The 42,013-nt window shown below is 41.6% G+C and carries 34 protein-coding genes and 4 tRNA genes; 22 read left to right on the forward strand and 16 right to left on the reverse strand.

Going from position 1 to position 42,013, the window contains the following annotated elements:
* Positions 1-190: 190 nt before the first annotated feature.
* The 7 genes from AABI99_RS07515 to murB form a co-directional block, all read right to left on the reverse strand.
* Positions 191-266: transfer RNA gene (locus AABI99_RS07515), tRNA-Thr, on the reverse strand.
* 11 nt (positions 267-277) lie between these two features.
* Positions 278-352, reverse strand: a tRNA-Gly gene (locus AABI99_RS07520).
* A 45-nt stretch (positions 353-397) separates the two neighbouring features.
* Positions 398-482, reverse strand: a tRNA-Tyr gene (locus tag AABI99_RS07525).
* A gap of 40 nt (positions 483-522) precedes the next feature.
* Positions 523-598: transfer RNA gene (locus tag AABI99_RS07530), tRNA-Thr, on the reverse strand.
* Positions 599-709: 111 nt separating this feature from the next.
* Complete coding sequence (locus AABI99_RS07535; protein ID WP_338365030.1) at positions 710-1,435, reverse strand: type III pantothenate kinase; 726 nt, start codon at positions 1,433-1,435, stop codon at positions 710-712.
* Positions 1,432-2,424 (reverse strand): bifunctional biotin--[acetyl-CoA-carboxylase] ligase/biotin operon repressor BirA, encoded by a 993-nt coding sequence (birA, locus tag AABI99_RS07540; protein WP_338365032.1) that lies wholly within the window; start codon positions 2,422-2,424, stop codon positions 1,432-1,434. Before birA ends, AABI99_RS07535 begins: the two co-directional genes overlap by 4 nt.
* Positions 2,424-3,431: a UDP-N-acetylmuramate dehydrogenase gene (gene murB, locus AABI99_RS07545; protein ID WP_338365034.1), complete on the reverse strand. Its 1,008-nt coding sequence runs from the start codon at positions 3,429-3,431 to the stop codon at positions 2,424-2,426. The genes birA and murB overlap by 1 nt, the downstream gene beginning before the upstream one ends.
* Positions 3,432-3,564: 133 nt before the next feature.
* On the opposite strand from murB, the gene AABI99_RS07550 reads away from it, so the two are divergent.
* Positions 3,565-5,409, forward strand: a complete 1,845-nt coding sequence (locus AABI99_RS07550; protein WP_338365036.1) for a M1 family metallopeptidase — start codon at positions 3,565-3,567, stop codon at positions 5,407-5,409.
* Between the two features lie 58 nt (positions 5,410-5,467).
* Here AABI99_RS07550 and AABI99_RS07555 read toward each other — a convergent pair whose 3' ends face one another.
* A complete protein-coding gene (locus AABI99_RS07555; RefSeq protein ID WP_338365037.1) occupies positions 5,468-6,070 on the reverse strand; it encodes a DUF2057 domain-containing protein in 603 nt (200 codons plus the stop codon).
* A gap of 87 nt (positions 6,071-6,157) precedes the next feature.
* On the opposite strand from AABI99_RS07555, the gene AABI99_RS07560 reads away from it, so the two are divergent.
* From AABI99_RS07560 to AABI99_RS07570, 3 genes are all read left to right on the forward strand, one after another.
* The gene (locus AABI99_RS07560; RefSeq protein WP_338365038.1) at positions 6,158-6,529 is read left to right on the forward strand and encodes a histidine triad nucleotide-binding protein; all 372 of its coding nucleotides are present in this window, start codon (positions 6,158-6,160) and stop codon (positions 6,527-6,529) included.
* Positions 6,530-6,747: 218 nt separating this feature from the next.
* On the forward strand, positions 6,748-7,404 hold the full coding sequence (locus AABI99_RS07565; protein WP_338365039.1) for a response regulator transcription factor: 657 nt from the start codon (positions 6,748-6,750) through the stop codon (positions 7,402-7,404).
* 116 nt (positions 7,405-7,520) lie between these two features.
* Positions 7,521-9,677, forward strand: a complete 2,157-nt coding sequence (locus AABI99_RS07570; RefSeq protein ID WP_338365040.1) for an ATP-binding protein — start codon at positions 7,521-7,523, stop codon at positions 9,675-9,677.
* Positions 9,678-9,704: 27 nt separating this feature from the next.
* Here AABI99_RS07570 and AABI99_RS07575 read toward each other — a convergent pair whose 3' ends face one another.
* From AABI99_RS07575 to AABI99_RS07585, 3 genes are all read right to left on the reverse strand, one after another.
* The gene (locus tag AABI99_RS07575; protein WP_338365041.1) at positions 9,705-11,123 is read right to left on the reverse strand and encodes a mannose-1-phosphate guanylyltransferase/mannose-6-phosphate isomerase; all 1,419 of its coding nucleotides are present in this window, start codon (positions 11,121-11,123) and stop codon (positions 9,705-9,707) included.
* A 68-nt stretch (positions 11,124-11,191) separates the two neighbouring features.
* Positions 11,192-11,965 (reverse strand): amidohydrolase, encoded by a 774-nt coding sequence (locus AABI99_RS07580; RefSeq protein WP_338365042.1) that lies wholly within the window; start codon positions 11,963-11,965, stop codon positions 11,192-11,194.
* A complete protein-coding gene (locus AABI99_RS07585) occupies positions 11,953-13,095 on the reverse strand; it encodes a methionine aminotransferase (protein ID WP_338365043.1) in 1,143 nt (380 codons plus the stop codon). The genes AABI99_RS07580 and AABI99_RS07585 overlap by 13 nt, the downstream gene beginning before the upstream one ends.
* 209 nt (positions 13,096-13,304) lie before the next feature.
* Between AABI99_RS07585 and AABI99_RS07590 the strand changes: the two genes are divergently transcribed.
* From AABI99_RS07590 to AABI99_RS07600, 3 genes are read left to right on the forward strand one after another with little or no spacing between them, the layout of a single operon-like run.
* A complete protein-coding gene (locus tag AABI99_RS07590; protein WP_338365044.1) occupies positions 13,305-13,928 on the forward strand; it encodes a methylthioribulose 1-phosphate dehydratase in 624 nt (207 codons plus the stop codon).
* Positions 13,928-14,611, forward strand: a complete 684-nt coding sequence (gene mtnC, locus AABI99_RS07595) for an acireductone synthase (protein WP_338365045.1) — start codon at positions 13,928-13,930, stop codon at positions 14,609-14,611. Before AABI99_RS07590 ends, mtnC begins: the two co-directional genes overlap by 1 nt.
* Positions 14,608-15,150: an acireductone dioxygenase gene (locus tag AABI99_RS07600; protein WP_338365046.1), complete on the forward strand. Its 543-nt coding sequence runs from the start codon at positions 14,608-14,610 to the stop codon at positions 15,148-15,150. The genes mtnC and AABI99_RS07600 overlap by 4 nt, the downstream gene beginning before the upstream one ends.
* Positions 15,151-15,199: 49 nt before the next feature.
* Here AABI99_RS07600 and mtnA read toward each other — a convergent pair whose 3' ends face one another.
* A complete protein-coding gene (gene mtnA, locus AABI99_RS07605) occupies positions 15,200-16,225 on the reverse strand; it encodes an S-methyl-5-thioribose-1-phosphate isomerase (protein ID WP_338365047.1) in 1,026 nt (341 codons plus the stop codon).
* A 127-nt stretch (positions 16,226-16,352) separates the two neighbouring features.
* Between mtnA and mtnK the strand changes: the two genes are divergently transcribed.
* Positions 16,353-17,570: an S-methyl-5-thioribose kinase gene (mtnK, locus tag AABI99_RS07610; RefSeq protein WP_338365048.1), complete on the forward strand. Its 1,218-nt coding sequence runs from the start codon at positions 16,353-16,355 to the stop codon at positions 17,568-17,570.
* 33 nt (positions 17,571-17,603) lie between these two features.
* Here the strand turns inward: mtnK and AABI99_RS07615 are convergent, their stop codons facing one another.
* Positions 17,604-19,085, reverse strand: a complete 1,482-nt coding sequence (locus tag AABI99_RS07615) for an FMN-binding glutamate synthase family protein (protein ID WP_338365049.1) — start codon at positions 19,083-19,085, stop codon at positions 17,604-17,606.
* Positions 19,086-19,181: 96 nt separating this feature from the next.
* Complete coding sequence (locus AABI99_RS07620) at positions 19,182-20,960, reverse strand: DUF885 domain-containing protein (RefSeq protein WP_338365050.1); 1,779 nt, start codon at positions 20,958-20,960, stop codon at positions 19,182-19,184.
* Between the two features lie 347 nt (positions 20,961-21,307).
* Between AABI99_RS07620 and AABI99_RS07625 the strand changes: the two genes are divergently transcribed.
* The 14 genes from AABI99_RS07625 (at position 21,308) to mdoH (ending at position 37,829) form a co-directional block, all read left to right on the forward strand.
* Positions 21,308-22,294, forward strand: coding sequence for a GGDEF domain-containing protein (locus AABI99_RS07625; RefSeq protein ID WP_338365064.1), 987 nt, complete (start codon positions 21,308-21,310; stop codon positions 22,292-22,294).
* Between the two features lie 95 nt (positions 22,295-22,389).
* Positions 22,390-23,145, forward strand: coding sequence for a bifunctional demethylmenaquinone methyltransferase/2-methoxy-6-polyprenyl-1,4-benzoquinol methylase UbiE (ubiE, locus tag AABI99_RS07630; RefSeq protein WP_286245594.1), 756 nt, complete (start codon positions 22,390-22,392; stop codon positions 23,143-23,145).
* 11 nt (positions 23,146-23,156) lie between these two features.
* Positions 23,157-23,840, forward strand: a complete 684-nt coding sequence (locus AABI99_RS07635) for an SCP2 sterol-binding domain-containing protein (protein WP_338365051.1) — start codon at positions 23,157-23,159, stop codon at positions 23,838-23,840.
* A gap of 9 nt (positions 23,841-23,849) precedes the next feature.
* Positions 23,850-25,457 (forward strand): ubiquinone biosynthesis regulatory protein kinase UbiB, encoded by a 1,608-nt coding sequence (gene ubiB, locus AABI99_RS07640; protein WP_338365052.1) that lies wholly within the window; start codon positions 23,850-23,852, stop codon positions 25,455-25,457.
* A gap of 74 nt (positions 25,458-25,531) precedes the next feature.
* Positions 25,532-25,780, forward strand: coding sequence for a Sec-independent protein translocase subunit TatA (gene tatA, locus AABI99_RS07645; RefSeq protein WP_338365053.1), 249 nt, complete (start codon positions 25,532-25,534; stop codon positions 25,778-25,780).
* Between the two features lie 11 nt (positions 25,781-25,791).
* Positions 25,792-26,115 carry a Sec-independent protein translocase protein TatB gene (tatB, locus tag AABI99_RS07650; protein ID WP_338365054.1) on the forward strand — a complete coding sequence of 108 codons (324 nt, stop codon included), beginning with the start codon at positions 25,792-25,794 and terminating at the stop codon, positions 26,113-26,115.
* Between the two features lie 48 nt (positions 26,116-26,163).
* A complete protein-coding gene (tatC, locus tag AABI99_RS07655; RefSeq protein WP_338365055.1) occupies positions 26,164-26,904 on the forward strand; it encodes a twin-arginine translocase subunit TatC in 741 nt (246 codons plus the stop codon).
* Between the two features lies 1 nt (position 26,905).
* On the forward strand, positions 26,906-27,436 hold the full coding sequence (locus AABI99_RS07660; RefSeq protein WP_338365056.1) for a hypothetical protein: 531 nt from the start codon (positions 26,906-26,908) through the stop codon (positions 27,434-27,436).
* Positions 27,436-28,221 (forward strand): TatD family hydrolase, encoded by a 786-nt coding sequence (locus tag AABI99_RS07665; RefSeq protein ID WP_338365057.1) that lies wholly within the window; start codon positions 27,436-27,438, stop codon positions 28,219-28,221. Before AABI99_RS07660 ends, AABI99_RS07665 begins: the two co-directional genes overlap by 1 nt.
* Positions 28,221-30,068, forward strand: coding sequence for a diguanylate cyclase (locus tag AABI99_RS07670; protein ID WP_338365058.1), 1,848 nt, complete (start codon positions 28,221-28,223; stop codon positions 30,066-30,068). The genes AABI99_RS07665 and AABI99_RS07670 overlap by 1 nt, the downstream gene beginning before the upstream one ends.
* 12 nt (positions 30,069-30,080) lie before the next feature.
* Positions 30,081-31,091, forward strand: coding sequence for a porphobilinogen synthase (gene hemB / locus AABI99_RS07675; RefSeq protein WP_338365059.1), 1,011 nt, complete (start codon positions 30,081-30,083; stop codon positions 31,089-31,091).
* Positions 31,092-31,221: 130 nt separating this feature from the next.
* The gene (locus AABI99_RS07680; RefSeq protein ID WP_338365060.1) at positions 31,222-33,951 is read left to right on the forward strand and encodes an ExeM/NucH family extracellular endonuclease; all 2,730 of its coding nucleotides are present in this window, start codon (positions 31,222-31,224) and stop codon (positions 33,949-33,951) included.
* Between the two features lie 325 nt (positions 33,952-34,276).
* Positions 34,277-35,896: a glucan biosynthesis protein G gene (locus AABI99_RS07685; RefSeq protein ID WP_338365061.1), complete on the forward strand. Its 1,620-nt coding sequence runs from the start codon at positions 34,277-34,279 to the stop codon at positions 35,894-35,896.
* Positions 35,868-37,829, forward strand: a complete 1,962-nt coding sequence (mdoH, locus tag AABI99_RS07690) for a glucans biosynthesis glucosyltransferase MdoH (RefSeq protein WP_338365062.1) — start codon at positions 35,868-35,870, stop codon at positions 37,827-37,829. Before AABI99_RS07685 ends, mdoH begins: the two co-directional genes overlap by 29 nt.
* Positions 37,830-38,155: 326 nt before the next feature.
* Here the strand turns inward: mdoH and fusA are convergent, their stop codons facing one another.
* Together fusA and ylqF are read right to left on the reverse strand one after the other, a co-directional pair.
* Entirely contained in the window at positions 38,156-40,243 is a 2,088-nt protein-coding gene (gene fusA, locus AABI99_RS07695) for an elongation factor G (RefSeq protein WP_338365063.1), read from the reverse strand.
* A gap of 826 nt (positions 40,244-41,069) precedes the next feature.
* Entirely contained in the window at positions 41,070-42,008 is a 939-nt protein-coding gene (gene ylqF, locus AABI99_RS07700) for a ribosome biogenesis GTPase YlqF (RefSeq protein ID WP_338365065.1), read from the reverse strand.
* Between the last annotated feature and the right edge of the window lie 5 nt (positions 42,009-42,013).

The following is a 42,013-nucleotide window of genomic DNA, read 5'->3' on the forward strand; positions in this document are numbered from 1 at the left end:
CGATTGTACCAACGTTTACGTGCGGTTTTACGCGTTCAAACTTTTCTTTTGCCATGACGGAACCTATCAGTTTTGTGTATCTAGATTACATATGAAAATAATCCACCAGAGGTAGATTAATTTAATTTTTTCAAATTTCAAATAGTTTTTTCTGACAGATAAAGGAAGTATTCAAGGAGATTCTTATGACTGGTGCTGATAGGCAGATTTGAACTGCCGACCTCACCCTTACCAAGGGTGCGCTCTACCAACTGAGCTATATCAGCAACACCATAATTGGAGCGGGCAGCGGGAATCGAACCCGCATCATCAGCTTGGAAGGCTGAGGTAATAGCCATTATACGATGCCCGCTTTAGGAACCTGTTCTTAAACTACCTCTAACCGTCAAGAATAAAGTGGTGGAGGGAGCTGGATTCGAACCAGCGAAGGCTGAGCCGTCAGATTTACAGTCTGATCCCTTTGGCCGCTCGGGAACCCCTCCACGAAAATTCTTTACTAATTCACTTTCGGTAAAAGGAAAGTGGTGCCGACTAACCGAGTCGAACGGTTGACCTACTGATTACAAGTCAGTTGCTCTACCAGCTGAGCTAAGTCGGCACTGCTTTAGTACGGGGCGAGATATTAGAGTAAGGTTTATTATGATGCAACTATAAAATTAAAAAAAATGTAATTTTTTAGCTCAAATGCTCACATTTCATGCAAAAGTACTTAATTTTGCTGTTTTTCGTCGTTTTTACTTAGCTCATACCAGTAATTTAATCCTTTCATTACCAATAAAGAATCAAAAATACTGCCCGTTATTTGCTGCTGTAATAATGAACCGTAGCCACCAGCGCACAAAATTTGTGGGTTTTGTGTACATGTTAAGTGTGCTAATTGCTTTTTAGCTTGTTCAATCGCACCGAGTGTTGCCACCAACGCACCATTTTTTAATCCATTAGGTGTATTTTTACCTAACTCATTTACAAAGGGGGTATTAGCATCATCAAATACACGCTGGGTATTTTGCGTCAATGAGCGAGTCATTAAGTCAAGTCCAGGTAATATCCAACCTCCTAAGTGCTCGCCTTCGCCGCTTAGTACATCAATTGTGGTTGCAGTGCCGGCATCAACAATAATACATGGTGTGTTAGGGTAAAGTGTAAAGCTGGCCACCAGCGCAAGCCAACGATCAATACCTAAATTGCCAACCTGCTCATATGCGCAGCTTAATCCACTAAGATTTTTACTGACATGTGCCTCAAAACAGGGGATATTTTTTTTAGCCGCTAGCGTGAGCACCTCATTTAATAAATCACTTTTGCCTACACAAGCATACACAACCTCAGTTATTGCTTGCCACGGCACTTCGCTCATAGAAACGGGCGTTGCTTGTTGCTCGTTCCATAAGGCCGCTTTTAACGATGTATTACCTATATCTACAAGAAGTTTCATAAGCCGACCTTTCTTAGCGAGATTTCGCCGCCATAGTAACTTTTAACCTCGCCGTCTTGGCGAATACGTATTCCACCTTGCTGATCTATGCCCTCACATATGCCTCGCCAACTTCTGTGGCCAGTATTGAGCTCTACGCACTCACCAGCAAAGGCATTAAGCGCGTTCCATTGTGCATACATGGTTTGTAAACTATCTTGTTGGTACTGCGCCAGCCGTTGCTCTAAGTAATAAGTGAGCGAAGCCACTAACTGGTTTTTATCGAGCTCGGTGGTGTGCTGACTTAAATCGGTCCATGCTTGGTCAATTTGCTCGCTAGTGTTTTGCGGCATTTGTAAATTAATACCAATACCAATTACTAGCTGACAAGGGCCTTGTGGTTGCCCATCTAGCTCTACTAATACTCCTGCTAGCTTTTGCTTATTTATATATATGTCGTTTGGCCATTTAAGCTCAATGTCTATATCGTAGAGTGCCTTTATAGCATCGTATACAGCAAGCCCTACTGCAATTGATACGCCCATTGCTGCTTGTAGACCATCGTCTAAGCGCCAAAAATAACTGTAATATAAATTAGCCCCAAACGGCGATTGCCATACTCGCCCTCGCCTTCCGCGCCCTGCTTGCTGCATTTCGGCAACCACAACAGTGCCAGACTCAAGCGCTACTTTATTTTGAATACGGCGCATTAGCTCGCTATTTGTTGAATCTATAATTGGATGAACTTCTACTTGAGCTGTATTAGCTCCTAATGCGTGGTAATGTTTGGTTATATCGGTTTGATTTAATAAACCTACCGTATTGTTTAAACTGTAACCCTTACCTGTCACTTTAAAAATATCGAGTCCCATGTCTTGCAGTGTTTGAATATGCTTACTCACTGCAGCACGGCTAATACCCAACTGCTCTCCTAGGACTTGGCCCGATACAAAGCCACCTTGGTTAAGTGCATTTAATATAGCGAGTTTATTTCCATCGGGTGCTTTCATTACACGTGCTCCGCAATAATATGGCATTCACTATTTGTGTTTATAAGCCTCACTTCGTGCTCTAGCATTATGCCGTAACGTGTAAACACCGTATTTTGTATATGCGTGATCATAGTGATTAAATCGCTCCCTTTACTATCACCATGGTTAACTAATACCAGCGCTTGCTGCTTATGCACCTCAATACCTGCTACCGTGAAACCCTTTAAGCCTGCTTGATCAATTAGCCAACCTGCCGCCACTTTGTGATGGCTTTCTCCATAAGGGTAATGCGGTACATCGGCAAAGCGCAAAAGTAGCGCTTTTAAAAGTGCATTGCTAATAATTGGGTTTTTAAAAAAACTACCCGCATTGGCTAAAGTGTATGGATTTGGCAGCTTGGTGTTACGAATTGCAATAACTTGCTCAAATACCATTTTAGGTGTGGGGTTTTGCAATACTTTGAGTGGGCCATAACTTAATACGGGCTGCCACTTTTTAGGGAGCGCTAAATTGACTTGAGTGATCACCGCTTTATTTTTTAAAGCATGTTTAAAAATAGAGTCTCGATAAGCAAACTCACACTGTGCGTTAGTTAAAGTTATCTTGGTTTTAGTGGCTATATCAATATACTCTACCGACTCAACAAATTGAGCCAGCTCGACCCCATAAGCACCAATGTTTTGTACCGGCGACGCCCCAACAGTGCCTGGAATAAGGGCTAGGTTTTCAAGCCCTGCAATATTTTTATCAAGTAAATAGCTTACTAGGTTATGCCAGTTCTCGCCCGCTGCTGCACTCACTAGCACGTCACTTTCACGCTCGGTAATAGTAATGCCCTTAGTGGCCATTTTAATTACGGTGCCTGCATAGTTCTCTAAAAAGACTGTATTACTACCTTCCCCTAATAAACAAAACGGTACACTAAAGCGGTGTGCTTTTAGTTGCTCAACCGAAGTTATTTCAACAAAATGCTGGCATTGATTGTTTAGTGCAAAGGTATGTAAAGGTTTTAATGAGTGCGCCACAAAGGTCTCGGAGTGTACTAGTAACTAATCGCAATAGTTTACCTTATTGTCGCAAAGAATGTAAAAATCACTCAACCCGCTGTATCAATCATGATATAAAACCTGCACTTATTATTAGTGTTCAGGGTATTTTATGAAAATTAAACCTCTTTTTTTAAGCCTCGCTATGGCCGGTATGTGCTCACAAGCCATGGCAAACGCGATTGATCAAAACTCATACGCCAACCTAGATGATGTGGTAACAACACACTTAAACCTTGATTTAGATGTCGACTTTTCCGACAAGCAGTTAGAAGGTTTTGTTGAGCACACATTAAAGTGGAACAATGACTCAAGTAAAAAGCTGGTACTAGATACCCGTGACTTAGACATTGATAAAGTCATGTATCAAACAGCAAATGGTGATTGGCACAAAGCTAAGTTTACGCTTGCCAAGCGCGATGACGTAAAGGGCTCAAAACTAACTATTACGCTAAAAAGCCAAGCGCCAAAAGTACGTATTTACTACAACAGCCGCCCAGAAGCATCTGGCCTGCAATGGTTAACACCAGAGCAAACAGCCAGCAAGACGCATCCGTTTATGTACAGTCAATCACAAGCTATCCACGCTCGTAGTTGGTTACCAGTACAAGATACCCCTGCAATGCGCGTTACATATACTGCCCGTATCCACACACCAAAAGATATACGTGCAGTAATGAGCGCCGACAATAAAGATGCCCTATACAAAGATGGCGACTACCACTTTGATATGCCTCAAGCTATTTCGCCATACTTAATTGCGATTGGTGCGGGCAACTTAGAATTTAAAGCCATGTCAAAACAGACCGGCATATTTGCTGAGCCTGAAATTTTAGATGCTTCGGTTGCAGAGTTTAACGACACACAAGCCATGATTGATAAAACCAACGAAATGTATGGTGAATATGCTTGGGGCCGCTACGATTTATTAATGTTACCGCCTAGCTTCCCATTTGGTGGCATGGAAAACCCACGTCTTTCATTTATTACCCCAACAGTTGTGGCAGGCGATAAAAGCTTAGTCAACCTTATTGCGCATGAGCTTGCCCACTCATGGTCTGGTAACTTAGTCACCAACGCGACGTGGGAAGATTTATGGCTAAACGAAGGATTTACCTCTTACGTTGAAAACCGCATTATGGAAGAAGTATTTGGTCGTGACCGCGCTGTGATGGAACAAGCTTTAGATGCAGCAGGTTTACGTGCTCAGCTTAAAACGATTGATGCACCTGATACTCGCCTTAACTTAAAACTTAATGGCCGCGACCCAGATGATGCATTTAGCTCAGTGCCATACACAAAAGGGCAGCTATTTTTAATTTATTTAGAAGAAAAATACGGCCGTGATAAGTTTGACCCGTTTGTAAAAACTTACTTTAACGAATTTGCATTTAAATCGCTGACAACCGCGCAATTTGTTACTTACCTAAAAGCTAACTTAATTGAAAAATACCCAGGCATAGTAAGCATGGATAAAGTAAATGAGTGGATTTTTGAGCCAGGTTTACCAAGTGATGCACCTAATCCAACCTCTGATGCGTTTGATAAAGTAGATAGCGCATCCGCAAAATGGTTAAAAGGTGATACCTCTGCAGCCCAGTTACCTACGGCTCAGTGGACAGTACACGAGTGGTTACACTTTTTAAATAACCTACCCCGTGACTTAAGCCTAGATAAAATGGCTGAGCTAGATGAACAGTTTAACCTAACGCAATCAACCAATGCAGAGCGCGCGTTTGCATGGTATATGCTTGCTGTCGGAAATGGTTATCAACCAATTTACCCTGCGCTTGAAAAGCACTTATCGGGTATTGGCCGTCGCAAGTTAATCGTGCCGCTTTACAAAGCACTTATTACTAACGGTAAAAAAGACTGGGCACAACGCGTTTATTTAAAAGCACGTCCAGGTTATCACCCACTTGCGCAAGGCACTATCGATGCCTTGTTCGAAAAATAAGTCACACTAAAAATCCAAAAAGGCCGATTTGTCGGCCTTTTTATTTTAACGTACTTACTTAATCTGAAGCCACCTTTTCTAAAAACGCTTTTCGCTCAGCGGGTGTTGCCTGCTGCCACCAAAACTCTAGCATTTGAGGGGCACTTGGCATGCCTTTGCCATTAATAGGGGCAATAGGCTTAATAGGTTGGCTTGGGCGCGTTGGACCCGCTGGCACCGTATTTTGTGAAGCAGGCTTTTGGCTTGCCAACTGAGTATTAGAAATAATACTAAGCGGCTGTGCAACAGCGGCGCCCTTTGCTTTTAAACTTACCTGCGGTGCCTCTGCAAATATTTTCGCTGATACCGCGTTATCGGCACGGTTAAACACCATGTCGTAGTCTTTGTTATCGTCAATAGTAATATCTACCCAAAACGGTTCAGACTCTATTACCTCATGATCGTCAAAGCCCAATTCGTACAAATCGGTGTACTTTAATTTTAATCGATAAGACCCAGGGGCAAGTTCAATATCGTCAACTCGGCTAAATATCGAGCTTTCAATCACTCTTTCGCCTACTTGTAACGGCACCAGTTCTTCTGGAAAGTGAACATTGCCAGCATTGACAGAGGCACTTAGCAATAACGCCATAGCGCTGCTTATTAACATTGGTTTACGCATAAAAACTCCTTTCTTTACTTTGAGTTTGACACTGCAAACAAAATTTGTCATTAGTGACCTTAATTAAATCCTTACATTGAAATAGTTATGAGTACAGAAACATTATTTACAAAAATCATTAATCGCGAAATACCAGCCGACATTGTTTACGAAGACGAAAACACTCTTGCGTTTAAAGATATAAATCCGCAAGCCCCTTTTCATGTGTTAATTATTCCAAAAATAGCAATTGCCACTATTAACGATATAAATAGCGAAAACTCTCATTTAATCGGCAATTTATATGAAGTTGCAGCTAAATTAGCCAAACAATTTAACTTTAGTGATGACGGCTATCGCGTTGTTATGAACTGTAATAAGCACGGTGGTCAAACTGTTTACCATATACATCTACATATGCTTGCAGGCAAAGAGATGGGCTGGCCTCCGTATCAAGAAGCGACAAAAGTTAAAGCTTAATAATGAAAATCCACAAGAATTATTGGTATTTCGTTGGTTACAAATGTTATTGTTAATTGTATGTGTTAAGTAAAAAATAATTACTTATTTGCAACATTTTATGTTTAAATAATCGTAAAATCGTACTTGTTCACAAGGCGAAACCAGACTTTCTAATACAAAAGGTGTGGAGGTCATGGTAAACTTAACTAGTCAGCTTTATAAAAGAGTATAAAAACATGAGCAGTTCAGCCTTTTTGTTATTAGATCAAGACCCAATTAACACCATTGGCATTAACGTTTTAGAACCTTTGTTAAAAACGCAAGGCCTTGACGTAACCACGGGTACAAATATTTTAGATGTACCAGAAGGGACACGATTACTGTTTATTGAAACATCAAGTAACGATGCTTGGGGTAAACTAAAAGAACAGTTAGTTAACCTACGCACCAAGTGCGATATCGTATTATTTAACCTAGACGAAAACCCTGAGCTTGCTAACCGCGCGCTTTTAAGCGGTATTCGTGGCGTGTTTTATACGACCGATAACGCTGATGTATTAATGAAAGGTATTCGCTTACTTTTAGAAGATCAGCTTTGGTACCGACGTGACATAATGTGTAATGCATTAAACCGTATGCTGCAGTTTAATAAAGATGCGCTGCACAAGTTGACCGAAGGCGACATAGAGCCAATCAAACTTACTAAGCGAGAAAAGGCAATAATCTCGTTAATGAGTAAGGGTTCTAAAAACAAGGAAATTGCTGAAGATTTAAGTATCAGCCCACACACAGTTAAAACACATTTATACAGCGCGTTTAGAAAAACTAAATGTCGTAACCGCATTGAGCTGTTATCTTGGGCTCAACAGAATATCCCAGACGAAATTCGTTAATTAATTTCGTATTTTAAAAACAGGCACTTATGGTGCCTGTTTTTGTTTATACTGTATGCTTGTTAAATTATTTGGTTTTTATTAACCTGTATAAAGTACCCATTGCTGGAACCATAATGCTCGACTCGTTTACCCTTTTTTTTGCCAGCATCGCCGTTATTATTGTAATGGCTCTTCTTAACTTTTTAACTTGGCGTACTAATAAAAGCACGCCAGGCACTCTACTTTATATTTTTTATCCCATCTTATTACTCGGCGCTGTAATTGGCTTTGCGCTTATAGGAAAAACCCACAACCTTGTGGTAATTAGTCTAGCCAGCAGTATGATGTTTGGTGCTTCGATTGTGCACAGCTTAGCCATATGTCAGTTTTTAGACTATCGGGGAATAGGTTTCAAACTACTGTGCTCTTTTACCGCGTTTAGCGCGGTAATGCTTGGCTATTATTCATTTTTTGACCCCTCTTTACGTGAGCGAATTTACGTCTCGGATGCACAGCACATTGCAGAAGCCGCTTTTTTACTGTTTTTATTCGTTAAATATGCCCGAAAGCCTTATCCAAATGGCAGTATTGTTTATATTTTAATATTGACGTTAGTTAGCCTGAGTTTTGTTAGCCGCTCAGTGTTTATGACTAATATTGAACAGCCCCTACTATTACAAAGCCCATGGTTTAGCAGCTTACTCTTTTTAAATGGTATTATTGCCCCGATGTTTTATGCTGCGGGGATGGCGCTACTATGTAATGAGCGCAGAGAAAAAAACCTCAACAAGCTGGCCGACAAAGCCCAAAAAGATCTTGAAATTAGGGGCCTGTTTTTATCAACAGTTAGTCACGAAATTCGCACGCCCCTCAATGGTATATTAGGCAGTGCTCAATTGGTTATGAACCAAAGCACCGACACCCGTAATAAAGCCTATTGCGAGGCCATTATTAATTCGGCCGAGTCATTAAATTTACTGGTTGATAAAGTACTCGACTACGCAAGCCTTGATCAAAGCGATGAAGCGCTCTACGAAGAAGACATAGAATTTAAGACTTGGCTAAACAATTTATGCTTACTGCTTAGCCCACTTGCAGAGCAAAAACAGCTTAAGTTCGAACTGGTGTGTAATATCCCTGAGCAAGCCTGTTACTACTGCGATCAACAAAAGCTAAGACAAATAATCATTAACCTTGTAGGCAACGCCATTAAATTTACTGACCGCGGTACAGTTAAAATACAGGTTGATTTAATTAGTGATAAACACCTAGAACACACTATAAAAATTAGCGTGAAAGATTCAGGCCCAGGCATCGAAAATGACGAAATAGCTTACTTAACCGAACCTTATGTGCAAAGTAGTGCTGGCAAAGAAAAAGGCGGTACCGGCCTTGGGCTTGCGATTACCAGCCGGTTGCTCGAAAAACTAGGTAGTCGCCTAGAAATAACCAGCCAATTAGGCACAGGCAGTGTATTTAGCTTTACCACTACCTTTACTTTAGGGGAGCTTAGCTTAGTAGAACAGCGCCATCAAAACAAGGACTACCTGACCGGGCTTGACGTACTACTCGTTGAAGATTTAGATTTAAATCAAAAAATTGCCATTGAATTTATGGCCGAAGATGAGCATAAAATAAAACTCGCTAAAGACGGTAAAAGCGCTATCGAACTGATGCAAGCGCATCACTTTGACGTTATTTTACTCGATATGAACCTACCCGACTTTACCGGCCAAGAGGTACTAAAGCGTTTACAGCGGCTGGATCATAAAAACCAGCGCACGCCGGTACTTGCCTTTACAGCAAGCCTAAGCCCTGATGAGGTCAAGGAGTACTTAGCCCTAGGAATAAAAGACATCGTCGGCAAACCCATTAAACAACAAAAGCTTCGCCAAGCACTCAGTGATTCACAATCTAATCAAACTGCAAATATAGCTGTAGAACTTGTAGATACTTTATATGATGAAACAGCTGCCGAAACGCTAACTCGCTCATTTAGTGAGGATGAAGTGTCGTCGATTTACAACGAATTTGTACTCTCGGCCCGCACCAAACTTACCCGCTGCCAAGAACTTATTGACCAACAACCTGAGCAGTGCATTAAATTATTGCATCGCCAAGCAAGCACTGCTTTGCAGCTAGGCTTTAACCGTTACGGCCTTGAGCTTAAAAAAATAGAGCGCCGCCTACTTGATAACAAACCTCACAACAACCAGCTTGATGAGGCGATAGATCTTTGGCAACGCAGCCTAGAGCAATACTTAAAGTTTGTGCGCGGGCAGTTGGGATAGTGTGCATACTCATTACAAATAAAAGCCTTACTCTCTGCCATACTTATCATCAAAACGCTCTATGTCACTTTCATCTAGTACGGCGCCAGTTTGTACTTCAATAACAATTAGCGGCTCTTTTTGATTGTTCGCTAAGCTGTGTATTTGTTTTGCTGCAATGTAGCAAGATTGGTCGTGGCTAAGTGTTAATGCTTGCTCATCAATACGAACATCAGCAATACCCGATACCACCACCCAATGCTCTGCACGATGCTGATGGCGCTGCGTCGAAAGTTTAGCCCCACTATTAACCGTTATTTTTTTAACTTTAAACCCCACCCCTGTTACTAAAGTGCGGTAATTACCCCACGGACGATATACAACTTGATGATATTTGAGTTTATCACTTTGACTAACTGCTAACTGCTTGAGCACTAAAGGCAGGCCATCGAGCTTGTTTCTATCAGCTACAAGGGTGGCATCGTGGGTGTGAATAATAGCTAAGTCGCTAACCCCAAGGGTAGCAATGCTGTGATCGTTTTCGCTTATAACAAAATTATTCGTACTATTTTGCGCGGTATGGCTTTGGTTTTCATTATTACCGTGCGCATCTTGCTTAGTAAGGCTTGCAAGCGCACTAAAGCTACCTACATCACTCCAATTGAGGGCAACAGGCAGCACTGCTACATTGTTACTGCGCTCTAAAATAGCGTAATCAATAGAGTCGCTCGGGCAGCTTTTAAGTGGCTCGATGCTTGGCCTTGTAAACCCTAGATCGTGTGAAAAACTCGCCGCCGCTTTTACACTGTGCGCTATTTTTGGCGCAAAACGTTCAAGCTCACTTAAATAAGCGCTTGGCGTAAATAAAAACATGCCGCTATTCCAACTATAACCGCCTTCAGCTAGGTATTTTTGCGCTGTAACTAGATTTGGTTTTTCTTTAAATTCAAAGACTTCAAAACAGCTTGAGTTAGCTATTTTACTACCTTGCTTAATGTAGCCAAACCCAGTGTGGGGTTGTGTTGGTGTGATTGAAAATGTAACTAGCATGCCTTGCTCAGCTAACTTAACCGCATCATTTAATTTAAGTGTGAGCTCAATAAAGTTTTCAATATGATGATCGGCTGGCATCACCAGTATTGGCCCGCTTATACCTTGCTGTAAAGCGTAATGTGCTGCCAGTGCAATGGCCGGCGCGGTATTTTTACCCTGTGGCTCTAGCAAAAGCGCTTGCGGGTTAGCAGTTGCGCTTTGCTCGGCGGCAATAAAACGGTGTTGTTCGTTACAAACAAGTATTGGCTTTGCAAATTGCTCACCTGATACACGCGCTAACGTACTTTGTAATAGTGAGTGTGTGTTATCAAGCAAGGGTAAAAACTGTTTAGGCATAGCTTGGCGAGAGAGCGGCCATAACCGTGTACCAATGCCACCCGCTAAAATTACCGGTGTAATAAGAGTTGAATTCATAAAGCCGCCAATAAAAATATCAGTGGCTATTTTAGCATTTTATTAGCTTGGCGCTAATGCTTAGCGGTTTATACCAAGGTAAAAGCGTCGGCATCTAAATAAGCGGGGAATGCGGTTTTAAAATCCTCCAGCGGTGCTTTTTCAAGTGTTACAGTAAGTAACTCTTGCGTATTGTCTTTTGCTTTGGCGAGCGTATCGCCTTTAAAGTCGTACACGGCCGTGCCACCATTATGCGCAACACCATTGCCATCGTCGCCCACACGGTTAACACCTACAACATAACATAGGTTTTCCATGGCGCGTGCCATTAAGAGTGTATCCCAAATATGGCGGCGGACCGCAGGCCAGTTGGCTACGTTTATCATTACATCGTAGTCGTTATTATTACGCTGAAACACCGGAAAGCGTAAGTCGTAACACACCTGTGGCAGAAGCTTAAAGCCATTAATTTCAAAGGTTTTACGCGCTTGCCCTGCAACAACATAGTCACCCTCACTGCCTAAGCGAAATAAATGACGTTTATCGTAATAATTAACCTCGCCATTGGGTTTTACCCAATAAAAGCGATTTGCTTTTTTATCGCCTTGCACAACTAATACTGACCCTGCAATAACGGCATTATGCTTATGTGCTTGCGCTTTTAGCCAACGCAACACTTTACCATTTTCGAGCTCTGCGCAATCAAGATTAATAGCAAAGCCCGTAGCAAAGGTTTCGGGTAGTAAAATTAAATCGGGGTTAGCGGTTATCTCTGCTAACTTTTTATCAAACATGGCTAAATTGGCGTCTTTATCAAGCCAGTGCAGCTCACTTTGAACAAGCGTAAGCGTTAAAGTTGACATAATATTTGCGCGGCCTCTATTAAAGTTTTATCGTTTTTAGCAAAACACAGTCGAATCACTTTATCATTTGAAGGTTGCTTGTAAAACACACTTAAAGGAATAGCAGCAACCCCAGCTTGCTCTACTAACCAGTGGCAAAAATCTACATCATTAAGATCAGACACCTCACTGTAATCAAGCAATAAAAAGTACGTACCTTGGCTTGGTAAAATAGTAAAACGGCTGTCACTTAAGTGCTGTGCCAGTAAATCGCGCTTTTGCTGATAAAAATGGCTTAGCTCATCTACATGCTCGCCTTGTTGTTCAAGCATGTCGGCCAATGCGTGTTGTGCAGGTGTAAAACTTGAAAAAGTAACATACTGGTGTATTTTTCTAAATTCAGTTGCTAAATGTTCAGGCGCAATACAATAGCCCATTTTCCAGCCGGTACTGTGAAACGTTTTGCCAAAGCTTGATATAACAAAGCTTTTTTCACGTAGCTGCTCATCGCAAAGCATGCTTAAGTGCTTATCGCCATCAAAGGTGATATGTTCGTAAACCTCATCACTTATTACACATAAATCGTGGTCGCTTACTAACGATTTGAGCGCGTTTATATCATGGCTGTTAAGTATTTTACCGCTAGGGTTGTGTGGTGTATTAATAATTATAGCGCGCGTGTTTTTGCTCACTGCGCTGCGAACAGTTTGCCAATCAATAGCATAATCGGGTGCATGTAATGCAACATGAACTGTTTTACCGCCAGCAAGCTCTATTGCCGGCTGGTAAGAATCATAAGCCGGGTCAAACACAATGACTTCATCATTGGGGCGTACTATAGTTTGAATAGCGACAAATAATGCTTCAGTGGCGCCCGATGTGACCGTCACTTGCTCAGCTGCATCTATTTTTGCCGCGTATTTGCGCAAAACTAAATTGGCTATTTGTTGCTGTAAACGGGGTACACCACTGGATGGTGAGTATTGATTAACCCCTTGCTGAACATAAAAATTTAGCTGGTTTTTCAATAACTCAGGCGCATCAAACTCAGGAAACCCCTGCGATAAATTTATTGCCGAATGCTGACTTGCCAAACTACTCATTTGGCTAAATATACTAACACTTAAATTTGGTAATTTACTTTCAAACACGACAGGCCCTTAATGATGGTTTTGCGCTTAAAGCGATGCTATCATTGCCTAAAACAGAAGTATAGCCGTCTAAAATTAAATAGCTTTATATCAGCTTACCTAATTAAGCTGTCTATATTCAGCTAGGTGAAGCGCAGTTTATGCTGGTTTTGCCTCAAAATGACTAACTTTTAGTACACACAGGTATGAAACTCATTAGTGAGGAATGTATGCATAACAATACTGCTATTTCGCAACTTATTGAAGCTGGAAAATGGATAAGCCAAAAAGGCTGGGTGCCCGCCACTGGCGGAAATTTTTCGGCCCGCACCGCAACAGGGTATGTGGTTACTGCTAGCGGCTTTGATAAAGGCCAGCTCGGTACACATACTTTTATTGAGCTTGATCACCAAGGTAACCGCACTAAAGGTGCTGGCAACCCGTCGGCCGAGACACAGTTGCATTTAGGCATGTACAAGCTTATTCCGCACGCTAACGTGGTACTGCATACTCACTCGGTGGCAGCCACTGTACTGTCGCGTGTAATTAAAAGTCATACATTAAATTTAAGCGGTTACGAAATGCAAAAGTCTTTAAGCGGGGTAACCTCGCACTTAGATACCTTAAGCATTCCTATTTTTGAGAACGATCAAGATATAGAGCGCTTAAGCTTGCTACTTAGCGATCATCATTTACATACTCCCATTGAGCATGCAGTGTTAATTCGTGGGCACGGCGTTTATGTAATAGGGAGTAACTACAAACAAGCACTTCGCCATTTAGAAGGGCTAGAGTTTTTATTTAGCTGCGAGCTAGAACGATTAAAAATAGAAGGTATTGGGGCACAGCTATAATGATAAAGGCAATTTTAACCGACATTGAAGGCACCATAACACGTATCTCATTTGTAAAAGAGGTGCTGTTTCCGTATGCAGCCAAACAGCTAGCAACATTTATGCGCTTAAACGAAAATAAGCCTCACGTTGCTGAGCAGATAGCGGCGGTAAAAGCCATTATTAATGAGCCCAATGCCAATATAGAAACCGTAATTGATGTACTCTTAAAGTGGATTGAAGAAGATAAAAAGATTACCCCTTTAAAGCAAATACAAGGGCTAATTTGGCAAACGGGTTATGAGCACGGTGATTTTAAAGGCCACCTATACCCAGATGCGTTTGAGTTTTTACAATCTCAACACGCGCAAGGCACTGCGCTTTATGTGTACTCATCAGGGTCAGTAAAAGCACAGCAACTGCTGTTTAAATACAGTGATTATGGCGATATTTGTGCCCTATTTAATGATTTTTTTGATACTAAAGTCGGCGTAAAACAAGAGCAAGCAGCCTATAACACTATCGTTAACCAGCTCCCTTTTAGTGCTAACGAAATCGTGTTTTTAAGTGATGTTGCAGGTGAGCTTGATGCAGCCAAAGCCGCAGGGCTTAAAACCTTGCACTTAATACGTGATGGCCAAGCACATAGTGCGCACCCATATGTACATGACTTTAGCACAGTTAAATTGGAGCAATTTGCATGAGCCAATTAACCATTTATGCTGACAACAATCCAAGTAATGCGCTGGTAAACACCTGTGATTTAAGCGAAATTACTCAGCAATTAGCAAAGGTAAATGTACGTTTTGAACAATGGCAAGCAACCGCACCCATTAATGAGCACACCACAAATGAGCAAATTATTGCAGCCTATAAAAATGATATAGCACGCTTAAAAGCGCAAAATGGCTACCAAACGGTGGATGTTATCTCGCTTGCCAAAGGCAATCCTGCAGCAGCACAAATGCGAGAAAAGTTTTTGTTTGAGCACACTCATAGTGAAGACGAAGTCCGCTTTTTTGTAAAAGGCCAAGGGCTATTTTGCCTGCATATCGATGACAAAATTTACCAAGTATTGTGCCAGCAAGGTGACTTAATTTCGGTACCAGCCCTTACCCCACACTGGTTTGATATGGGGAGCGACCCAGAATTTACCGCCATTCGATTATTTAATAATACAGAGGGCTGGGTTGCAAAAAGCACCGAGTCAGAAATTGCGACGCAGTTTCCTTTGCTCGCATAGCAAGAGTAATACGCTCCACAAAAGGATAAGTGGAGCGCTGTTTAAAAAGCTACTTAAGCGCTGCTAACGCACCACTTTCTACATCACTTTTATTGTAAACACCGGTGTCTAACACCCAGGCTGTTACTAGTTTTGCAGGTGTTACATCAAATGCCGGATTATACACATTGGCATTAGTCGGTGCCCACAGCGCCTCACCAAAACTGCCACTTACGCCGCGTACCTCTACACTATTTCGCTGCTCTATTGCTATATCGCTACCGCAAGTTGTTTGTGTATCAAGCGTAGTTAAAGGCGCCACAACATAAAATGGAATATCATGAAAATGGGCCAATACAGCTAAGTTATAAGTCCCCACTTTATTAGCAAAATCACCATTGGCAGCAATACGATCGGCGCCCACCACTATTTTATCTACTTTGCCTGCGGCCATTAAACTTGCTGCCATATTATCGCAAATAAGCGTGTACGGTACTTGCCAGCGCTCAAGCTCAAACGCGGTTAAACGCCCGCCTTGCAATAGTGGCCGCGTTTCATTGACCCATACATGTATATTGCCATGTTGCTGCTGCGCTTTGTAAATAACGCCCAACGCTGTACCAATACCGGCAGTGGCTAATGCGCCAGTATTACAATGGGTTAAAATATTGTCGCCGCTGTGTATAAGCTCAGCACCGCGTGTTGCCATGCGTTCACATAAAGCTATATCTTCATTAAAAAGGCGCTCTGCGGTATTTACCACATCAGCTTCAAAATCATCGCTTTTAAGAGCCTCCCTTAATGCAGCCATACAATGCATTAAATTAACAGCGGTTGGCCTTGTGGCTTCAAGCTCATCAATTGCTTTTGCAAGCACCGCATGAGTTTCCCCCTGCTGCGCTAAATGAGCAACCAGCAAACTCGCACCTAATCCTATTAGTGGAGCACCACGAATTTTTAAACTGATAATCAGCTCCTTCATCGTCTCAACACTGTGGCACTCGTGCCATACCTGCTGATGAGGAAGTAAATACTGGTCAAGCACACTTAATGTGCCGTTTTCATATTTTAAACTGCTTGCGATTAGGTTTTGCATGGTGAGGCTGCTTAAATAAAATGCGTAAGAACATTTTACATCAGTTTGAATAACTCTCAAGTTAGACTTGTAGACATCTAAACATTTAAAGGTTTAGAATGCCTAAAAGATTGTTTGAGAACTCACTATGGCTAACTATGTCGCGTTTAATGCGCAGCGCGCAATTGAATATGTAAATTCGTTAATTGATTCTAAGCAGTATGATTTTTTTAATGCTGGCGCACATTTAACTGCGTACGAATTTGGCGACGGTAACCTTAATTTAGTATTTAGAATTAGCGATGAGCACCATAACAGCATTATTTTAAAGCAAGCACTGCCTTATGCTCGTTGTGTCGGTGAGTCATGGCCACTTACACTTGATAGAGCCCGCATTGAGGCGCAAGTATTAGTTAATCACGGTACTATTTGCCCCAATCACACGGCAAAAGTGCTGCACTATAATTCTGATTACGCACTAACCATTTTAGAAGATTTAGGCCATTTAGTAATATTGCGTACCGCGCAAAATAACGCGGAGCAATTTCCTAAATTAGCCGAGCATGTTGCTACGTATTTAAGTCATACAGGATTTTATAATTCAGATTTTCATTTAGCCGCCCAGCATAAAAAAGCGCTAGTACAGCAATTTACTAACCCTGAGCTTTGCCAAATAACCGAAGATTTATTTTTTAGCGATCCGTACATAGATCACGAGCGCAATAACTTTCCTGTGCAGCTGGCCCCGCAGGTGAAAGCCCTTCGTGATAACACGGCGCTTAAGTTAGAAGTTGCGAAATTAAAAGCTAACTTTTTATCTAACCCACAAACATTACTGCACGGCGATATGCACAGCGGCAGTATTTTTGTAGATAGTAATACCACCAAAGTAATAGATCCTGAGTTTGGCTTTTTTGGCCCTATTGGCTTTGATATAGGCTCTTTTATTGGTAATTTACTGCTAAATTACTGCGCACAAGCTGGGCATATTGAAGAATTTGTAGCACGGCGAAACTATCAAACCCATTTACTTAGCTGCATTGTTGAAAGCTATAATTTATTTGAGCAACAATGGCTAACGTTAATTACCAACCACAGCACAGATCAAACACTCAGTACCGACGGCTACCCACAGTACTTTATGAAAAACGTATTACAAGACGCCATAGGCTATTGTGGCACAGAGCTAATTAGGCGCACCATAGGGCTTGCCCATGTGGCAGATATTGACAGTATTGAAGATGAAAATACGCGACTTGCAGTACAAAAACAAACGCTCAGCTTAGGTGAGCAACTTATTTTAAATGCCAATCGCTGCGACAACAAAGATGCCTTTTTTAGTTTATTAATAAGCCAGCTAAATTAAAAAAGGCGCAAAAGCGCCTTTTTATACTTACAGTTAGTGGTAATTTTCGTAGATTTTATCGAGCGGCTCCGACAGTCCGCTTTCTTGCACAATACGCACATGTTTACGCCTTAACTCCCGCGCACTCGTTACACCACACGAGTGTGCAATTAAGCCAGCGCCGTAATGAATATATTTATTATAATTGGCAACTCGCTGGGCTTTATCGGTAACATTTAAGCCGCGTTGCAGGCGCTCATTATGAGTAGTGATCCCCGTTGGGCAGGTATCTTTATTACATTGCATGGCTTGTATACAACCTAATGCAAACATGTGACCACGCGCTGAAACAACAAAATCAGCACCTAAAGCCAGTGCCCATGCCACTTTAGAAGGTACAATTAACTTACCCGACACAATTACCTTTACACGCTCTTTTAAGCCGTGTTTTTCGAGCATATTTACAACAAGCGGCAAGCTTTCGCGCAGCGGTAAGCCTACTGAATCTAGCAAAGGTTGAGGCGCCGCACCCGTACCGCCATCGGCACTATCAATCGTAATAAAATCAGGGGCTGACTCGAGCCCGCGGTGATTAATCTCAGCAAAGAGCGTTTCAAGCCAGGTGTAATCACCTATAACAGCTTTGAATCCGGTAGGTTTACCTGTGGCGTTTCGCACTGTGGCAATCATATCTAATATATCGCTTGGCTTTTTAATTTCTGGGTGCCCATTTGGGCTAATAGAATCTTTGCCCTCTGGGATCCCTCTTATTTTAGCTATTTCGGCATTAACCTTTTTACCTGGCAACATACCGCCTTTACCTGGTTTGGCACCTTGGCTTAATTTTAGCTCAAACATTTTTACGTTTTTATGTGCAGCAATCTCTTTAAGTTTATCGATACTCAAATTGCCATGCTCATCGCGCACACCATATTTAGCGGTGCCAATTTGAAATACTAAATCAGCGCCGCCCTCTAAATGATAAGGGCTTAGCCCGCCTTCACCAGTGTTCATCCAACAGCCGGCCAACTTTGCCCCTTTTGATAAAGCCCTAACTGCCGGTTTTGAGAGCGCACCAAAGCTCATTCCTGATATATTAAACAATGAGTTAGTTGTATACGGTGTTTTACAATAAGGGCCCAAGGTGACATTGCTTGGGTCCAACGCCTCTTCATCTAAGGTTGGAAAAGCACAATTCATAAACATGACTGTGCCGGTTACCTCTAAGCTTTGTGTAGAGCCAAAGGCCGCAGTACGATCTACATCTTTAGCAGCCCTATAAACCCAACTTCGCTCGGCGCGATTAAATGGCATTTCTTCTCTATCGAGGGCAAAAAAGTACTGCCTAAAAAATTCACCTTGGCGCTCAAAAAAGTACCTAAAACGGCCAATAACCGGATAATTTCGCCTAATTGCGTGCTTTGTTTGGGTAATGTCACGAAAATAAAAAACAATAACGCTTAGTACAATAAACCCGAGCGCAACAATAAAAATACTCGCAAACACATCAATACTAAAAATAATAAAATCGCTCATCCAAAGCCCCTTGATGGTTGTTCTTAAAAATAAAAAAGGTGTTGTTTCAAAGTGACACAACACCTTTCGTTGTTCAAGGTTTATACTTTGTGATAATTAGCTTTTTGTGTTTTCAAGCTCAGCTTTTATATACAAACGAACTTGCTCTTCAAGCACTGATAAGGGCACTGAACCATGGCGTAATACTTGATGATGAAACTCACGAATATCAAAACGTGCTCCAAGCGCTTGCTCGGCCTCTGAACGTAAACGCTTGATAGTCAGCTCGCCAATTTTGTAAGACAACGCTTGCCCTGGCCACGAAATATAGCGATCGGTTTCTGTTTTAACATTGTGCAATGAAAGCGCCGTGTTTTCGCTCATAAAGTTCATAGCACGCTCACGGCTCCAGCCGTACATATGCATACCAGTATCAACTACTAAGCGTGCCGCACGCCACATTTCATAGGTTAAACGGCCAAAACGACTGTATGGGTCTTGGTAAAAACCGGCTTCTATCCCTAAGTATTCAGAATAAAGCCCCCACCCTTCACCAAAAGCCGAAAGATAAGCATTACGGCGGTAGCTGGGTAGATTTTCAAGCTCCGCATTAAGTGATATTTGCAAGTGATGACCAGGTACGGCTTCGTGTAAAGTGAGTGCTTCTAATACATACAACGGGCGCTTATCTAGCGCGTAGGTATTAACCCAATAATAGCCCGCTTGATCGCTTCGGCTCGAGCCAACATAGCGCCCAGTTGTATATTTTGGGGCTATACTTTCAGGCACGGGCGCAACGCCATAAGGCATACGCGGCAATGTATGAAACAACTTAGGCAGCTGTGCGTCCATTTTTTTTGCTATATACGCTGCTTCTTTTAATAATTGCTCAGGCGTTGTAGCGTAAAACTGCGGATCAGTACGTAAAAAATGGATAAAATCGGCAAACGTGCCTTCAAAACCCACTTCTTTTATTATTGCTTGCATTTCACTACGTATACGCGCCACCTCTGATAAGCCCAGCTGATGTATTTCATCAATGCTCATGTCTGTAGTTGTGTAATAGTGTGCGCGATTTTTATAAAACGCCTTTCCATTAGGGGTTTGCGAAATACCAATCGTGGTACGTGCGCCCAGCTGATATTGCGTAGTAAAAAACGTTAAATACGCTTTGTAAGAGGCAATAACATCATTTTTTATGATGTGTTTAGCTTTTTTTTGTAACGCTTTGAATTCGTTATCACTTAGGTCTGCTGTATTTGTTTTAAACGGAGAGTAGAAGTCTGACTCTGTTACATCATCTACTATGTATGCACTGATCGAATCTTCGTAACCAGCTAGTACTGCTTGTGGTTGAGTAAGTCCTGTTTCAAGCCCTTTTTTCATCCAGTAAATGTTTTGCTCAAAAAAACGTGGCACCTGCTCAAGGCGGGCTAAGTATGTTTCTAAGTCTTGTCGTTGCTTGTATTGCGAGCTATTGATCATGTAAGACAAGCTAGAGTGGAACCCGTACTCTGAGGTGAGCGGCATGTAGTGCGCATTAAACACATATTCATCAACGCTATTTTGTACCTGCGCACGAATAATACTAAGGTTGATGCTATTTTCACTGGAAAGCTGCCTGCTATCAATGGCATCTAAGCGGCCCAGTAGAGCTGTTTTTTGTTCATACTGCTGCTTTAAAAAATCAGCCGATAAATTAGGTAACAAATAACCGTCGACCCCTTCAGCGTGTGCATAAGGGTTAACACGTTGGCGGTATTCAACAATACTTTGTGCCACGTGCTCAAATTGTGAATCTGGACTTGGACTTGTTAGCGAGCACGCACTCAATGTGCCAATAAGGGATAACGCAACTAGCGTGCGGCAAAAACGTGGGTGTAAGGAATATTTCATTTTAGTTTTACTTGACCATACATTAGATTTCACAAAACTATCGCAGGCTGAGTAAATAGCAAGATAAATGCGATTAAGCTCGAAATCATGCGCTTAACTTGAGCCATGCAAGATAGCCACTTGACGCAAAGTATGTGCACTTTGATGATAAAAGCAGCTACTGAGCAATAAAATTAAAGATTTAAGTTCACTAATTCGGGATTTTACTTTTAAATAGCCCACTTAACGATTATGGTAGTAAAAAAAATAATAAAGCTTGGACGCATTTCCCCCTCATTGAAGAGCTATTTTAATGTGTAATTTAATGCGTACTTAGTTGGTAGTAAAGAATGATGTTCCATGATTCCATGGCTGTAGCACAAGAAAAAATGACGAATGTATGCTTGTTTTTAGAACGTCATGCGCTACCTCCCTCTCCGTTAAATTATCATGTTGCTTACAGCTATATAAGTAAAGCAAACCCTAAGCTTAATAACGCCATAGACCAAGCAATTAGTGGTAAAGCAAGCATTGATAGTATTTTAATTGAGCAACTCTACTTTGAATTTTTAAATGAAGGTCACACCACACAGGTGGCGATGATCAACAACGTAAATGGAGTTATTGACTCGCTTTCACGTAATGCGCAATCTACCGAAAAGCAAATTGTCAGCTTTGCCGGACAAGTGAGTGAATGTATGTATTCACTTGATGAGCACAATATAGAACAAAGTAAACAAGCACTCGATACATTACACACTCAGTCAGCCACGTTACTAGAGCAACATAAACATTTTAAACATGAAATACTTAAAGCTAAAAAACTACACGAAAAAACCCAAAAACAGCTAACACAGTTACGTAAGCAACATATAATTGACTCGCAAAGTGGGTTATATAAACGCCATTACTTAACCCAGCAAACTCAAGTTTGGAGCAAAAAAGATAAATCAATTTGCGCAATCGCTGTGCAAATAAATAATTTAGAGCACTTTATTGATAATTTTGGCGATATTATTGGTGAGGTGATTTTGAATAAAGTGGCTAAACAAATAAAAAAATATGTCTTTCAAAGTGGCTTACCCGGGCGCACCACAAAAGACCAATTTATCGTACTCCTGCCAGACATAGACCCAGAAACCGCCAATGTCATTGCTGAAAAAGTACGTAATGGCGTAGAAAAACTACGTTTTGTTAGCTCTAAAAGTGGCACTAAGCTGCCTGGTATTAGCTTATCTTTGGGTATAGCGCAGCATCAAAAAAATAATGACTTTAACCAATTAGCTAAACAAGCCTCGCACGCCGCATTTAAAGCGCGTTCGCTAGGCCAAAGCAGCTTTACTGCTGGGTATTGAGCTTTACGCTAAATTACCTGATAAATCATATTCAAATTGCACCTGTAGCATACAATCAAGTACACTAGCCTTTATTGCCACGATAGAGACTAACCATGAACGAAACAGAGCAAAAGACCACGCATTTTGGCTATAAAACGGTAGCTGAAAACGATAAAGCCTCAATGGTTGCAGACGTATTTCATTCGGTTGCAGCAAAGTACGATGTTATGAACGATTTAATGTCTTTTGGTGTACATCGTTTATGGAAACGTCAAACAATAGCTAGCTCAGGTGTGCGCAAAGGCCACCATGTTCTCGATTTAGCAGGCGGCACTGGCGATCTAACAGCAAAGTTTAGCCAGTTAGTCGGTGAAACCGGTCAAGTAGTGTTAGGCGATATTAACTCATCTATGTTAAAGGTAGGCCGCGAAAAGCTGCATAACTTAGGGTTAGTTGGCAATATTGACTACGTACAAATGAATGCCGAAATGCTGCCATTCCCAGATAACAGCTTTGATGTGATCACGATTGCCTTTGGTTTACGTAATGTCACCGATAAAGACAAGGCGCTTCGCTCTATGTACCGCATATTAAAGCCGGGTGGGCGTTTATTAGTATTAGAGTTTTCTAAGCCTGAACATGAAATTTTAAGTAAAGCGTATGACTTTTACTCATTCAATCTTTTACCAACTATGGGTAAAGTTGTGGCGAACGATAGCGAGTCTTACCAGTACTTAGCTGAGTCGATTCGTATGCACCCAGACCAAGAAACCTTAAAAGCAATGATGGAAGAAGCTGGGTTTGAGCAAACAACGTATCAAAACCTAACTGGTGGTATTGTTGCACTGCACCGTGGTTTTAAATATTAAGGCAGGCACTTATGGCGTTTGAGCAAAACAGCGAGCATGTGGTGGCAGAAAAACCCGATTCACAGTTTTTTATGTTACCTAATTTTGTACTTTCGCTTATAGAGCGAGTACTTAACAAGGTACTTCAGCTCGACGCCACTTTAATAGATAAACTGAGTGCCGTTAAACACAAACCGTTAAAGGTCGACATCCGAAATTGGCAACAGCAAATAGTATTAACCTTTGATGGCAAGCTACTTCACTTATACAGCGCTAACGACGAAAATAACGCAGAGTGTATGATCAGTGCCGATATTGATACGCTCATGGCATTAAAAGATCCAGCGATGCTTACTCAGCTTATTCGTCAAGATAAGTTAGACTTACAGGGCGATTTAAATGTCGCTCAGGCATATAGCGGTGCATTTTCTGATCTAGATATAGATTGGCCTGAGCAACTATCACACTACATCGGTGATGCGCCCGCTCAGTACCTTTATATACAGCTAAACACTTTACGCGCTAAAGAGCGCAAAGCACGTCAGCAATTTAGCACTACATTAACAAGCCTCTGCCAAGATGAGCTTGCTGTAACAATTCACCCTTTAGAGCTTGAACAATTTAAACAACAAAACCGTGCACTAAAAGGGCAAGTGGCCGCGCTTGAGCAGCGTATAAATGCATTACTCAACTCTTCTAACCCCCAAAAACGCTAAGGATTTTTTGTGTCGACTGCGCGATTGTATTACATCACTAAAACATTACTTAGCTACGGGTTGGATGAGTTAATACCAAAACAAAAAATACCGTGGTACGCTAAAATTGCCCGTGGCAGCTTATTTTGGTTACGCAACCAGCACAAAAATAAACCTGCCGGCTTGCGCCTGCGCTTAGCCTTACAAGAACTTGGTCCGGTGTGGATTAAGTTTGGTCAAATGCTTTCTACTCGCAGAGATTTACTCCCTCACGACATTGCGTTAGAGCTTGCTTTTTTACAAGACCAAGTAGAACCTTTTGAAGGTGAACTCGCTCAAAAAATAATTGAAAAATCACTCGAAATTAGCGATATAAGCCAGTTATTTAGTGAGTTTTCGCAAACCCCATTGGCCTCTGCGTCTATTGCACAAGTGCATACAGCAAAATTATTGAATGCAGATAACAACACCCAAGATGTTGTTATAAAAGTGATCCGTCCAAACATAAAAGCACAAATCAATGCCGACCTAGCACTTATGGAAAAGCTCGCCAACGTACTTGCCAAAGTACACAGCGAAGCAAAAAGGTTACGCCCTGTAGAGGTAGTTAAAGAGTATAAAAAAACCCTTTTAGACGAATTAGATTTAATGCGCGAAGGCGCAAATGGCATACAACTTAAGCGTAATTTTGAAGGCTCTGACTCATTATATATCCCCACGGTTTATAGCGATTATAGCCGCAGTAACGTATTGGTTATGGAGCGTATTTACGGCATTCCAGTGTCGGATACTGAGTCGTTAATTGCGCAAAATACCAATATGAAATTACTCGCTGAGCGCGGTGTAGAAGTGTTTTTTACGCAAGTATTTAGAGACAGCTTTTTTCATGCTGATATGCACCCTGGCAATATATTTGTCTCTCGCGAGCACCCTGAAAACCCCATGTATATTGGTATCGACTGCGGTATTGTTGGCACGTTAAACAAAGAAGATAAGCGCTACCTCGCTGAAAACTTTATTGCCTTTTTTAATCGTGACTACCGTCAAGTTGCACAACTGCACGTTGACTCAGGTTGGGTTCCATCAGATACCAGCATAGAAGAGTTTGAATTTGCTATTCGTACTGTGTGCGAACCTATATTTAATAAGCCGTTGGCTGAGATATCGTTTGGGCATGTATTGGTTAATTTATTTAATACCGCACGACGCTTTAACATGCAAGTACAGCCGCAGTTAGTATTATTACAAAAAACCTTATTATACGTTGAGGGCTTAGGGCGTCAGCTTTATCCGCAACTTGATTTGTGGAAAACCGCTAAGCCGTTTTTAGAAGATTGGGTAAAACAACAAGTTGGTCCGTTATCAGTAATGAAACAAATGTATGCTAACTTGCCATTTTGGGCTGAAAAAATGCCAGAACTACCTGATTTAATTTATCAAAATTTAAAGCGTAGTCCGCAGTTGCAGCATGCTCAGCCAAATAATGTGTCACATAAAGCACTCGTACTTAGCCTATTTGGCAGTGCAACGCTGATAGTGTCGGCACTGTGTTATCTGCAGCATGACCTTATAGCAGCAGGGGCAACATTAGCAACGTCTGCAATTAGCTTTATAGCAGCGTGGCGTAACACAAACTAAGTGCTATTTATGCCACAGGGCGTATAATTAGTACTTAAAATAAACATTTAAGCATTTATCAGTTGGAGATAACCATGGGTTTAGGTGGCATTAGTATTTGGCAATTATTGATTGTTTTAGCAATTATCGTACTTCTCTTTGGCACTAAAAAGCTGCGTGGTATGGGCGGTGATTTAGGCGGCGCAGTAAAAGGGTTTAAAAAAGCCATGTCTGATGATCAAACCAAAGAGACTGAAAGCGAAAAAGCTGAACAAATTCAAGAGTCTCAAAAAGCAACGCCAACACAAAGCACTGAAAAAGCCAAAGACGATTCTAAGGTTTAAGCAATATGGGAATGTGGGAGCTCGTTGTAGTTTTTATCGTAGGCTTAGTGGTCCTTGGCCCTGAGCGGTTGCCGGTTGCCATTCGCACTGTTATGCGCTGGATAAAAACCGTTAAATCGATGGCCAATTCAGTTAAAGCGGAAGTAAGTGAAGAGCTACGTATAAATGAGCTGCACGAAAACCTAAAAAAAGCAGAGCAACAAGAGCTTAAAGACTTAAGCCCTGAACTAAAGCAATCGGTTGATGAACTGCAAAAAGCTGCGCAGTCAGTTACCCATAGCTATAAAAACACTTCAAACACACCATCTAACGAACTACCCGATGAAAAAAAGTGAATTTAAATCCCCTATTTGTGGTCAACTTATTACGTGGTATAAAAAATAATGTCTGAACAAGGTCAATCTGGGTTTGTCGCTCATTTAATAGAGCTGCGCGATCGGCTTATTAGATCACTTTTAAGTATTTTAGTGATATTCATTGGTTTAGTGTATTTTGCCAATGATATATATGAGTTTGTGGCAGCGCCATTAGTTGCGCATTTACCAAACACGGCCACCATGATTGCCACCGATGTTACGGCACCGTTTTTTGCCCCATTTAAGCTGACGTTATTTGTGGCCTTATTTGGTGCAATTCCGTGGATATTACATCAAATTTGGGGGTTTATAGCACCAGGGCTATATCAGCACGAAAAACGTATGCTGATGCCAATTTTGGCCTCGAGCATTTTACTATTTTATGGTGGTATCGCTTTTTGCTACTTTGTTGTGCTCCCTATTATATTGGGCTTTTTTACCAGTGTTGGGCCGCAAATGATGACCCTAGCACCTGACATTAGTAGTTACTTAGGGTTTGTACTTAAGTTATTTTTTGCATTTGGTGTCGCGTTTGAAATCCCCGTAGCCATAATGCTGCTATGTTGGAGTGGCGCTACAACCACGCACAGCTTAAAACAAAAACGCCCTTACATTGTGGTCGGTGTGTTTGTAGTGGCGATGTTTTTAACACCGCCTGATGTATTATCACAAACACTATTAGCACTTCCTATGCTGCTTTTATTTGAGCTAGGGTTAATTTTAGCGAAATTTTATAGCGCTAAAGAACAACAGGAATCTGAGGAATAAAATGAAAAAACAACTACTCTCACTACTGGTTTTACTCAGCGCGCCTACTTATGCAGCGCAAGAAATTAACGTGCAAGCTTTGCAAGCATGTAGCTTTATTGAAAACGACTTTAACCGTTTACTGTGCTACGACAACACAGTGGCAGGTAAACCGCTTACTAAACCTAGTGAGAAAAAAACATTAACCCCGCCTAAAGCGGTAACGAATGTATCGCCAAATGTAAGTGCACCTGTAGCCGCTGTATCACAAGCTGCGCCTGCTGCTAAAGCAGATGATTTTGGCCTTGAGCATAAAGAAGTAACTAAAGATAAAGAAGAAAACATCACTGCGTCAGTATCATCAGTAAGAAAAGCCCCTTACGGCGAGCTAATTATTACCCTTGATAACGATCAGCAATGGCGTCAAATTGGCTCTGACAGCCTTAAATTAAAAGAGTCAGATACAGTGGTTATTAGCCGCGGTGTGTTTAATTCTTTTTTACTTCGTAAAGAAGGCCAAAATCGCTCAATCCGAGTTAAGCGTACTCAGTAATGACCTACACATTAGTTGATGCCGGTATTAATTTAACCAATCACCAATTTGAAGGTGAGCATCAGGCTATTATTGCCCGCGCAAATGCCGCGGGCGTGCAAAATATGTTACTGATTGGCTGTGATATACCAAGTAGTGAGCAATCGCTAACACTTGCTAAACACTATAATCAATACTCTACTGCGGGTGTACACCCGCATGATGCCAAAGACGCCACCGACAACTTAGAAGAAACTTTAACGCAACTTGCAAATAACGACTGCGTTGTTGCTATTGGCGAGTGTGGGCTTGATTATAATCGCGATTTTTCTCCTCGCGATATTCAACGCAGCGTACTAAAGCGCCAGTTAGCGCTTGCCGAAAAGTTAAACTTGCCGGTTTACTTGCACGAACGTGACGCAAGCGAAGATATGCTAAGTATTTTGGCTAACTATAACATACGTGGCGTACTGCATTGCTTTACAGGCAATGCTCAAGCACTTAAACACTATTTAGATTTAGGGCTTTATATTGGTATTACTGGATGGGTGTGTGACGAGCGCCGCGGTAAAGAATTGCAGCAACTGGTACCTAGTATCCCGCTTGAGCGGTTATTAATAGAAACAGACGCGCCTTTTTTAATTCCACGCACAATAACGCCTAAACCTAAATCACGTAAAAATGAACCGGCCTACCTTACCTACGTGTGCGAAACACTTGCTGAGCTTTTTAACGTTGAGCCCAGTACTATTGCCAACCATACTACGGCTAACTTTTATAGTTTATTTGATAAAGCAGGTCGCTAATGACAAGCCCAAAGGCGCTGTTTAGCCTATTTATGCTCCTTTGTTCATTTTGCAGTGTTGCAAACCCCGTTATCGCAGACAATTTTAAATCCATAAAAATAGACTCCTTGAGCTATTCGTTTGCGCCTAGCACTGCAAACAATGCCTATTTTGAGGTTAACGACTGGCAAACAGTAAGCGATAAGCCATTAAATTTAGGGTTTGAACAACGCTCTGTATGGGTCAAGTTTACAGTTAAAAATACCTTGAATAGCAATATAAGCCCTATTTTATCGCTCGATAATCCGCTATTAAATAAAGCGCATATTTTTCATTTTTATAATTCAGCACTGCTCTCACACACGCAAACTGGCGATAGCTTTAAGCTCTCATCGCGGCTAATAAAAAGCGAGTCCTTATTAGCAAAATTGAGGTTGCCGCCAAATAGCACGAGTACCGTAATAGTTAAGGTAAGCAACATTGCTGGGCTGCGTATCCCACTTACCTTATGGCAACAAGATGCCTACTTAGCCCATAAAGGTAAGCTTAATTTAATTTACGGGCTACTTATTGGTTTTTTATTTTCGTTGGCCATGAGTTGCTTGGTTTTGTATGGGTTTTCACGCAAGGTGTATTTTGCTTATGCAGGCATTATTACGCTAACCCTTGGAGTGCTATTGGCTTATTTATGCGGTTTTGGCGCTCGTTATTTCCATCCTAGTTCGCCATCGTTACAGCAAGTAATGATACCTGTTTTACTCATGCTCACTACGCTTATTTTTGTGCCGCTACAAAAACAATTGTGCCAACCTAAAGCCTCTAAACTACTAAAATGGCAAGCCATTATTGCTAATATTTATGCTATTAGCCTGCTGTTTATGTGGGCATTACCTAGTACAGTGTTTACCTATTTTAGTTTGCTGGCGACCCCAATTGTTATTATTTATTGCTTAGTAAGCACCTACATCTGCCAGCAAAAAACGCCCGCAAAACCAGTTAAAGCACTGCTAATTGCACTTATGCTATTTTTACTTGTTCTGGTGTATCTTATTGTTGCTGTATTTGGCTTATACCCTTTAGGTCGAAGTAGCTTAGCTTTTGTTTTTATTTGCTTTTTTGGTAGTACATTTTGCCTATGTTATGGCGTTATGAAGCGCTTTATTTTAGATCGAGATGAACAGGTTATTGCTCAACAAACCTTGATTGCTGAAAATGCAGCCCAAGATACACTATTAAATGAGCGCATAGCACTGCAAGAGCAAACGCAAAAAGACTTAGAATCGTTAGTTGATGAGCGCACCTTTGAGTTACAAGTTACTTTGCGCGAACTAGAAGATAAAAACCGCGAGCTTGAGCTACTTAATATGGAAGACGCCCTGAGTGGCGTTAAAAATCGTCGCTTTTTTGATAAAAAATTAGTGATGGAGCTGCGTCGCTCTCGGCGTGAGCAAACGCCTTTGAGTATAATTATGCTCGATATCGACCGCTTTAAGCGGGTAAATGATAGCTATGGGCACTTAACCGGCGACCAAGTTATACGCGCTGTAGCCGACATTATAAAACAGCATTTAAAACGCCCATTAGATGAAGTGGCTCGCTACGGCGGCGAAGAGTTTGTTGTTTTGCTACCTAATACCCCAAAAGAAGGGGCGGTTGATATTGCCCAAAAAATTCGCCAAGCCGTAGAGAGCAATACCGTAAACGTAGCAGGTACATCCGTAAAAGTAACCATTAGTGCAGGCGTAAACAGCGCTGTAGTAAACGATATTAGTAACCCTGAGCTATTTACAGACGGCGCAGATAAAGCGCTTTATTTCGCCAAACAGCATGGCCGAAATCAAGTAATTAGTTTTCCAATTCCACAGTAGGAGCTTAGTAATATGGCCCAATCAGGACTCGACCTTTTCCCATATACCCGCATGCGAAGAATGCGCCGTAGCGATTTTTCTCGCCGTTTAATGGCCGAAAACCAACTATCGGTAAACGATTTAATTTTTCCGGTATTTGTACTTGAAGGTAAAAACCGCCGTGAAGCAATTGAATCAATGCCCTCAATTGAACGCTTATCGATTGATTTATTGCTCGAAGAAGCTAAAGAATTAGTTGATTTAGGTGTGCCTGCGGTGGCTATTTTTCCGGTAACCCCTGCTGACAAAAAATCTCTGATGGCCGAAGAAGCCTATAGTGAAGATGGCTTAGCACAACGAACTGTGCGCGCTTTAAAAGAAGCCTTTCCTGAGCTTGGGGTGATTACTGATGTAGCTCTAGATCCATTTACGACACACGGCCAAGACGGCATTATTGATGATGAAGGCTATGTAATAAATGACATAACCACTGAAATATTAGTTAAGCAGGCGCTTTCGCACGCTGAGGCAGGCGCCGATGTGGTTGCACCCTCTGACATGATGGATGGCCGTATTGGTGCAATTCGCGAAGCACTCGAAGCAGATGGGCACATTCATACACGCATTATGGCCTACTCAGCTAAATACGCTTCTAGCTACTATGGGCCGTTTAGAGACGCAGTGGGCTCTGCGGGTAATTTAAAAGGGGCCGATAAAAAGACGTATCAAATGGATCCTGCCAACTCTGATGAGGCAATTCGTGAAGTGGCACTTGATTTACAAGAAGGCGCCGACATGGTGATGGTGAAACCTGGTATGCCCTACCTTGATATTGTCCGCCGTGTTAAAGATGAATTTGGTGTACCTACTTTCGCATATCAGGTTAGCGGTGAATATGCAATGCACAAAGCGGCAATCGATAACGGCTGGTTGAGTGAAGAGGCCACAATTATGGAATCTTTACTGGCATTTAAACGCGCCGGAGCGGATGGTATTTTAACGTATTTTGCCAAGCAGGCCGCGCAATGGCTGCAAAATAAGTAAACATGTTATCAAAGGCGGTACGCCGCCTTAATTTTTTTACAATCATTAACATATTTGTATTCTTTTTGTCATTTAGATTGCCTAAACTGGAGTCCCATTTTGGGATTTAAATACACGGGAATAATAAAAAATGTTAAAAACGAAAATAACGCCACTGGCGCTTGTATTAGCGAGCCTCAGTGCACCAGCCTCCGCCGATCTAATCATTTCTGAATACATTGAAGGCAGCAGCAACAATAAAGCGATTGAACTTTATAACAATGCTGATACCGAGCTTTCTCTTGAAGGGTATACGTTAGGCCTTTATTCAAATGGTAGTAGTTCGGTTGGCAACTCAATTGATTTAACAGGCACATTGGCTGCCAATACCACCTATATCATTTCAAACCCCGGAGCAGCCGCTGAAATACTTGATATTGCAGACACAACGAGCACTGTAACTTACTACAATGGTGACGATGCCCTTGTTTTAACTAAAAATGGTGTGGTTGTTGACAGCTTTGGCCAAGTGGGTGTTGATCCTGGCTCTTTTTGGTCTGATGATACCGTTCAAACTCAAAATAAAACCTTACGAAGAAAAAATAGCATTACAACGGGGCGAACTGACTCAACCTCAGCATTTAGCCCGAGCGATGAGTGGGAACAGTTTGATATTGACACCTTTGACGGCTTAGGCTCACACGCTGGCGACGGTGGTACGGCTCCTGCGCCAGACCCTGAGCCAGAACCACTAGAGCCGCTTGTATGTGGCGCAGATAAAACGCTGATTAGCGCTGTACAAGGTGCTGGTGATGCAAGCCCATTAGTTAATACCCTTGTTGAAATTGAAGGTATTGTCACTGCTGATTTTCAAGGTGAAGATGGCTTAGATGGTTTCTTTGTGACCTCGCTTGCAGCAGATGTAGATAACGACCCAATGACCTCAGAAGGTCTGTTTATATACTTTACCGATACCGATGTAAATGTAGGCGATCACGTTCGCGTACAAGGTACAGTTAATGAATACTACGACTCAACACAATTAGCCGATGTAACGCAAATTGCAGTATGTGGTACTGACGAAGTAGCCACTGCAACGCCTATAAGCTTACCTCTAAATAGCCAAGCAGACCTAGAAGCTTACGAAGGCATGCTTGTAAGCCTAGATCAAACATTAGTTGTTACAAACAACTACGGCTTAGGTCGCTATGGTGAAGTAGAACTTGCCACTGAGCGTTTATACCAAGGTACGCAAGTTGCCTTACCAGGCGATGCTGCAAATGCAGTTGAAGCAGCTAACTTAACTAAAAAAATCTTATTAGATGATGGCTCTACAGCTCAAAACTCAGATCCTTCTGCTTACCCTGCCGCAGGTTTATCGGCAGAAAACACACTACGTACTGGCGATACAGTAAATGCAGTGACAGGCGTAGTTGCATACAGCTTTAGCACTTATCGTATTCACCCAACTGTTACACCGCAGTTTATAGCGACTAATGCACGTGAAGATGCGCCAGAGCAAAGTGAAGAAGCCGACCTACGAGTTGCGAGCTTTAACGTACTTAACTACTTTAATGGTGATGGCCAAGGTGGTGGGTTCCCAACTAGCCGTGGTGCAGACTCAGAAGAAGAGTTTATTCGCCAAGAAGCAAAACTTGTGAGCGCAATCAGTGCAATGCAGGCAGATGTTGTTGGCTTAATGGAAATAGAAAACGACGGCTTTGGTGAGTTTAGCGCTATCGCAAGTTTAGTTAATGCATTAAACGATGCCGACAGTGCTAACAACTACGCGTTTGTAGATTTTAACGTAGCCCAAATTGGTACCGATGCAATTACTACGGCCCTTATTTACCGTGCTGATAAAGTAGAAGAAGTAGGCACAGCCGCTATTACTACTGATTACCCATTTGATTACAGCAACCGTGCACCTATTGCGCAAAGCTTTAAGTCACTTTCAACTGATGAAGTATTTACCGTTTCTGTAGCCCACCTTAAATCTAAAGGAAGCTGTGGTGATGATAATAACGACGACCTAGGTGATGGCCAAGGTTGTTGGAATGAAATTCGTACTGAAGCTGCTGATGCCTTTACTGATTGGCTAGATAGCAAACCTACAGGCGTAGATGATGAAGATATCATTCTTGTTGGTGATATGAACGCTTATGCAATGGAAGATCCAATCCGTAAGTTTGATGAGAAAGGCTATAAAAACGTAGTCGCAGAGCTTGATGGCGATACACTAAGCTACTCTTATAGCTTCTCTGGCCGTGCAGGTAGCCTTGATCATGCTTTAGCAACCGAGTCTTTACTAAGCAAAGTTGTTGCAGCAAATGATTGGCATATCAATGCTGATGAGCCTATCGTGCTTGATTACAACCTAGAGTATAAGAGTGAAGGTCATCAATCTACGCTATACGCAGAAGGTCCGTACCGTGCATCTGATCACGACCCCGTCATTGTTGATATAAAATCTGAGGTAGTGCTTACCCCTGAAGAGCAAACACCGGTAATTGCACCTGATCAAATATTCACAGTGGATGAAAACAGTGCAATAGGCACAGTCATTGGCACACTTGATTTTAGCGATCCTAATGCTGATGTATCACCTGTGGTTAAATTTATTGTATCGGGTAACGACTCTGTATCAATTAACGAGCAAGGCCAGTTAATTGTTGCAAGCGAAGTAGATTACGAGTTTGAAAACCGTATTACTCTTACAGTACAAGCAGAAGATAGTGTAGGAAATGTATCTGAAGCACAAACGGTAGTTGTAAGAGTAAACAACCTACGTGGTGATGACGATAACGACTCGGGTTCACTGCTTTGGTTATCTCTTTTATTAGCACCACTTTCATTAGTGCGCAGGTTTAAGAAAAAATAACGAGAGATTTATTTTAAAGCCGCATTTTTGCGGCTTTTTTTATGCTTATAAAAATGTAATTCAGACAAGCTTCAGTAAACAACCTTTAATATCTTCCATACCGTTTATTAACTATTAATAGAATTAGCCGCGCAACAAATACATTAAATGAGTGTTTTTTACACATAAGTCGTAGTTAAAGCTCTTTTTAATAAATTTAACTGTTGAAATGTAAACACTTTATTTACGGATTAAAAGTTGCACCATAAGTTCACCACCCTTGTGTAGTAGTTAAGTAACAAACCCTAAGCGTAAAAATAAGTCGTGTTTTTATAAAGGAATGAAAATGAAACAATTAACCCAAACACCTCCTACTTGGCAGAAAAAAGCGACGCCATTATTGGGTCTACTTTTTATTTTTTCTAGCTGGGGCTACAGCACGCAAGCAATAGCAGCAAGTGTTGATGCAGCAATTCCGCAAGAAAGCCTATTTGAAGTAATTAGCGCTCGTGCTAAAAAACTAGCCGAACAAGAATATGCCCCTCCAAAAAATATAGAGTTAGATGCATTAAATAATATTGATTACCAAGATTACCGCTCAATTCGTTTTAAGCAGGACAAATCAGTGTGGAAAGATGAAGGGCTGTATGAAATACAACTCTTTCACCCTGGGTTTTTATATAAAACACCAGTAACGATTAACACTGTAGAAGGCGATTCAAAACGTAACCGCCTACCTTTTAGCACCGATTATTATCAATACGACGCTACTGCCGCACCGTTAAAAGATGAAATAGCTAAAAGCGTTGCGGGTACACAGCTTGGTCATGCAGGCTTTCGACTACACTACCCTCTCAATACAAACGAATACAAAGATGAGGTGATGGTATTCCAAGGTGCCTCTTATTTTAGGGTTGTTGGCCCTAATCAAGTATATGGTTTATCCGCGCGCGGATTAGCAATTGACACTGCCGAAACATCAGGCGAAGAATTCCCAATGTTTAAAGAGTTTTGGCTTGTTAAACCTAAAGCTGAGCAAACTAATATCACTATTTTTGCATTGCTAGACAGCCCTTCGGTTTCAGGCGCTTACAAATTTAATATTGACCCTACAACCAGCATGCTAGTTGATGTTGATATGCAAATTTTTGCCCGCAAAGACATTAAAAAGTTAGGTGTAGCGCCCTTAACTAGTATGTTTTATCACGGCGAAAACAGCACTAAGTTTTTTGATGACTACCGACCAGAAGTGCACGACTCAGACGGCTTATTAACCCAGTCAGCTGATAATAAATGGGTATGGCGCCCGCTTAACAACCCATCACAGTTAAGCGTCACGTCGTTTTCGTACACCAACCCTAAGGGGTTTGGTTTAGCACAGCGCGACCGTGACTTTAATAACTACTTAGATACTGAAGCACACTACCACGACCGCCCAAGCCTGTGGATAGAGCCACAAGGTGAATGGGGAAATGGCCGAGTTGAGTTAGTAGAAATTCCAACAGACACTGAAACAAACGACAATATAGTGAGTTACTGGGTGCCAGAAAAGCCAATGAAAGCAGGCGATTCATTAAAGCTAAGCTATAAAATGAGCACTTTTAATGCTCACTTAACTCAGCACCAAAAAGCGCGTGTAACTCGCACTCGCATTGGTAGCGCAGCGCTGCCGGGTGAAGATAACCCACCACCGCAGAGCCATCGTCAGTTTACTGTTGACTTTGCAGGTCCTGATTTAAATAACCTGTCTGAAAAGCTGACACTTAACGCCGACATTCAGCTAACAACAGGTGAGGTTAGAGATATATCTGTGCAAAAACTTCCTAAATCTTTAGGGTGGCGAGTCGCTTTTAAAATTGCACCACAAGACGATCAACCCGTTGATATGCGTTTGTCGTTAAAACTTCGTGACAAAGAAATTAGTGAGGTATGGAGCTATGTTTGGTACCCAAATGACATCAAGTAATAAAGGAAAAGGCACGCCAATGCCATTCAAAACACTACGCGTATGGTTATTTGCAATTGCTGCTTTGACTGTTTCGGGGTATGGCATTTCTATTATGTTTGAAATTTTAAGCTCAAACGGAATGACCTTGCTTGAATACGCGCTATTGGTTTTATTTTCAATCACCTTTGCGTGGATTGTTACAGCATTTTGCAGTGGTACTATAGGGTTTGTATTGCAATTATTTCGAATTGACCCGCTTACCTTAAAACGCATAAAACCAATTGAGTTTGATAATGCCGCACTTGCACAGCAAAAAACTGCGGTAGTTATGCCTATTTATAATGAAGACACACACCGTGTCATTGCCGGCTTTGAAGTGAGTTTACAATCATTAAAAGAGACAGGACAACTTGCCAATTTTGACTTTTATTTATTGAGCGACACGCAAGACCCTGAAATAGCACAAAACGAGTTAAGTGCATGGCACGCTTTATGTGAGCGATTAGGCGATACTGCAAAACAGGTTTTTTATCGTCGCCGTGAAGACAACAAACACCGTAAAGTAGGTAATTTAACCGAATTTTGCGAGCGCTGGGGCAGCCAATACGATCACATGATAGTGCTAGATGCCGACAGTGTGATGACGGGCAAGTGTATGCTAGAACTCACCACTAGCATGATCAACAACCCGCAAGCGGGTTTAATTCAAACTATCCCCATTCCGGTTCGTCAAGACACCTACTTTGGTCGTTTTTTACAATTTGCCTCTGTGCTATACAGCCCAATGCTTGCTGCTGGCTCTGCTTTTTGGCAAACCGACAAAGCTAACTACTGGGGCCACAATGCGATTATTCGCGTTGAAGCATTTATTAACTATTGTGGTTTACCTACGCTTGAAGGCAATGCTCCATTTGGTGGGGAAATTTTAAGCCATGACTTTGTAGAAGCGTCATTACTGCACAGTGCAGGCTGGGATGTGTTACTACTAAGCGATATTGAAGGTAGCTACGAAGAAGTACCAAGCAACATTTTAGATTATGCCATACGCGACAGACGTTGGGTTCAAGGTAACATTCAGCACCTTGGTTTACTAGGTTCGTCTAAATTAAAGTTAATGAGCAAGTTTCACTTTTTATTAGGTGCAACCGCTTATATTTCATCGCTTATTTGGCTATCTATGTTAGCACTGAGCACCATAGATGCAGTAACCCGAGCATTAAACAGCGATGTTTACTTTAACCGGGTTTATCAGTTATTTCCAACGTGGCAAATAGCTAAAACAGACCTAATAGACTCACTACTTTATTTAACCATTATTATATTACTAGTGCCTAAATTAATGGGTGTCATTGTTACGCTCATACACAGAAATAAGCGTTTTGGTGGCTCGTTTAAATTAATAATAGGCTCAATAATAGAGACTGTGTTTGCCATTATCGTGGCACCACTTATGATGGTGTTCCATGCTTACTTTGTAGTATGTGTATTTTTAGGTAAAAAAGTTAAGTGGGATGCACAGCCACGCGAAGGCCGTATGGTACCGTGGAAAGAAGCGTTTAATTACACTCTTTTTTCTACCTTAGTTGCCATAGTATGGGGCGCTACAGCCTACTACTTTACGCCTGTATTCTTTTGGTGGTTATCGCCTATATTACTTGGTTTACTGTTAGGGGCACCAATTATACGCTACACCAGTAGCATTAAATTAGGTGTGCAGCTGCGTAAAATGGGGATATTTATTTGCCCAAGCGAAGTTGATAACGACCCCATGCTAAATAGCCTTAAAGTGCATTTAAAAGAGATTTCGGTACCAGAGCCTGGACAATACCCTAAAACGGTGCCTGCACTGCCACAAGAGCATTTAGTAGTAATGCCAATACAAAGCTTTAATCAGCCTCGCTTGCCAAAGATGAAAGCACTAAGAGCTAAAGCAATTAAGAAGTTTAATTAGCGCAATACGCTCGCACTAAATATAAAAGGAGCATGATTGCTCCTTTTTTTATACCTTAAACAAGCTGCTATATAATTTCCCTTTTATAATTAACACCTAAAACTGACTGAATCAAATAACCGCTCTTGCGCACTCTTTGCGAAACTAAGCAGTCATTGCTCCCACGGTCACTTTGGCTTTAATTACATCACGTACTTTAGCGCTTTTACTTAGGCTATCATTGCTGGTATTACTTTGTTAGAGAGTCGCTAGCTCTGTAAGTAATTAAATCATAGGCAATAAAAAACCCGCAACATGTGCGGGTTTTCTTAGAGTAAAAGAGCTAATTACTTAGCTGCTTTTTTCTCTTTTTCTGCTGCGATTACTGTCTCAGCTACGTTTTGTGGACATGGAGAGTAGTGTGCGAACTCCATAGAGAACTGACCACGGCCCGATGTAATTGTACGTAGGTGACCAATGTAACCAAACATTTCAGAAAGAGGTACTTCACCTTTGATGCGAACGCCCATTGCGCCAGCTTCTTGGTCTTTGATCATACCACGACGACGGTTAAGGTCACCGATTACGTCACCTACATTGTCTTCTGGCGTGAACACGTCAACTTTCATGATTGGCTCAAGAAGTTGTGCACCCGCTTTAGGGATAGATTGACGGAAAGCACCTTTAGCAGCGATTTCAAATGCGATAGCAGATGAATCCACGGCGTGGAAAGCACCATCAAAAAGCTCTACTTCAACGTCAAGTACAGGGAAGCCAGCTAGAACACCTTCGTCCATCATTGACTTAAAGCCTTTCTCAACTGCAGGCCAGAATTCTTTAGGTACGTTACCACCAACAACTGTAGAGGTGAATGTGAAGCCTGAATTTTGCTCGCCTGGCTTGATGCGGTAATCAATTTTACCGAACTGACCAGAACCACCAGATTGTTTCTTATGCGTGTAGCTATCTTCGATTTCACGAGTGATAGTTTCACGGTAAGCAACCTGAGGTTGACCAACAACAAGGTCTACGCCGTAAGTACGCTTAAGGATATCTACTTTGATATCTAAGTGAAGCTCACCCATACCTTTAAGGATCGTTTCACCTGAATCTTCATCAGTTTCAACTTGGAATGAAGGATCTTCTGCAACCATTTTACCGATCGCAATACCCATCTTCTCGTTACCACCTTTATCTTTAGGAGCAACAGCAATTGAGATTACTGGATCAGGGAAAATCATCGCTTCAAGTGTACATTCGTGCTTAGGATCACATAGTGTGTGACCTGTTTGTACGTTTTTCATACCAACTACAGCAATGATGTCACCCGCTTGCGCTTCTGTAAGCTCATTACGCTCATCAGCTTGCATCTCAACCATACGGCCGATACGCTCAGTTTTACCTGTTGCTGAGTTAAGAACCGTATCACCTTTCTTCATGCGACCTGAGTAGATTCGAATGAAAGTAAGTGCACCAAAACGGTCATCCATGATTTTGAATGCTAACGCTTTAAGTGGCTCATCAGCAGAAACAGTTGCTACTTCACCTGTTGGCTCACCAGTTTCTTTATCTGTAAGAGGTTGAGGGTCTACTTCAGTTGGTGAAGGTAGGTAATCAACTACAGCATCTAGAATTAACTGCATACCTTTGTTTTTGAATGCAGAACCACAGTAAGTTGGGAAGAATGCAAGGTCACGTGTACCTTTACGGATACAACGTTTGATGTCTTCTAGAGACGGCTCTTCACCATCCATGTAAGCCATCATTAGATCTTCGTCTTGCTCTACCGCAGACTCAACTAACATCTCATGGTATTCTTCAACTTTGTCTACCATGTCAGCAGGAACATCTTGGATTTCGTAGTTTTCAGGAAGACCAGTGTCATCCCAAACGTACGCTTTCTTCTCTAGTACGTCTACAACACCTGTGAACTGATCTTCAATACCAATTGGTAGAGTCATCACTAGTGGGTTCGCACCAAGTACTTTTTCTACTTGGCCTACAACGCGGTAGAAGTCTGCACCCATACGGTCTAATTTATTTACAAAAATTACACGCGCAACTTCTGACTCATTCGCATAACGCCAGTTAGTCTCTGATTGCGGCTCAACACCACCAGAACCACAGAATACACCAATACCACCGTCTAGAACTTTTAATGAACGGTAAACTTCAACTGTGAAGTCAACGTGTCCTGGAGTATCGATAACGTTAAAACGGTGATCTTTCCACTCACACGTAACAGCTGCTGACTGGATAGTAATACCACGCTCAGCTTCTTGCTCCATGAAGTCAGTTGTTGACTCACCGTCGTGTACCTCACCAGTCTTATGAATTTTACCCGTAAGCTTTAGGATACGCTCAGTGGTGGTAGTTTTACCCGCATCAACGTGCGCGAAAATACCAATGTTTCTGTACTTCGATAAATCTGCCATTATTTTACTCTTAATAAAGTCGATAAATTATTCGGCGGGAGTATAGCATTACTTAAAGCGAACATCACCATACAAGTCGATTAAAATGCAATCAATTCAATAAAAATTTTCTAGATTTACATTAAGTACTCATTAAATAGCACTGATTATTATATAAACCATTAATAATTAAATGTTTTATTCTTTTAATAAGAAGTGCGAACAGTTACTTAATTATTTTGTAACCACCTTCGTAGTGCACAATACTGACGCCGTATTAATCTACCGCCAGCCAGTTACTTTTGATTAAAAACACTTAAAACTATAAATATTTCGCCACTCTATAGCTATTTAATTACCTTTTTATTAGGGCGTGCCCTAAACAGAAAATACTTTTTTATAGATCAACTCGGGTAGGTTTGCCCATATTCGATGCTTTCAAATTACATATAAAATTCTTAAATGACTAAAAGCCAGTACAAGTAATCGCCATGAAATATGAGTAAAAAACGCACTTAATAAAATAAGAATTATTTGCATTTAGGTGTTGACAGTTTATTAGATCTAACTGATAATCAATATCAACAAGGCGGGAATGCATACCCACTTGTGACGGAATGAACTAATTTGTTTCTCGACCCTGAAACAACGTGTGGCGCACGTAAACAGCTATGGTTACTTGTTATGAACCGCAACGCCCCTTGATGTTGATGATAAGTAACCGCCCTACTATTTTACTTGCTACATTGCTCATATCGGTGACGGTAGATATGAAACTAAAAAAGCCCTTACGGGCTTTTTTTATGTCTGTAATTTAGTAAGCAACATGCCCACATAAATTAATCCATTAACGGCGGTTTTTGCGTGCACGTGCACGGCGCTGTTTTTTCTCTTCTTCTTTAGCAGCTTTTTTAGCTTCTGCCGCGGCGCGTAAACCGGCGACCATTATTTCTTCTTCTTCACGCATGGCTGGAGTTTCCATGGTGATGCGGCCAATAATGCCATCACGAAGCTCATTTATGAGTATTTCAGACATTTTATAAGTATCTATTTGGTTTCCACCACGAATACAGCCGCGCTTTTTACCGGCCATTTCTACAAACTCCCAATCACTTTCTGGCAGTTCATCGATTTTATAACGTGCTTTTAAAAGCTCAGGATAAGCTTTCAATAAATACTCTGCCGTATAGCTTGCCACATCTTCATATTCAAGTGCGGTGTCGCGTATTGCACCTGTAGCGCCTAAGCGGTAACCCGAGTTCTCGTTTTCTACTTTAGGCCACAGCATACCTGGCGTGTCGTAAAGCATAATGCCATCTTCTAGCTTAATACGTTGCTGCGCTTTAGTTACCGCAGGCTCATTACCTGTTTTTGCCACTATGCGCCCAGCTAAAACATTAATTAAAGTTGATTTACCCACATTTGGAATACCCATTATCATGGCTTTAATTTGCTTATCGGCGCCCACTTTATGTGGTACTAATTTTTTACATAACTCATTAATTCGGTGTACTTCTGCGGCTTTATCGTTTCCAAACGCAATGGCTTTTACGCCGCTTTCTTGCTCAAAATAGTCTTTCCACGCTTGGGTCATTTTAGGGTCGGCTAAATCAGCCTTATTTAAAATTTTGATGACCGGCTTGCCTTCACGAAGTGTGGCTACCATCGGGTTTTCACTACTGTAAGGAATGCGTGCATCAAGCACTTCAATGATCACATCCATTTGCGGCATTATTTCTTTAATCTCATTACGGGCTTTATTCATGTGCCCAGGGAACCACTGTATTCCTG

Source organism: uncultured Pseudoalteromonas sp. (assembly GCF_963922945.1).
Lineage (GTDB): Bacteria > Pseudomonadota > Gammaproteobacteria > Enterobacterales > Alteromonadaceae > Pseudoalteromonas.

What these genes read in the sequence shown, in the direction of transcription:
- AABI99_RS07535 (WP_338365030.1), bottom strand. Translation starts at nt 1,435, where the DNA reads ATGAAACTTCTTGTAGATATAGGTAATACATCGTTAAAAGCGGCCTTA.
- birA (WP_338365032.1), bottom strand. Translation starts at nt 2,424, where the DNA reads ATGAAAGCACCCGATGGAAATAAACTCGCTATATTAAATGCACTTAAC.
- AABI99_RS07550 (WP_338365036.1), top strand. Translation starts at nt 3,565, where the DNA reads ATGAAAATTAAACCTCTTTTTTTAAGCCTCGCTATGGCCGGTATGTGC.
- AABI99_RS07555 (WP_338365037.1), bottom strand. Translation starts at nt 6,070, where the DNA reads ATGCGTAAACCAATGTTAATAAGCAGCGCTATGGCGTTATTGCTAAGT.
- AABI99_RS07560 (WP_338365038.1), top strand. Translation starts at nt 6,158, where the DNA reads ATGAGTACAGAAACATTATTTACAAAAATCATTAATCGCGAAATACCA.
- AABI99_RS07565 (WP_338365039.1), top strand. Translation starts at nt 6,748, where the DNA reads ATGAGCAGTTCAGCCTTTTTGTTATTAGATCAAGACCCAATTAACACC.
- AABI99_RS07570 (WP_338365040.1), top strand. Translation starts at nt 7,521, where the DNA reads ATGCTCGACTCGTTTACCCTTTTTTTTGCCAGCATCGCCGTTATTATT.
- AABI99_RS07575 (WP_338365041.1), bottom strand. Translation starts at nt 11,123, where the DNA reads ATGAATTCAACTCTTATTACACCGGTAATTTTAGCGGGTGGCATTGGT.
- AABI99_RS07580 (WP_338365042.1), bottom strand. Translation starts at nt 11,965, where the DNA reads ATGTCAACTTTAACGCTTACGCTTGTTCAAAGTGAGCTGCACTGGCTT.
- AABI99_RS07590 (WP_338365044.1), top strand. Translation starts at nt 13,305, where the DNA reads ATGCATAACAATACTGCTATTTCGCAACTTATTGAAGCTGGAAAATGG.
- mtnC (WP_338365045.1), top strand. Translation starts at nt 13,928, where the DNA reads ATGATAAAGGCAATTTTAACCGACATTGAAGGCACCATAACACGTATC.
- AABI99_RS07600 (WP_338365046.1), top strand. Translation starts at nt 14,608, where the DNA reads ATGAGCCAATTAACCATTTATGCTGACAACAATCCAAGTAATGCGCTG.
- mtnA (WP_338365047.1), bottom strand. Translation starts at nt 16,225, where the DNA reads ATGCAAAACCTAATCGCAAGCAGTTTAAAATATGAAAACGGCACATTA.
- mtnK (WP_338365048.1), top strand. Translation starts at nt 16,353, where the DNA reads ATGGCTAACTATGTCGCGTTTAATGCGCAGCGCGCAATTGAATATGTA.
- AABI99_RS07615 (WP_338365049.1), bottom strand. Translation starts at nt 19,085, where the DNA reads ATGAGCGATTTTATTATTTTTAGTATTGATGTGTTTGCGAGTATTTTT.
- AABI99_RS07620 (WP_338365050.1), bottom strand. Translation starts at nt 20,960, where the DNA reads ATGAAATATTCCTTACACCCACGTTTTTGCCGCACGCTAGTTGCGTTA.
- AABI99_RS07625 (WP_338365064.1), top strand. Translation starts at nt 21,308, where the DNA reads ATGGCTGTAGCACAAGAAAAAATGACGAATGTATGCTTGTTTTTAGAA.
- ubiE (WP_286245594.1), top strand. Translation starts at nt 22,390, where the DNA reads ATGAACGAAACAGAGCAAAAGACCACGCATTTTGGCTATAAAACGGTA.
- AABI99_RS07635 (WP_338365051.1), top strand. Translation starts at nt 23,157, where the DNA reads ATGGCGTTTGAGCAAAACAGCGAGCATGTGGTGGCAGAAAAACCCGAT.
- tatA (WP_338365053.1), top strand. Translation starts at nt 25,532, where the DNA reads ATGGGTTTAGGTGGCATTAGTATTTGGCAATTATTGATTGTTTTAGCA.
- tatB (WP_338365054.1), top strand. Translation starts at nt 25,792, where the DNA reads ATGTGGGAGCTCGTTGTAGTTTTTATCGTAGGCTTAGTGGTCCTTGGC.
- tatC (WP_338365055.1), top strand. Translation starts at nt 26,164, where the DNA reads ATGTCTGAACAAGGTCAATCTGGGTTTGTCGCTCATTTAATAGAGCTG.
- AABI99_RS07660 (WP_338365056.1), top strand. Translation starts at nt 26,906, where the DNA reads ATGAAAAAACAACTACTCTCACTACTGGTTTTACTCAGCGCGCCTACT.
- AABI99_RS07665 (WP_338365057.1), top strand. Translation starts at nt 27,436, where the DNA reads ATGACCTACACATTAGTTGATGCCGGTATTAATTTAACCAATCACCAA.
- AABI99_RS07670 (WP_338365058.1), top strand. Translation starts at nt 28,221, where the DNA reads ATGACAAGCCCAAAGGCGCTGTTTAGCCTATTTATGCTCCTTTGTTCA.
- hemB (WP_338365059.1), top strand. Translation starts at nt 30,081, where the DNA reads ATGGCCCAATCAGGACTCGACCTTTTCCCATATACCCGCATGCGAAGA.
- AABI99_RS07680 (WP_338365060.1), top strand. Translation starts at nt 31,222, where the DNA reads ATGTTAAAAACGAAAATAACGCCACTGGCGCTTGTATTAGCGAGCCTC.
- AABI99_RS07685 (WP_338365061.1), top strand. Translation starts at nt 34,277, where the DNA reads ATGAAACAATTAACCCAAACACCTCCTACTTGGCAGAAAAAAGCGACG.
- mdoH (WP_338365062.1), top strand. Translation starts at nt 35,868, where the DNA reads ATGTTTGGTACCCAAATGACATCAAGTAATAAAGGAAAAGGCACGCCA.
- fusA (WP_338365063.1), bottom strand. Translation starts at nt 40,243, where the DNA reads ATGGCAGATTTATCGAAGTACAGAAACATTGGTATTTTCGCGCACGTT.